The 45,978-nt window shown below is 69.9% G+C and carries 46 protein-coding genes, 3 tRNA genes and 2 pseudogenes; 25 read left to right on the top strand and 26 right to left on the bottom strand.

Annotated elements, in window-relative coordinates; all coding sequences use genetic code 11:
• Positions 1-439: 439 nt before the first annotated feature.
• A complete protein-coding gene (locus AB0M36_RS20365) occupies positions 440-1,282 on the bottom strand; it encodes a Rieske (2Fe-2S) protein (RefSeq protein WP_364159620.1) in 843 nt (280 codons plus the stop codon).
• A gap of 103 nt (positions 1,283-1,385) precedes the next feature.
• Between AB0M36_RS20365 and AB0M36_RS20360 the strand changes: the two genes are divergently transcribed.
• Positions 1,386-2,243, top strand: a complete 858-nt coding sequence (locus tag AB0M36_RS20360; RefSeq protein ID WP_364159618.1) for an MEDS domain-containing protein — start codon at positions 1,386-1,388, stop codon at positions 2,241-2,243.
• Positions 2,244-2,295: 52 nt separating this feature from the next.
• Here the strand turns inward: AB0M36_RS20360 and AB0M36_RS20355 are convergent, their stop codons facing one another.
• Positions 2,296-3,654: an NAD(P)/FAD-dependent oxidoreductase gene (locus AB0M36_RS20355; protein WP_364159616.1), complete on the bottom strand. Its 1,359-nt coding sequence runs from the start codon at positions 3,652-3,654 to the stop codon at positions 2,296-2,298.
• A gap of 39 nt (positions 3,655-3,693) precedes the next feature.
• On the opposite strand from AB0M36_RS20355, the gene AB0M36_RS20350 reads away from it, so the two are divergent.
• Both AB0M36_RS20350 and AB0M36_RS20345 read left to right on the top strand, forming a co-directional pair.
• A complete protein-coding gene (locus AB0M36_RS20350; RefSeq protein WP_364159614.1) occupies positions 3,694-4,782 on the top strand; it encodes a serine hydrolase domain-containing protein in 1,089 nt (362 codons plus the stop codon).
• A gap of 96 nt (positions 4,783-4,878) precedes the next feature.
• Positions 4,879-5,712 (top strand): hypothetical protein, encoded by an 834-nt coding sequence (locus tag AB0M36_RS20345; RefSeq protein ID WP_364159612.1) that lies wholly within the window; start codon positions 4,879-4,881, stop codon positions 5,710-5,712.
• Between the two features lie 113 nt (positions 5,713-5,825).
• On the opposite strand, the gene AB0M36_RS20340 is transcribed toward AB0M36_RS20345, so the two are convergent.
• Positions 5,826-7,160, bottom strand: a complete 1,335-nt coding sequence (locus AB0M36_RS20340) for a deoxyribodipyrimidine photo-lyase (protein WP_364159610.1) — start codon at positions 7,158-7,160, stop codon at positions 5,826-5,828.
• Position 7,161: 1 nt separating this feature from the next.
• On the bottom strand, positions 7,162-8,067 hold the full coding sequence (locus AB0M36_RS20335) for a phytoene/squalene synthase family protein (protein ID WP_364159609.1): 906 nt from the start codon (positions 8,065-8,067) through the stop codon (positions 7,162-7,164).
• Positions 8,068-8,144: 77 nt separating this feature from the next.
• Here AB0M36_RS20335 and AB0M36_RS20330 point away from each other — a divergent pair, with 77 nt between their 5' ends.
• The 4 genes and pseudogenes from AB0M36_RS20330 to AB0M36_RS20315 form a co-directional block, all read left to right on the top strand.
• Positions 8,145-9,398 carry a polyprenyl synthetase family protein gene (locus AB0M36_RS20330; protein ID WP_364159673.1) on the top strand — a complete coding sequence of 418 codons (1,254 nt, stop codon included), beginning with the start codon at positions 8,145-8,147 and terminating at the stop codon, positions 9,396-9,398.
• A gap of 162 nt (positions 9,399-9,560) precedes the next feature.
• A complete protein-coding gene (gene crtI / locus AB0M36_RS20325; protein WP_364159608.1) occupies positions 9,561-11,078 on the top strand; it encodes a phytoene desaturase family protein in 1,518 nt (505 codons plus the stop codon).
• A complete protein-coding gene (gene idi, locus AB0M36_RS20320) occupies positions 11,071-11,676 on the top strand; it encodes an isopentenyl-diphosphate Delta-isomerase (RefSeq protein ID WP_364159607.1) in 606 nt (201 codons plus the stop codon). The genes crtI and idi overlap by 8 nt, the downstream gene beginning before the upstream one ends.
• A pseudogene (locus AB0M36_RS20315) lies at positions 11,666-11,893 on the top strand (MerR family transcriptional regulator); the annotation flags it as partial. The gene idi and the pseudogene AB0M36_RS20315, both read left to right, overlap by 11 nt.
• A gap of 218 nt (positions 11,894-12,111) precedes the next feature.
• Here AB0M36_RS20315 and AB0M36_RS20310 read toward each other — a convergent pair.
• Complete coding sequence (locus AB0M36_RS20310) at positions 12,112-12,558, bottom strand: hypothetical protein (RefSeq protein ID WP_364159683.1); 447 nt, start codon at positions 12,556-12,558, stop codon at positions 12,112-12,114.
• 247 nt (positions 12,559-12,805) lie between these two features.
• On the opposite strand from AB0M36_RS20310, the pseudogene AB0M36_RS20305 reads away from it, so the two are divergent.
• From AB0M36_RS20305 to AB0M36_RS20270, 8 genes and pseudogenes are all read left to right on the top strand, one after another.
• Positions 12,806-13,480 (top strand): annotated as a pseudogene (locus AB0M36_RS20305) (B12-binding domain-containing protein); the annotation flags it as partial.
• A 947-nt stretch (positions 13,481-14,427) separates the two neighbouring features.
• Positions 14,428-14,500, top strand: a tRNA-Glu gene (locus AB0M36_RS20300).
• Between the two features lie 50 nt (positions 14,501-14,550).
• Positions 14,551-14,624: transfer RNA gene (locus tag AB0M36_RS20295), tRNA-Asp, on the top strand.
• Positions 14,625-14,659: 35 nt separating this feature from the next.
• Positions 14,660-14,736 (top strand) — tRNA-Phe (locus tag AB0M36_RS20290).
• A 246-nt stretch (positions 14,737-14,982) separates the two neighbouring features.
• Positions 14,983-15,159 carry a hypothetical protein gene (locus AB0M36_RS20285; protein WP_364159606.1) on the top strand — a complete coding sequence of 59 codons (177 nt, stop codon included), beginning with the start codon at positions 14,983-14,985 and terminating at the stop codon, positions 15,157-15,159.
• A gap of 168 nt (positions 15,160-15,327) precedes the next feature.
• Entirely contained in the window at positions 15,328-16,140 is an 813-nt protein-coding gene (locus AB0M36_RS20280; RefSeq protein WP_364159604.1) for a hypothetical protein, read from the top strand.
• Between the two features lie 24 nt (positions 16,141-16,164).
• Positions 16,165-17,037, top strand: a complete 873-nt coding sequence (locus AB0M36_RS20275) for an ATP-binding cassette domain-containing protein (RefSeq protein ID WP_364159602.1) — start codon at positions 16,165-16,167, stop codon at positions 17,035-17,037.
• The gene (locus tag AB0M36_RS20270; protein WP_364159600.1) at positions 17,034-17,636 is read left to right on the top strand and encodes a hypothetical protein; all 603 of its coding nucleotides are present in this window, start codon (positions 17,034-17,036) and stop codon (positions 17,634-17,636) included. Before AB0M36_RS20275 ends, AB0M36_RS20270 begins: the two co-directional genes overlap by 4 nt.
• A 160-nt stretch (positions 17,637-17,796) precedes the next feature.
• On the opposite strand, the gene AB0M36_RS20265 is transcribed toward AB0M36_RS20270, so the two are convergent.
• Positions 17,797-18,393, bottom strand: a complete 597-nt coding sequence (locus AB0M36_RS20265) for a hypothetical protein (RefSeq protein ID WP_364159598.1) — start codon at positions 18,391-18,393, stop codon at positions 17,797-17,799.
• 120 nt (positions 18,394-18,513) lie between these two features.
• Here AB0M36_RS20265 and AB0M36_RS20260 point away from each other — a divergent pair, with 120 nt between their 5' ends.
• Positions 18,514-18,975, top strand: coding sequence for an ATP-binding protein (locus AB0M36_RS20260; RefSeq protein WP_364159596.1), 462 nt, complete (start codon positions 18,514-18,516; stop codon positions 18,973-18,975).
• A gap of 2 nt (positions 18,976-18,977) precedes the next feature.
• Here AB0M36_RS20260 and AB0M36_RS20255 read toward each other — a convergent pair whose 3' ends face one another.
• A complete protein-coding gene (locus AB0M36_RS20255; RefSeq protein WP_364159594.1) occupies positions 18,978-19,280 on the bottom strand; it encodes a hypothetical protein in 303 nt (100 codons plus the stop codon).
• Positions 19,281-19,368: 88 nt separating this feature from the next.
• On the opposite strand from AB0M36_RS20255, the gene AB0M36_RS20250 reads away from it, so the two are divergent.
• Together AB0M36_RS20250 and AB0M36_RS20245 are read left to right on the top strand one after the other, a co-directional pair.
• Positions 19,369-20,412, top strand: a complete 1,044-nt coding sequence (locus AB0M36_RS20250) for an SGNH/GDSL hydrolase family protein (protein WP_364159592.1) — start codon at positions 19,369-19,371, stop codon at positions 20,410-20,412.
• Positions 20,413-20,503: 91 nt separating this feature from the next.
• Positions 20,504-20,821: a hypothetical protein gene (locus AB0M36_RS20245; RefSeq protein ID WP_364159590.1), complete on the top strand. Its 318-nt coding sequence runs from the start codon at positions 20,504-20,506 to the stop codon at positions 20,819-20,821.
• Here AB0M36_RS20245 and AB0M36_RS20240 read toward each other — a convergent pair.
• Genes AB0M36_RS20240 through AB0M36_RS20230 form a run of 3 tightly spaced genes read right to left on the bottom strand, consistent with a single transcriptional unit; the run spans position 20,799 to position 22,348 of the window.
• On the bottom strand, positions 20,799-21,479 hold the full coding sequence (locus AB0M36_RS20240; protein WP_364159588.1) for a DUF2786 domain-containing protein: 681 nt from the start codon (positions 21,477-21,479) through the stop codon (positions 20,799-20,801). The genes AB0M36_RS20245 and AB0M36_RS20240 overlap by 23 nt on opposite strands.
• A gap of 55 nt (positions 21,480-21,534) precedes the next feature.
• On the bottom strand, positions 21,535-21,927 hold the full coding sequence (locus AB0M36_RS20235) for a hypothetical protein (protein WP_364159586.1): 393 nt from the start codon (positions 21,925-21,927) through the stop codon (positions 21,535-21,537).
• Positions 21,928-21,964: 37 nt separating this feature from the next.
• The gene (locus AB0M36_RS20230; protein ID WP_364159671.1) at positions 21,965-22,348 is read right to left on the bottom strand and encodes a hotdog fold thioesterase; all 384 of its coding nucleotides are present in this window, start codon (positions 22,346-22,348) and stop codon (positions 21,965-21,967) included.
• 114 nt (positions 22,349-22,462) lie between these two features.
• On the opposite strand from AB0M36_RS20230, the gene AB0M36_RS20225 reads away from it, so the two are divergent.
• Entirely contained in the window at positions 22,463-22,711 is a 249-nt protein-coding gene (locus tag AB0M36_RS20225) for a hypothetical protein (RefSeq protein WP_364159584.1), read from the top strand.
• Between the two features lie 37 nt (positions 22,712-22,748).
• On the opposite strand, the gene AB0M36_RS20220 is transcribed toward AB0M36_RS20225, so the two are convergent.
• From AB0M36_RS20220 to AB0M36_RS20205, 4 genes are all read right to left on the bottom strand, one after another.
• On the bottom strand, positions 22,749-24,044 hold the full coding sequence (locus AB0M36_RS20220; RefSeq protein WP_364159582.1) for a PrsW family intramembrane metalloprotease: 1,296 nt from the start codon (positions 24,042-24,044) through the stop codon (positions 22,749-22,751).
• The gene (locus AB0M36_RS20215) at positions 24,041-24,487 is read right to left on the bottom strand and encodes a hypothetical protein (protein ID WP_364159580.1); all 447 of its coding nucleotides are present in this window, start codon (positions 24,485-24,487) and stop codon (positions 24,041-24,043) included. The genes AB0M36_RS20220 and AB0M36_RS20215 overlap by 4 nt, the downstream gene beginning before the upstream one ends.
• 188 nt (positions 24,488-24,675) lie before the next feature.
• Positions 24,676-25,227 carry an RNA 2'-phosphotransferase gene (locus AB0M36_RS20210; protein ID WP_364159579.1) on the bottom strand — a complete coding sequence of 184 codons (552 nt, stop codon included), beginning with the start codon at positions 25,225-25,227 and terminating at the stop codon, positions 24,676-24,678.
• Positions 25,224-26,000: a class I SAM-dependent methyltransferase gene (locus tag AB0M36_RS20205; RefSeq protein ID WP_364159577.1), complete on the bottom strand. Its 777-nt coding sequence runs from the start codon at positions 25,998-26,000 to the stop codon at positions 25,224-25,226. Before AB0M36_RS20205 ends, AB0M36_RS20210 begins: the two co-directional genes overlap by 4 nt.
• A gap of 18 nt (positions 26,001-26,018) precedes the next feature.
• On the opposite strand from AB0M36_RS20205, the gene AB0M36_RS20200 reads away from it, so the two are divergent.
• Positions 26,019-26,390 carry a PPOX class F420-dependent oxidoreductase gene (locus AB0M36_RS20200; RefSeq protein ID WP_364159575.1) on the top strand — a complete coding sequence of 124 codons (372 nt, stop codon included), beginning with the start codon at positions 26,019-26,021 and terminating at the stop codon, positions 26,388-26,390.
• Positions 26,391-26,489: 99 nt separating this feature from the next.
• On the opposite strand, the gene AB0M36_RS20195 is transcribed toward AB0M36_RS20200, so the two are convergent.
• Positions 26,490-26,699, bottom strand: a complete 210-nt coding sequence (locus AB0M36_RS20195) for a BldC family transcriptional regulator (protein WP_014687221.1) — start codon at positions 26,697-26,699, stop codon at positions 26,490-26,492.
• 304 nt (positions 26,700-27,003) lie between these two features.
• On the bottom strand, positions 27,004-27,843 hold the full coding sequence (locus tag AB0M36_RS20190; RefSeq protein ID WP_364159573.1) for a hypothetical protein: 840 nt from the start codon (positions 27,841-27,843) through the stop codon (positions 27,004-27,006).
• 165 nt (positions 27,844-28,008) lie between these two features.
• Here AB0M36_RS20190 and AB0M36_RS20185 point away from each other — a divergent pair, with 165 nt between their 5' ends.
• Positions 28,009-29,091: a Glu/Leu/Phe/Val dehydrogenase dimerization domain-containing protein gene (locus tag AB0M36_RS20185; RefSeq protein ID WP_364159571.1), complete on the top strand. Its 1,083-nt coding sequence runs from the start codon at positions 28,009-28,011 to the stop codon at positions 29,089-29,091.
• A 179-nt stretch (positions 29,092-29,270) separates the two neighbouring features.
• A complete protein-coding gene (locus AB0M36_RS20180) occupies positions 29,271-29,486 on the top strand; it encodes a DUF3073 domain-containing protein (RefSeq protein ID WP_364159569.1) in 216 nt (71 codons plus the stop codon).
• A 351-nt stretch (positions 29,487-29,837) separates the two neighbouring features.
• Here the strand turns inward: AB0M36_RS20180 and amcA are convergent, their stop codons facing one another.
• The 5 genes from amcA to AB0M36_RS20155 form a co-directional block, all read right to left on the bottom strand.
• A complete protein-coding gene (gene amcA / locus AB0M36_RS20175) occupies positions 29,838-30,062 on the bottom strand; it encodes a multiple cyclophane-containing RiPP AmcA (protein ID WP_364159567.1) in 225 nt (74 codons plus the stop codon).
• On the bottom strand, positions 30,031-31,134 hold the full coding sequence (gene amcB / locus AB0M36_RS20170; protein WP_364159565.1) for a cyclophane-forming radical SAM peptide maturase AmcB: 1,104 nt from the start codon (positions 31,132-31,134) through the stop codon (positions 30,031-30,033). The genes amcA and amcB overlap by 32 nt, the downstream gene beginning before the upstream one ends.
• A 427-nt stretch (positions 31,135-31,561) precedes the next feature.
• Positions 31,562-32,713, bottom strand: a complete 1,152-nt coding sequence (gene purM, locus AB0M36_RS20165; protein WP_364159563.1) for a phosphoribosylformylglycinamidine cyclo-ligase — start codon at positions 32,711-32,713, stop codon at positions 31,562-31,564.
• Positions 32,714-32,802: 89 nt separating this feature from the next.
• Positions 32,803-34,413: an amidophosphoribosyltransferase gene (gene purF / locus AB0M36_RS20160; protein ID WP_364159561.1), complete on the bottom strand. Its 1,611-nt coding sequence runs from the start codon at positions 34,411-34,413 to the stop codon at positions 32,803-32,805.
• A gap of 78 nt (positions 34,414-34,491) precedes the next feature.
• A complete protein-coding gene (locus tag AB0M36_RS20155; protein WP_364159559.1) occupies positions 34,492-34,854 on the bottom strand; it encodes a sterol carrier family protein in 363 nt (120 codons plus the stop codon).
• 160 nt (positions 34,855-35,014) lie between these two features.
• Between AB0M36_RS20155 and AB0M36_RS20150 the strand changes: the two genes are divergently transcribed.
• Positions 35,015-37,240: a carboxypeptidase-like regulatory domain-containing protein gene (locus AB0M36_RS20150; protein ID WP_364159557.1), complete on the top strand. Its 2,226-nt coding sequence runs from the start codon at positions 35,015-35,017 to the stop codon at positions 37,238-37,240.
• A gap of 180 nt (positions 37,241-37,420) precedes the next feature.
• Here AB0M36_RS20150 and purL read toward each other — a convergent pair whose 3' ends face one another.
• Genes purL through purS form a run of 3 tightly spaced genes read right to left on the bottom strand, consistent with a single transcriptional unit; the run spans position 37,421 to position 41,252 of the window.
• On the bottom strand, positions 37,421-40,279 hold the full coding sequence (purL, locus tag AB0M36_RS20145; RefSeq protein WP_364159555.1) for a phosphoribosylformylglycinamidine synthase subunit PurL: 2,859 nt from the start codon (positions 40,277-40,279) through the stop codon (positions 37,421-37,423).
• On the bottom strand, positions 40,276-40,989 hold the full coding sequence (gene purQ / locus AB0M36_RS20140) for a phosphoribosylformylglycinamidine synthase subunit PurQ (protein WP_364159553.1): 714 nt from the start codon (positions 40,987-40,989) through the stop codon (positions 40,276-40,278). Before purQ ends, purL begins: the two co-directional genes overlap by 4 nt.
• Positions 40,986-41,252 (bottom strand): phosphoribosylformylglycinamidine synthase subunit PurS, encoded by a 267-nt coding sequence (purS, locus tag AB0M36_RS20135; RefSeq protein ID WP_364159551.1) that lies wholly within the window; start codon positions 41,250-41,252, stop codon positions 40,986-40,988. Before purS ends, purQ begins: the two co-directional genes overlap by 4 nt.
• Positions 41,253-41,573: 321 nt before the next feature.
• Here purS and AB0M36_RS20130 point away from each other — a divergent pair, with 321 nt between their 5' ends.
• On the top strand, positions 41,574-42,260 hold the full coding sequence (locus AB0M36_RS20130; protein WP_364159549.1) for a trypsin-like serine protease: 687 nt from the start codon (positions 41,574-41,576) through the stop codon (positions 42,258-42,260).
• A 42-nt stretch (positions 42,261-42,302) separates the two neighbouring features.
• Here AB0M36_RS20130 and purB read toward each other — a convergent pair whose 3' ends face one another.
• Both purB and AB0M36_RS20120 read right to left on the bottom strand, forming a co-directional pair.
• Positions 42,303-43,724: an adenylosuccinate lyase gene (gene purB / locus AB0M36_RS20125; RefSeq protein WP_364159547.1), complete on the bottom strand. Its 1,422-nt coding sequence runs from the start codon at positions 43,722-43,724 to the stop codon at positions 42,303-42,305.
• Positions 43,721-45,043, bottom strand: coding sequence for an MFS transporter (locus tag AB0M36_RS20120; RefSeq protein WP_364159545.1), 1,323 nt, complete (start codon positions 45,041-45,043; stop codon positions 43,721-43,723). Before AB0M36_RS20120 ends, purB begins: the two co-directional genes overlap by 4 nt.
• A gap of 254 nt (positions 45,044-45,297) precedes the next feature.
• On the opposite strand from AB0M36_RS20120, the gene AB0M36_RS20115 reads away from it, so the two are divergent.
• Positions 45,298-45,750, top strand: a complete 453-nt coding sequence (locus AB0M36_RS20115; protein WP_364159543.1) for an SCP2 sterol-binding domain-containing protein — start codon at positions 45,298-45,300, stop codon at positions 45,748-45,750.
• Positions 45,751-45,978 lie beyond the last annotated feature (228 nt).

Here is a 45,978-nt window from a genome sequence, read left to right as displayed (position 1 = left end):
AAACAACCACCAAAATGATCGCCTGGCCGGGTATAACTAATTGGCACTGGCTTATCAAGCACCCTGTTGAGTTCTCAAAGAACAACCACACACCGAAGACTTGCCGCCTTGCTTGGCGACCCGCCCTCGGGGCACTCGTTCAACTTTACTAGGTCCTTCAGGCCCTGTCAACCGGTATCTCCCGGTTCGTGCCGTTCGTACCTAGCGCACCCTTCGTTCCGGGCCCGGGGCGACCCTGCACAAGGCAGCACCGCTACGATCCCGAAGTTCGAAGGATTTGGCAGGACGGCCGGTAGCTGATCTTCCTGGTCTCCCAGTTCGTTCTGCTTGCCTCGCCCGTTTCCCTGCCGGCTCGCAAAACATTACCCGGTCGTCTCCTCAGCGCCAAATCGGCCCCCCGTGTCACCGGACACAGGGCTCTGACCTGGGCTGATGAAGATCAGGGAGCAACGACCGACAGCACGCCGTCGCGGATCCGCGTACGGAGCGTGGGCTGATCGCCCGCCGCCGGCCCGTGCCGGACCACTCCGTCCGTGAGCCGGAAGGTGCTTCCATGCCAGGGACAGACCACGCAGGCGTCGGCGCCGGAGCCCTCGACCTTGCCCTCGCCCAGGGGCCCGCCCTGATGCCCGCACTGCTCGACCATCGCTGTCACCTGGTCGCCAAGGCGGAACAGGAGAACCGGCACGCCGTCGATGGGGCGTACCGTCGGACGGCCCTCGGGAAGCGAGGCGACCTCCCCCACCTCGGCCCAATCCGCGGGGAGCCGCAGCTTCTCCGGTGAGGCCACATTCATGCCGGCGCCCTGCTCGAAGGAGAGATGGCCGCCCAGGTAGGCGCCGCCTCCAGCCATGGTCAACCCGGCGTAGGCGAGGAGGCGCCCCCAGCCCGGCCGGCCGGAGAAGCGGGCGGCGAGCGACCCGGCGTACAGGCCGAGCGCGACGGCGTTTGCCGCCGCATGGACCATGCCGACCCGGCGCTGGTCGCGGGAGAGCGACGACCAGTCGACCCAGCCGGCCGCGATGGCCGGCGCCGCGGCGGCGGTTCCCACGGCGATCAAGGTGGTCGCGGCCTTCCGTTGACCGGGTAGCGCGTCGAGCACTGCGGCACTCATGAATGCCCCGACCGGGACCTGCACGAGAACGGGGTGCAGAGGATGTCCGAGCCAGGTGCCATGCAGGACGTCGCGGAGCCGCTTGGGCCTGGCCACGGTCAGCACGGCGTTCTGGAGGCGATCGCTGACCGCGTCGAGGGCGGTGGCCTTCTCGAGCCGGGAGATCATCTGCCGCAACATGCGAAGGGATTACCCCGTCCCGGCGCGGCCATTCCCCGCATGGGGCCCGAACCTTTCGGGTACGTAGGTGCCTCCCGAGATCGGAGGACACATGGCCCCCACGACGGCGGTGGACCGGCTCCAGCCAGGCGATCATGCGTGCCTGACCTTCTCCGACCCGGACGAGCGGCTGGACATCCTGGCCGCGTTCGTCGCCGCGGGCCGGGAGCGGGGCGATCGCGTCATCTGTTTCACCTCCGCGGTAAACGTCGACGACCTCCGCACCGACCTGCTGCTCCGCGGCCTCGACGCGGGTCCGGAGGTGAGCGTGCTCCCCAGTGACAGGCTCTGGGGCGACAACGTCGCACCGGCCGCGGCGACCATGGTCGAGCTGCTCACCCGTGAACTGCGGCAGGCGCTGTCCGACGGTTACCGCGGGCTGCGGATCACGGCGGACATGTGCTGGGCGGCACGCCCGCAGGCCAATGCGGAACAGCTGCTCGTGTTCGAGTCGGAGGTGGCACGGCTGTTCGAGGACGGCCGATTCACCGCCATCTGCGAGTACGACCGCGAGAGCTTCGACCCGGTCACGCTGGGATATGCCTCCCGCGTGCATCCCCGTACGGTCGCGGCCACGGTCTACCACGAAGACCCACTGCTGCGGATCTGCCGCCAGCACGTGCCGCCCGGCGTACGGGTGGCAGGCGAGCTCGACCACACCCGCGCGAACGCCCTCAGCGACGCCCTGGCCGAAGCCGTACGGCTGGATCAGGACGTCCATCTGAACCTGAACCAGCTGCGCTTCATCGACGCCGGAGCGGCCGCTGTCATTCTGCGTACGGCGGCAAACCTGCCTGACCAGCGCCGGATGGTAGTGGTGTGCGCCGAAGCGGTCGAGACAGCGTTGATAGCGGCGGGAGCTGCGGACATTCCCGCCCTGCGCATGCTTGTGCGCCACGGTGAACGCTGAGCTGACCCGCACGGCATCAGGCCACAGCAACCTCCACCGGCCCCATCGCTTCCTAGAGCTGTCGCATCGCGTCTCCGATCGCCCGATGGAACGTCGGATAGGCCCAGATGGTGGCTCGCAGGCTGGCGATCGGCACCGCTGCCGTGACTGCCACGGACAGCGCGCCAAGGACCTCGCCGCCGCACGGCCCGGCGCTGGTCGCACCGACGAGCACACCGCGGGAACGATCGGCGATCAGCTTGATGAAACCCGCGTTGCCCGGGCCATGGATGAAGCCGCGCGATGACGACGACAGGCTGGAGTAGCCGACGGCCACCTCGATGCCGGACTCTCGTGCCTGTTTCTCGGTCAGCCCCACCGCCCCGACCTCCGGATCGGTGAAGGTCACCCGCGGCCGGGCGCGGTAGTCCGCCGGGAGTCCGCCCTGGCCGAGGATGTCGCGGACGGCGACGTCGGCCTCGTACATCGCCATGTGGGTGAACGCGCCGTTGCCGGTCACATCGCCGACGCCCCAGATCTTGTCGCCGGCGCGCATCCACTCGTCGGTGGTGAGGAAGCGGGCCGCATCGATGCCTACGGTGTCCAGGCCCAGGCCGTCGAGGCGGGCGGTCCGCCCGGTGGCGACGAGCAGACGCTCCCCGGTGACCGTGGACCCGTCCGAAAGGGTGACGGAGAACAGGTCGCCGGAATGGTCGACGCGGTGGGCGCGTACTCCCGTGCGGGTTTTGATGCCATCCTCGGCGAGAGCGGTGGTCACCGTCTCGGAGCTCTCCGGCTCTTCCATCGCGAGAAGACGGTCGCTGCCCTCGATGATCGTGACGTCCACCCCGAACCGGGCCATGGCCTGTGACAGCTCAAGGCCGATCGCACCGCCGCCGAGGACGACCAGGGTGGCGGGCAGCGTCTCGGCCTCGACGGCCTCACGGTTGGTCCAGTAGGGCGTGCCGGACAGCCCGTCGATCGGGGGGATGACCGCGGCGGTGCCGGTCGCGACGACGATCCCCCGGCGGGCGAGGAACTCCTGCTCCCCGACCGTGACCCGTCCGGGCCCCGCGATCGCGGCACGCCCACGCACGAACCGCCCGCCCTTGCCGACCAAACGGTCGACGGCCACCTTGTCGTCCCACGTGTCGGTGGCTTCCTCACGGATCCTGCGGGCGACCGGCGTCCAATCAGGCTGGACCTGGGAGGTGCCGGCGAGAGCGGGGACCCGCCGGGCCTCAGCAAGCGCGTTGCCGGCGCGGATCATCATCTTGGTCGGGATGCACCCCCAGTAAGGGCATTCACCACCCACCAGCGTGTGCTCGATTCCCACCACGGACAGCCCAGCCTCGGCGAGCCGGCCGGCGGCTTCCTCACCGCCGACGCCGAGCCCGATAACGACCACGTCGACCTGCTCTGCATCACCCATGGAAACCAGCTTCCACCAATCGCGGGTACGGTGCGCGACGTGTCTGAGAAGCTGTGGACAACGGGATGGGTTGCCGCCGGCTACGAGCCCGTGCGAGAGGCGTTCACCCAGCATGCGAGCGGCGGCTCGGCATTGTGCGTGCTGCGCCACGGCACACCGGTGGTGGACCTGCGGGAGGGATGGCGCGATCCCCGGCGCACCCGGCAATGGGATGCGCGGACGCTGGTCAACGCCTACTCGGTCGGTAAGCCCGTCATTGCGCTGGCGGTTCTCCTGCTGGCCGAGCGCGGGCTGCTCGACATCGACGATCCGGTCGCGCGGCACTGGCCGGAATTCCGGACCGACACTTCCGTCCGGCAGGTGCTGACGCACACGTCCGGTCTGGCGACGTTTCCGGTGCCGCGAGGGCCGGCGGCGTGGACCGACTGGGATCTGCTCTGCGGTGATCTGGCGAATGCGAGCCCCGAGTGGCCTCCCGGCAGCGTCGCGGCGGAGCACGCGCTCACCTACGGGCACCTGCTGGGTGAGGTCGTGCGGCGGATCACCGGCCGGGCGCCGGGAGCTTTTGTCGCCGAGGAGATCGCCGGGCCGTGGCGGCTCGACCTCGCATTCGGCCTGGCCACCGCCGATCTTGAGCGGTGTGCGGACCTTGAGTACGACGGGCGCGACTGGGCGGAGCAGCTGCTGAGTGAGCCCGGATCGGTGCGTGCCCGGGCGCTGGCGAACCCCGAGGGCGCGCGTGACCTCGGGGTGGTCAACGGCGAAGCGTGGCGCCGCGCGGTCGTGCCGGCCGTGAATCTGCACTCGACCGCCGAGGCGATGGCGCGCTTCTACGCCGGGCTGCTGGCCGGCGGGGAGCTCGACGGACACCGCCTGCTCAGCCGCTCGTTGGTGGACCAGATGACCACGGCCCAGTTCACCGGCTTCGACCGCTTCATCGGTGCGGAGACCACCTGGGGTCTGGGCGTCCAGCTGGAGGGCGACGGCACCTGGGGCATGGGTGGCCTCGGCGGCAACGCCGGTTGGGCGGACCCGAGTCGGGGACACGCGATCGCCTACGTCACGCGGCGGCTCGGTGACTTCGATCGCGTGACGGCGATCGACGCCGCGATCTCGTCGGTGGATTAGCTCAGCTGGCCCGGGTTGCGTCCGATTCTGAACCCCCGCGGAAGAGGAAATACCGAGTAGGGGGCGGCCATGAAGGGGCGATGGCAGGCAGGGCTGGTGTCTGTCACTCTCATGGCCGCCGCTTTGGCGCTGCCCGCGGCATCGTCCGCGGGCAGCGCCGGGCTCACCCCCGCGCCGGCCGGCACCCGGGCCATGTGGCTCTGGGGCGACCCTCCGGCCGCCGAGGTGGTGGACTGGGCCACCCGGAGGAACGTCTCGGAGATCTTCGTCCACGTCTCGCCGGATGTGTTCACCAACGGTGACCTCGCCCGTATCCAGGAGATGAAGGCGCGGGCCACCCCGCTGAAGATCAAACTGCGGGCCCTCGGCGGCGACCCCGCCTGGGTCACCGATCACGCCGCCGCGCTCCGGTGGCAGCGAACGGTCGTCTCCACGGGACTCTTCTCCGGGATTCACCTCGACGTCGAGCCCTATCTGACCCCGGCCTGGACGACGAACCTGGCCGGAACGCAGACCGCCTTCCTGAAGCTGTTGGACAAGCTCCGCCTCGGCAGCACGCTTCCCCTCGAGGCGGACGTGCCGTTCTGGTACGGCGAGTACAAGATCGGAGGCAAGAACTTCGCCGACGAGGTGCTGCGCCGGGTCAACGCCGTGACGGTCATGAGTTACCGCGACACCGCCACCGGGCCGAACTCCATCGTCGCGATCAGCCAGGACTGGCTCACGCGCGGCAGGGCGGCGGGCAAGCGGGTGCGGCTGGGCGCTGAAACGGTGCCGCTGCCGGACTGCGCGCACTGCACCTTCGCCGAAGAGGGTGCGACCCGTCTTCAGGAAGAACTGGCCAAGGTGGACGCGGCGACGCGGACGGCGTCGGCCTTTGGCGGCATCGCGATTCACCGTTACGGCACCTGGCGGGCACTGCCGAGCTGAGGTTTCCGGCTCCGACCTCGTGGGCAGGTTGTCGCGGGTCCTGCCGGCCTTCAACGGACGAACGCAACGGGTCGGCAGGACCCGCTTTCCGCCCGGCACGCCAGGCGGAAACCTCATGGCCGCAACCAGACCGCTTCGTCGCGATGCGACTCCAGCGGCCCGGGATAGTTCAGGCCTGCCCGCACCGTATCCGGCAGGCGCCAGGGTTGGTGCACGGCCTTACCGGCGATCGACTTCAACTCCGGTACGTAACGCCGAACGTACACGCCGTCAGGGTCGAAGCGCTCAGCCTGCCGGATCGGATTGAATCTCCGGTAGGGCTTCGTGTCGTTGCCGGTGCCCGCGACCCACTGCCAGTTGCCGGAGTTGTTGGCGACGTCGCCGTCGTTGAGCCAGCGGAAGAACCACGTCACGCCGTCGCGCCAGTCGAGGCCCAGGTGCTTGGTCAGGAAGGAAGCGGTGATCAACCGGGCTCGGTTGTGCATCCATCCCTCGGCCCGCAGTTGCCGCATGCCGGCGTCCACCACCGGAACTCCGGTGAGCCCGTTCCGCCAGTGCTCGAGCGCGTCTTGATCGCCGCGCCAATCGCCATCGCCGGCCTTGCGATACGCCTCCGTCGAGATCTTCGGAAATGCGTGAGTGACCTGGTAGTAAAAGTCGCGCCAGCCGAGCTGGCGGACGAACGCCGCGGGTCCGGCGCCGTCCCTACCTCGCGCCAAATTCGCCACCGACAACGGCGAGAGACAACCAAAGCGAAGGTACGCACTCAGCCGCGAGGTGCCGTCTGCCGCCATGTCGTCATGCAGATCGTCGTAGGGCCCGATGTGGCGTAGCCAGGTCTTCAGCCGCCGTAGCCCCTCGGTCTCGCCGCCCTCCAGAGCGTGGGGCGACTCTCCGTCGGGCAAAGCGGGTAATCCACCGACCACGAGGTTGTCCGGCAGGGTGATCCTGGCCGGCGTAGCCACCTCGTCGCGCCACTTCGCCGACTCCCACGCGCGGTAGTAGGGCGAGAAGACTTTGTAGTGGCCGTCGCCGCCGGCGGGGCGGACCTCGCCGGGCGGGACGACCGTGGTGCCGGGGAAGAGTCGCAGGGAGATGCGGTGCCGCTCACATTCGCGCGTCAACTGGCGTTCGCGGCGCTGGGTATAGCCGCTGACGTCCTGCGCGAGAGCGATGCCGTCCGCTTCCACCTGGTGGGCGAGCTTGAGGGTCTCGGCGACCGGGTCGCCCTCTCGGACCACAAGGTCGGCGCCGCGCGACCGCAGGCTCGAGCCGAGGTCGGCGAGGCACTGGTGCAGGAAGCGGGAGCGATTGGGCGAGACCGTTCGAAGGTGCGGGTCGAGCACGAAGAGCGGCACGACTCGTTCGGCGTTGGCACAGGCCGCGGCGAGCGCCGGGTTGTCGTGCACCCGGAGATCTCGGGTGAAGAGCACGATCACCGTACGCATGTCAGCCGCGCACCAGAGCCGGGACCGGGCTGCCGGACCGGGTCAACAGGGACCGCAACGCCACCCGCGCCCGGCGCCGGCCGGCCACCGTGGCCCGCCGGGCGAAGACGTCGAAGTCGGCGGCGACGACCTCGTCGAGGATGCCCGCATAGAGCTGGTAGGCCGTCCTCATGCAAGCCTGCGATCCAGGAAGCAGCAGCGGAATGCCCGGCGCGGCGGCGGCGTAGTGCAGATCGGCGCGGGCCACCTCCGCCCTGATCAACGCCTTGATGGCCGGGGTCGAACGGCCGGCGACCCGCGCGGCCCGCAGATCTTCTCGGGTGACCCCGAACTCGGCCAGGTGAGTGTCGGGAAGATAGGTGCGACCTCGATCGAGGTCCTCGCCCACGTCGCGGATGAAGTTGGTCAGTTGAAAGGCCAGCCCGAGCTGGCGGGCCGGCTCGCGGGCGGCCGCCGGATCGCTCGACCCGAGGATCGGCAGCATCATCGTGCCGATCACCGCGGCCGACCCCTCCATATACGCCAGGAGATCGTGGTAGGTGGCATAGCAGGTGACGGTCAGGTCCATGGCCATGCTGCGGAGGAAGGCTTCGAAATCGTCGACGCTCAGATCGAAGACCGCGATCGTGTGCAGCACCGCCGGCAACAGCGGATCGTCGACGGGCTCGCCCCGCAGGCCGGCGACGAAGGCGTCCGACCACCCCCGCAGACGGGTGGCACGCTCGGCGGGCGACAGGTCCTCGGTGCGGTCGACGATCTCGTCGGCGTATCGGGTGAATCCATAGAGAGCGTGCACATGCCGCCTCTTCCACGCGGGTAACAGCCGGGTGGCGAGGTAGTAGGTACGACCGTGGCTCCGATGCAGCTCACGGCAGCGTTCGTAGGCCACCGCCAGATCGGTCTCCACCGGACCTCCCAAAAGAATCGACTCAGGAATCGACGCAACACGCAGCCTACGGTAATCTCCTCCCCGTGGCCAACGACATCCTCGAGGGAAGCCGCCGATGCGCGATCCCCTGTCAACCGATCCCCTCGGACGGGCTGGTGAACGCCGTCGAGGGGACGCTGGCCGAGTTCCTGAGCAGCCAGATCGCCACCTTCGATGCCCTCGACCCGGCGCTCGGCCGTTTCGCCCGCACCAGCCGCGACCTGGTGCTCGCGGGCGGCAAGCGGCTCAGGCCGACGTTCGCCTACTGGGGCTGGCGTGGTGCCATCGGGACGCGAGAGCCGATCGACCCGGTGCTTCCGGCCCTGGCCGCACTCGAGCTCATGCACACGTTCGCGCTGGTGCACGACGATATGATGGACGGTTCCGCCACCCGACGCGGCCGCCCGACGGCACACCGCCTCTTCGCCGCTCAGCATCACCGTGGCGAGGGGCTCGGCGACCCCGATCACTTCGGCTCGACCGCGGCGATCCTCGTCGGTGACCTGTGTCTCGTCTGGGCCGATCAGTTGCTCGCTCAAGCGGCGCTCACCACGGCCACCCTCTTCGCCGTGCGCGCCTGTTACGACCGCATGCGGGTGGAGGCGGTCGCGGGTCAATACCTCGACGTGCTGGGCGAGACCCAACCCGGCGAGTGGTCGCTCGACCGGGCGCTGGTCGTCGCCCGGCACAAGACCGCCAGCTATACGGTGCAGCGTCCGCTGCAGTTCGGACTCGCGCTCGCCGGCCCGATGCGGTCGCCAAAAACCGCGATCAACGACGCATATCACGAGTACGGCCTCGCTATCGGCGAGGCGTTCCAGCTCTGCGACGACCTGCTCGGGGTCTACGGCGACCCCGACGTGACCGGCAAGCCGGCCGGGGACGACCTGCGCACCGGCAAGCCGACCGCCCTCCTGATGCTGGCCCACCAGCTCGCCACCCCGGCCCAGCGTGCCGAGCTGACCCGAGGTCCCGAGCGCACTCCCAGCCGAACTCGCGCCCGAACTCCCGCCCGAACTCCCGCCGGAGCCGTCAACCCCGCCGACGGCTCCGGCGGGCCCAAACCGCCCGCCTCGTCCTCGCCACTGCTCGACGGTGGCAGGGCGCCGGCATCGTGCCACCTCACCGAGCAGCAGATCGCCCGACAAAAGGAGCTCATCGCGGAGACCGGAGCGGTCGCCCGGGTCGAGGCGATGATCCGGCGGCGGGTCGACCATGCCGTCGCGGCCATCCGCGACGCCCCTATTCATGACGACGCACGTGCCGCCCTCACCGAGCTGGCCATAACCGCCACCCACCGGCCAGCATGATGGGATCAATCCGCGAGAGAGACGCGCGCGACTTCGGCCCGTCGACCGCCCCGAGCCGGTGCGGTCCAGTCCCCATGCCGTCCGAAGCTGGCACGGCCCAGTCCCCTCGAGCGCCCGGATCCGGCGCGGTCGCTTCCCGCCTACCGTTTTGGAGCTGGTGACGTGCGACGAGTGACAGGACCGACCGACCACGTGGTCATCGTCGGGGCCGGGCTCGGCGGCCTAGCGTGCGCGCTGCACCTCGCCGCCGCCGGGCGGCAGGTCACTGTCGTCGAGCGGGAGTCGGTGCCGGGCGGGCGGGCCGGCCGGCTCTCCGTCGATGGGTACGAGTTCGACACCGGGCCGACCGTGCTGACCATGCCGGAGCTGATCGCCGAGCCCCTCAACGCGGTTGGGGAGCAGCTTTCCGACTGGCTGGAGCTGACTCCTCTCGATCCGGCCTACCGGGCGTATTACCCGGATGGGTCCACGTTGGACGTGCTGACCGACACCGTCCGCATGGCGGCCGAGATCTCACGGGTGTGTGGGCCCAGGGAAGCAGACGGCTACCTACGGTTCGTGGACTTCGCTCGCAAGCTCTGGGGCCTGGAGCGCGACAACTTCATCGACCGCAATCTCGATACCCCGCTCGACCTGGTCAACCTCAGCCTCGTCAAGCTGCTGGGAATGGGTGGCTTCCGCCGGCTGCAGCCGAAGATCAACCAGTACTTCCGCGATCCCCGTACCCAACGGATCTTCTCTTTCCAGGCGATGTATGCGGGCCTGGCGCCGCATGACGCTCTCGCGATCTACGCGGTGATCGCGTATCTCGACTCGGTGGCCGGGGTCTTCTTCCCACGCGGCGGCATGCATGCCGTGCCGAAGGCACTTGCTGGCGCCGCGGAGAAGCACGGCGTCGAGTTCCGCTACGAGACGACAGCCGTCAGGGTCGAGACGTCCGGCGGACGCGCGACGGGGATCATCACCGACTCGGGTGAACGCATCCCCGCCGACGTCGTCGTCCTCAATCCCGACCTGCCGGTGGCCTATCGGGACCTGCTGCCGCCGTCCGCGCGACCGCGAAAGCTGCGGTATTCCCCCTCCTGCGTCGTGCTTCACCTCGGATCCGACCGGACGTATTCCAAGATCGCGCACCACAACATCCACTTCGGTGCGGCGTGGAAGGGCACGTTCGACGAGGTCATCCGGCAGGGTTTGCTGATGAGCGATCCCTCGCTGCTCGTCACCAACCCGAGCCGCACAGATCCGAGCGTCGCCCCGGCCGGACGCCAGACCTATTACGTACTCGCTCCGGCGCCCCACCTCGAGCTGGCGCCGCTAGCCTGGCGGCAGGGCCTCGGTCGGCGCTACGCGGACGAGTTGCTCCGCGTGCTGGAGCAGCGGGGCTACCTCGGATTTCGGGACGGTGTGGAGGTCGAGCGGATCATCACGCCGGAGGACTGGGCGGAGCAGGGCATGGCCGCCGGCACGCCGTTCGCGTCGTCGCACACGTTCGCGCAGACCGGTCCCTTCCGGCCCGGAAATCTGCATCCCTCGCTACCCAATGTGGTGTTCGCGGGTTCGGGCACACAGCCGGGAGTCGGCGTACCCATGGTGTTGATCTCCGGGAAGTTGGCAGCCTCGCGGATAACGGGCTCCGCACGGAGGCCCGAGAAGTTGGTGGGAGGCCGGCATGAGTGAGTTGCGGCGCGAGGAGGTCGGCAGGACGCGGTCCCGCGAGACCCACCTGGTCGAACTGGTGGACCAGGACGGGGTGGCCGTCGGCGAGGTCACCGTCGACGAGGCCCACCGCGCTCCCGGGCTGCTGCACCGGGCGTTCTCCGTGTTCCTGCGGGACGCCGCCGGCCGGGTGCTTCTGCAGCAGCGGGCGGCCACCAAGACACGGTTTCCCCTGCGCTGGGCAAACACCTGCTGCGGGCACCCGACGCCCGGCGAATCGCTCGACGTGGCCGCCAAGCGTCGCCTCGTCGAGGAGGTCGGCGCCGAGGGCGTCGACCTGATCGAGGTCGGGGTGTATTCGTACTACGCGGAGGATCCCGACACCGGACGAGTGGAATACGAATACGACCACGTCCTGCTCGGCCGGCTGGACGCCGACGCGCGCCTGCTGATCGACCCCGAGGAAGTCGCCGAGGTGCGATGGGTGTCGCTCGACGAGCTGAGGCTCGCCCTCGAGCGTGAGCCACGGAGGTACGCCCCCTGGCTGCCCGGCGTCACCGACCGACTCCGACAGCACCTCCATCCCGACGACAAGGCGGAGCGGTCAGGTGGCCGATGAGGCCCTGACGGCCGGGGCGGTGGCACGCCGTCTGGGGGTCGCCGTCACCACATTGCGCACCTGGCACCAGCGCTACGGGCTGGGGCCCAGCCAGCACGTGCCCGGCCAGCACCGGCGGTATACCCGCGAGGACCTGGACCGCCTGCAGGTGATGCGCCGGCTGACCGCCCAGGGCGTGACACCGGCGGAGGCGGCAGCGTGGGCCCGGCGCGTGCCCATGCCGATCGACGTCTCGGCACCCCCGGCGGCCACCCACGGCACCTCGACCAGCTCAGGCGACACATCACCCGACCTTGACGGCCCGTCATCCAGTCCCGGCGGCACATCGCCCGGCCCCGGCGACGAATCCCTCAGCCCCAGCGGCACATCACTCAGGCCCAGCGGCACATCACTCAGGCCCAGCGGCACATCACTCAGCACTGACGGCACGTCAGCTCAGTCCGGCAGCGCACCAACCGGCGCCGGCGACTCGCTCGCGGCCGGGAGCAGATCGCCCAATCCAGGCGACACGTCCGCCGAAGCCGGCAACACACCGGCCGACCCCGACGGCTCACTCACGCCCAGCGACACACTGCCCAGCCCCGGAAGCACAGCGCCTGTTCCCGACGGATCGCTCACGCCCGGCATACTGCCGAGCCCGAGCGGCGCATCGACCGACCCGGGCGGCGGCTCGCCTAGGCCCAGCACACCGCCCAGCCCTGGCGGCACATCGACCGATCCCGGTGGCTCGACTACGCACAGCAGCACATCAGCCGACCTCGGCGATACCTCGACCAGCTCTGGCGATGCGACCGTCACTCCCGGCGACACTTCCACGAGCCCTGGCGATGCGACCGTCACTCCCGGCGACACTTCCACGAGCCCTGGCGATGCGACCGTCACTCCCGCGGACGCTTCGACCCGCCCCGGTAACTCCTCGGCCGGCCCCGGCGACGCATCGGCTGACTCTGGCGGCACGTCAAGCAAGCCCGGCGACGCGCCGACCCCTGCCGGCGACGGTGCCTCGGCTGGTTCCGGAGCGGAGCAGCACGCGCGGAGCGGGACGGCTTCCACCCCTGGGCCCGGCCCGCGTGGCATGACCGTCGACGTGGTCTGGCCTGAGGTAGCCGGCCTGCTCAGCGTCTCGACTCGCGACGGCGGCGGGCACACCATCCGTACGGGAAGGGCCGGCCCGGCCGCCCGCGGCCTGGCCCGCGCCGCCATGCGTCTCGACGCGCCCGCACTGCGCGACATCCTTGAGATGGCCGTGACCGACCGCGGCGTCGTCGGCGCGTGGAACGGCGTGATCATGCCCGTGTTGATCGGCATCGGGGACCGTTACGCGGCCACCAGCCGCTTCATCGAGGTCGAACATCTGATCTCGCGCAGCGTCACCGAGGTCCTCGGCGCGGTGGCCCGGCCACCCAGCAGCCAGGTCCCCCGGGTCATGCTTGCCGCAGCCGACGAGGAGCAGCACACCCTCCCGCTGGAGGCACTCGCCGCGGCGCTGGCCGAGGCAGGAGTACCGAGCCGCCTGCTGGGCGCCCGCGTTCCACCCCGGGCCCTGGCCGACGCGGTCGCGCGCACAGGGCCTGCGGCAGTCGTGCTCTGGTCTCAGACAGCCGAGACGGGCGACCCGGAGCAGTGGACGCGCTTGTTGTCGTCCGGACACAGCCCGCTGTTGGCCGCCGCAGCCGGGCCGGGTTGGCCGGTCGAGCATCTTCCGGAGGGGGTGATGCAGGTCAGCAGCCTCGCCGAAGCGGTCCGGCTGGTCGCGGAGGCGGCCGCCCTACCGGAGTTCAAGCGTGCGTCGACCAAGCGCTAAGCGGCAGCGCACGGAAGCACCACGGCGGCCCCGCCGACGACGGACGTAAGTCGATCATGGCCATGCACGAGAGCCACGGTTGGCGCGGGCTGGCGCCGTCGCTACGGCAGCCGGCCGGCACGCAACCGCGCGCGCATACCGGGCCGGCGCAGGCCTGGTCACGCAACCGCGCCCTGCATCCCGGTCTGCGCAGGGAGTCGCGCAACCACGCCCGCATCCCCCCGGACCAGCGCAGGGAGTCGCGCAACCACGCCCGCATCCCCGGACCAGCGCAACCACGCCCGCATCCCCCGGACCAGCGCAACCACGCCCGCATCCCCGGGGCCAACGCAGGAAATGTCGCGCAACCACGCCTGCATCCCCGGACCAGCACAGAGCCTCGCGTAACCATGCCCGCATCCCCGGACCAGCACAGAGCCTCGCGTAACCATGCCCGCATCCCCGGACCAGCGCAGGAATGTCGCGCGGCCGCGCGTTCATCCGACGGCCTGCGACCTCTGCCGTGCAGCCGCGCGTTCATCCGTGGGCGGCGCAGGGGGTGGCGCAGACACTCGCGGGAGCCTGTTCGGCACCTCGGCACCTCGGCACCTCGGCACCTCGGCACCTCGGCCCGTCGGCACGTCGGCACGGCAACCCGGCGCTGCGCCGACGTCTCTCAGGCCACCTGGGCTCGGCACCCGCCCTCGATCCGACCTCCCCGCCGCCGGCGGGCAACGCCTCCGGCTCCGCAGATCGTCGAGTGACCACAGAGCGAAAAGTGGCGCTCGGCACACCCGTCGCCACACCTCTGATCCAGGCTCCTGTTTGCCCTGGTCAGAGAGGCGACGCGGCGATAGGGATACCGGTTTGGTTGTGGGGCGGGGCATCACGTATGCTTTCCAAGCCTCAAGCGGGGCCGGTTGGGGCCCACACCGCAGGAATTGTGAATGTGCAATGATGGCGGAGTTGCCCTCATCGTCTAGTGGCCTAGGACGCCGCCCTTTCAAGGCGGTAGCACGGGTTCGAATCCCGTTGGGGGTACGAACCTGACTTCGGTCAGTGCAAGTGGTAAGAATGAGCAACATCAGCAAGGTCCTGTGGAGCAGTTGGAGTGCTCGCCGCCCTGTCAAGGCGGAGGTCGCGGGTTCAAGTCCCGTCAGGACCGCAAGTGCCCAGCCGCGCAGATGCATTGTGCGGCACGGCCAGGTAGCTCAGTTGGTACGAGCGTCCGACTGAAAATCGGAAGGTCGGCGGTTCGACCCCGCCCCTGGCCACCAAGCCTCTCGCCGGGCTTTGAGCGTCGCCCACCTGCGGAAACGCACGGTGGGCGTTCTGCTGTCCGGGGCCCTTCAGACACCTCCGCGGCCGCCGTGGATGACCGCCGTCGACCGCTGTTGTCCGGCGCTTGTTGCACGTAGGCAGCACGCCAGATCACCGCTGGACCCCGGCGAGAGATCAACCCTGACGCCCGAGCGGTCACATGCGCTGCGGCGACACGTCGTCGTGCTCAACCTGACCCCTGCATGTCGATCGGAGAAGACCTGACCCGCGGCATGTCGATCGGAGAAGACCTGACCCGCGGCGTGCCGATCGGAGAAGACCTGACCCGCGGCGTGCCGATCGGAGAAGACCTGACCCGCGGCGTGCCGATCAGACGAGGTCGTGACCCGCCCGGTCACCATCTCGGACAGCGACCGTAGAAGAGCACAGCGTCAAACACGCTGCGGAACGCCAAGCACTATTGATCGGCCGGTCCGAAGAACCTGCATGCCCTGGCCGAGCTCATTCCTCGGCGAGGGCGGCCAGTTCGTCCGCGACAACAAAGAGAGCCCCTGACATGAACGACGCCGGGCCCGTACCCTGCCGGGGTGATCACACGGTTCCTCGCAGCGGCAGGGCGTCGCCGCCGGGTCATTCTGGTCGTCGCTCTGGTCGTGTCTGCCGGCTATCTCGTGGCTCACGTCTGGGTGCCGACCCTGGGACAACGTACGTTTCCGGTGACGGCGGCCGTCCCCGCGGTGTTTCTGATGCTGGCGATCGTGGCGCTGGCCGGCGCCCGGCCGAAGGCGTTTCGGGTCGACCCACGCGTGCCGGCCTTCAGCGCCTCGGCACAGCCGACGCTTCTTTTCCTGGCACTGGCATTTTTCCCGACGGCCATCGGCATCGCCGGCAACGTCATCCGCGACTGGAGCTCAGAGCCGTTCCTAGCGGAGCACCTACTGGAGTTGGGCTATCCGGCGGTTCTCTCCATGTGGATCGTCCTCGCGTGGCGGGACACGAACGTGCGGCTTCGGCCCGATGGCGTCTGGCAGCGCGGCATCACAGGCTGGCTCGTCATCCCGTGGGATGCCGTACCGATCGTCCCGACGCTGCCGCCATCCCCAACGGCTCGCACCGTACGCCTGGCGTTCGGACGGCCCGAGCTCGTGCATCGACGTGGCCTTCACGTGTACCGGAATTGTTTGCGCACCGATGACATCGACCCACGCTTCCTCTGTGCCGCCATCCGGTACTACCTTGCCCATCCTCAGCATCGCACCGCGATCGGCACGCAAGCGGAGCACGACCGCGTCCTGCCACTCCTCCTCAACTCTCTCCACTGGTCACCGCCCGATCAAGGAAAGCCCGATCAAGGAACGCCCGGCCAAGGAACGCTCAATCAAGGAAAGATGTCGGTTTGACAGCGGTGGAGACAATCGCCCCCGATGATCGATATTCGGGAGCTGACGAAGGTCTATGGCGGCGTGGACGCCGTGCGGGACGTGACGTTCACCGCCGTACCGGGTCGGGTCACCGGGCTGCTCGGGCTGAACGGGTCGGGTAAGAGCACGACCCTGCGGATCCTGCTCGGGTTGAGCCGAGCCACCCGCGGCGCGGCGCTGGTCAACGGCCGCCGGTACCGGGAGCTGAAGCATCCGCTGCGCGAGGTCGGCGCGGTGCTGGAGCAGGGTCTGAGTCATCCTGGCCAGACAGGGCACGCCCACCTGGTCACTCAGGCGCTGCTCAGTGGGGCCTCCCGCAGGCGGGTGAACGACCTTCTGGCGTACGTGGGCCTTGCCGCGGACGCCCACAAACGCACCGGTGACTATTCGCTCGGCATGCGCCAGCGGTTGGCGGTGGCGACCGCGTTGCTCGGTGAGCCGTCGGTGCTGGTTCTGGACGAGCCGGCCAACGGTCTCGACCCGTCCGGCATGGCCTGGCTTCGGGGCCTGTTGCGGGAGCACGCCGCGGCCGGCGGCACGGTGCTGATCTCCAGCCATCTGCTGGGTGAGCTGGAGCTGATGGTCGACGACGTGGTGATCATCGCCGGCGGTCGGGTCCGGGTGGCGGCGCCGCTGGCGCAGCTGTCCGGTGCGGCTCGGCTGCGGGTGCGTGGCGGCGATCATCGGCTGCTGTCGGAGGCGTACGGGCGGTACGGCGCGACGGTCACCGCCGACGGCGGGGTCCTGCTCGTCTCCGGGCTCACGCCGGAACAGGCCGGTGACATCGCGCTGTACGTCCAGGTGCCGGTGTACGAGCTGGTCGCCGAGATGCAGCACCTGGAGGACATCTTCCTGAACGTGGCGGAGGCACAGTGATCGCGGTCCTGCGCAGCGAGCTCTACCGGAGCCTGACGGTGCGGTCGTCCTGGGTGTCACTGACCGGGTTCGCCCTGGTCGCGGCCCTGACTGGCTGGTTCAGCGAGGACTTCTGGTCGCTGTTCGCCGGCCTGGGTGCCTTCGGCCTGGCGGTGATGCTCACCGCTCAGCACTACCAGCACCGGACCGCTGTGTTGGTGTTCCTCGGCCAGCCGCACCGCCTCCGGGCGCTGGCCGCCCAGTGCGTGGTGGCGATCGTGCTCGGTCTGCTGCTCGCCGCGGTCAGCGGCATCCCCATCGTGCTTATGGGTTCCGCTGCCCAGTACAGCTCCACGCTGACGGTGGTCCCTCTGATCGCGGTGTTCGGCGTCGCCAACGCGACGATCGTTCGCCGCCCGCTCTGGCTGCTCGCCGGCTACCTGGGCTGGGTGCTGTTCGTGGAGGGCCTGTTCGGAAGGCTGCAGGAGCCGCTGCCGTTCACGAGCTTCCTCTTCGCGTCCGCGGGCCGGACCGAATTCGTGCTGGCCCTGCTGGCCTGGACGGCGGCAGCTCTCCCGCCCGCCGCCTGGTGCATCCGACGCGACCTAACCAGCGCCTGACCGCACCCAACGCGACCCAACCAGCGCCTGACCGCACCCAACGCGACCCAACCAGCGCCTGACCGCACCCAACGCGACCCAACCAGCGCCTGACCGTCGACTCACCGCGCGGAACGCGAGCGAGCGCCTGACCGCGCCCAACCCCGAGACCGCCGCGCCATCAGTCTTCTTCCGCGCTGGCGCGACGCCGCTCGGCCAGCTGCCACTCGAGCAGGTAGCGGCGCACCTGCTGGGCCTGAGACTCCGAGAGCGTGTAGAGGATGACCACCTCGGCGTCGATGCCGGCGTCCTTGTCCGCCTCCCGGGTGAGCAATACCGTTCCGGTCACGTCGAACGTCCCGGCGTTCAGCGTGACCCGCGCGCAGACCGGGTCTCCCTCCACGAATTGCAGTTCATCGACGTGGCAGCGGAGTGCGGCCTCGCTGATGTCCTCGACGGTCGCGACCTCCCACGCCGTCTCCTCCTCATGGCGAAGAAGCGCCGCCTCGCCCCCGCCGCCGCGGAAGAAGGTCCGGCGGGTGACCGGCTCCGGTTCGCTCGTGATGCGCACGCGCCAGCGTTCGCCGACGAGGCCGGCCACGGATGCGTTCACGCGGTACCGGTGCGGGGGTTGGTTCCAGGCGATGTGCAGCTCGGTGCCGACCGCCGGCACGCCGATCTCCAGCTCCGGCGGTGGCGGCGGCATCAGCAGATGGTCTTCCTCCATCATGTCGACGCGGGATTCCCACTCGAGGCCCTGAAACTCAGGGTTGATCACGGTCCCCAGGGTGAGGTGTTTCCTGTTTCGTGGCACTCGTTGATTATCGTCCGTGTAGCGCCGCCTTTCAGGCGATATGAGGACCCGGCGGAAGAACCGGACATTGAGGCATCCTCGTACATGAGGAGCACCGCCGGTGGGCATAAGACCGCCATGGTCTTCATCAGCGCACAGTCCCCGCCCCGCATGACGGAATTGCAGCGGTGGGTGCTGGACAGCCCTTCGCAGTTGACGACACTGCGAGCTTCGCTGCACAAAGCGCTCACCGGCCGGGCTCTCGCCGACGGCGCCGTCCTGGACGAGGTGCCCGAGAAGGTCGTCCTGGTCGCTACCGAGCTCGCCACCAACGCCCTGCGGCACGGGTTGCCGCCGACGATCGTGCGGTTGGGGCGGGCCGAAGACCGGTTCGTGCTCGATGTCGCCGATCATTCGCCGGATGCGCCTCCTGAGTACAGCGAGGGCCGGCCTCTCGGGGAGGGTGGGCTCGGGTTGCAGCTGGCCAAGCAGTTCTCGCTCGAGATCGGCTGGTATGTGGAGGACGGGACCAAGCACGTCTGGGCCGAGTTTCCCGTACCGGCCTGAGATCACGGACGATGGATCGCGACCTCAGCTATCAGATCGTCCGGGAGGCGGGTGCTGTCCGGCGAATTCGATATCAACGCACGGGACGAGCTGCGGTCCACGCTCATGCGCGTCATCGAGGACGGCGGCGCGGGAATCTCGATCGACTTCGATGGGGTCACCTTTCTCGACAGCGAGGTCGCCGGGCGCTCCGCCGGATGACGTTGTCGATCATCAACGCCCACGGCCTGGTGCGCCGCGTGCTCGAGGTGTCCGGAGTGCTCGAGCTGTTCACCAACGGATAGCCGGCCCCGCACCTTGATCACAACCCACGGCTACCGGACGGAAATCGTGTGGGCGTCGTCACGACCGATCTGTTCAGGTGACAGAGCCTGACGATCGGGAGGGGCACACGTGGGGGTCTCGAGGCAGGGATGGTCCGGCGCTTTTCGCCTGGGCGCCAAGGCCATGACCGGTGTGCTCGCCGCGGGAGTCGTCCTGGGCGTCGGATCGCCGCAGGTCGCCTCCGCCGAGCCAGCCCCTCCCGCACCCGTACGCGTCGACGCGCCTCGCGTTGCGGCTTCCGAGCCCCTCCGGGTCATGCCGCTCGGTGACTCGATCACCAGGGGCACCGGCGCGCCGTCCGGCTCCTCGTATCGCAAGACGCTGGCGGAGCGGCTGCGCAAGGGCGGTCTTCGGATCAACTACGTGGGCTCGCAGCGCAACGGGGTCAGCTCGGACAACAACCACGAGGGCCACGGCGGCTGGAACATCGGCGAGCTGGCGGCTCACCTCGACGGCTGGCTGGCCGCGTCCCGCCCGGACGTGGTGCTGCTGCACGTCGGCACGAACAACATCAAAGAGGGCCACAGCCCGGCCTCGATCGCCCGCAAGCTTTCCGCGATGATCGACCAGATCCGCGCGGCGCGACCGGAGGCCCACATCTTCGTCGCGCAGATCGTCACGTCGCGTCTGCCCCGCGAGGCCGCCGACGCCCGGGTCTACAACCGCATGATCCCCACGCTCGTGGCGGACAAGAACGACGCCCGGATCACCGTCGTGGACCAGTCCTCGGTCGGCGGCATCGACCTGCACGACCTGCGCCACCCGAACGAGTTCGGCTACTCGAAGATGGCCTGGAACTGGTACCAGGCCATGGCGCCCGTCCTCGGCACCTCGGGATACACCGGAGCCAACCCTTACAAGATGCGGCGCGCGGTCCGCTGCCTTCTCCGGACGGTGACCGTCGGCGGCGAGTCGCAGCAGCGCACCGAGTGCCTCACCTGGACGCTGCGCACCACCACGATCCAGGTCAACGGCGTCAACCGCCGGGTCCGTGCCTGGCTGACGCTGCGAGAGACCCCGCAGACCTATCGCGTACGGGTGAACGGCAAGCTCAAGACCCGTACCCGCACGGTCCAGCGCTGGACCGGACCCGGTGACCTGCTGAACCTCTGAGGGGGCGGTTTGACCGTTCTTGCAGAGATCTAGCGCAATCGGCATGCGTTACGTAGTGCTAACCGGGAACCGAGTTCGCGGGAGGAAGCACGTGCCGAAATTCAGCAACGCGGAAGAGCAGGCCGCCTGGACGCTCGCCGAGGCTCTCAGCGAGAAGGCCATGGGGTGCATGCGGGAGGCCGAGCAGGCCGCGGAGAACTTCCGCGTCGGCAAGGTGCAGATGAGGCGCAACTTCAAGGCGCGCGGTCTCTCCGAAGTGGATGCCGACATTCGCTGGTCGGGGACGACGCGGGCGAAGAAGGCGCTCGCCGACAACGGCTGGTACATGTCCCAGGCCTCGATGTACAACGAGGCGGCCGCCACCCAGTACGCCAAGGCGCTCTACCTCAAGAATTGCGAAGGCCCCTAGCGCCGCCCAGGTCCGCGGAGTGACCGGCGGCGTATCCCTGGCGCCGGCCGGTCCCGGCCAAGCGGCGGGGGCCGAGCCGGGCCAGTTTCGGGTAGGTCTCGTCCCGGCGACGTTCGACGAGCTCGGTGCGGTCGACCAGGACGAGTTCGGCGCCCGGCGCCGCGGCGGCCGCCGCCTGCTCCGCGGCCGTCAGCCGGGCTCGGATCGCCTCGGTGAAGCCGACCAGCCAGGAACGCCGGAACGCCGCCGGATGGTCGTGCTCGGGCACCTGGGCCGCGGCCAGGCCGTGCGCCGCCTGCACCAGCAACGAGGTGAAGAGCAGCTCGACCCGTTCCAGGTCGGCGCCGTGCCCGAACAGGTGCACCCGGGCGGTGCCACGCCGCTCGAGGTGGACGGCTTTGCAGCGCAGCGCGAGGGCGACGGCGCCGAGCAGCCCGGCCTTGTCCCGGGAGTACGGCGGCTCCACCGCGATCACCCGATCACCGACCGGGTCCAGGGTCGGATCGGCGCCGGCGAGCAGCGCCTGGTCGATGCCGTACTTGGCGATGAGCTCGGCGGCCTTCGCCGTGAAAGCCTCCGCCTCGGGCGGCGTACAGGCCGGATCTTCGGCCTTCGCGAGCAGCTTGCGGACGCGGGAGAGAAGGGGATCCTCGGTCATGCTGAACCGGCCGGGGCATGCCCTCCTGGCCCTTGCTTCGCTGCGGTGCAGTCGGTCATGCCGCGCGATGGCGGAGGGTCGCCACGGTGGAACCCGCCAAGGCGAGCAGGCAGTCCGGGAGCTGGCCGTCGGCGATGGCCGCGCCGAAGAGCGCCTCGCCGGTCGGGATGTCGCCGTTGACGTACGCGCTGACGAACCGCGCCACCCACCGCTTGTCGTAACGCGCGTCGTCGATTCCGGGGAAATCGAGGGTCCAGGCGCCGCCCGTGGGCACGTTGCGTCCCACCATCGTCGCAGCGAGACACCACGCCACGTCGTACGCCCCGACCACGCCCGACCGGTCCACGACCTCGTCGAACGTGCAGACCACAGCATCGCTGTCGCCGCTGAGCGCGCAGTGGAGCACCTGCGTAGCGTCGTCCAATGCGTGCTGTGGTACGTCGGTCACGTCAAGAAAGGTACGCGGATTCGTCAACCAACGCCCCTCAAGCTCCCCGCAAAAGGCAGGTGAGCCGGGCGGTGCAGGCCCGATCGCCGTCGTCGTCGGTGATGACGATCTCGTAGGTGACCATCGTGCGGCCGCGGTGCACCGGGGTGGCGACGCCGGTCACGACGCCGGAGCGGACCGCCTTGTGATGGGTGGCGTTGATGTCCACCCCGACCGCGAACGGACGGTCGACGGTCGCCCCGTGCAGGACCGCTCCGACCGATCCGAGCGTCTCCGCCAGCACGCAGGAGGCGCCGCCGTGCAGCAGTCCGTACGGCTGGGTGTTGCCGTCGACCGGCATGGTGGCGACGATCCGTTCGGGGGTCGCTTCGGTGATCTGGATGCCCATCCGCTCCGCCAGGGCGCCGTGCAGGCCATTCATGGTTGAAGTCACGTTGGGCAACGCTACCGGCGAGTTCGGCTCTCGGGTCGCGAGGGTGGGAGGCGGGTCCTACGTTGGTACGAAGCAAGCGGAGATCCGAGCGAGGAGACAGCCATGAGCGAGCCCCAGGAGATCATCGAGACCCGCGGGAACGACCGCGTCGACCTGCTCGCCTCCGACACCAACGGCGACGGCAGGCCCGACGTGTGGGTCGCGGACACCGACGGTGACGGCAAGGCCGACCTGTTCCAGTTCGACACCAACAACGACGGCAAGGTCGACATCACGATGGTGGACCTGGACCAGGACGGCACCCCGGACGCGATCGTCGACGGCGACGGCGGCATCCCGCCGACCAGCTGACCTCACTCAGCCGCCGCCGAAACTCAGCCGCCGGGACTCAGCCGCCGCCGAGGGTGCTGACGGCCGCCCAGAGCACCGCGATGGCGAGGGCGGTGGAGAAGGCCGCCGAGGCCGTGCGCCTCCACGGCCCCTTGCCCGCGGGGACGACCGCCTCCGGGTGGCCCAGCTTCACGAGCATGCGGCGGTGCCGGCGCACCTCCTGACAGCGGCGGCTCAGGTCCGGCGTACCGCGGCTGATCTCGACCGCCAGCCGGGCCTGCGCGCGCTGCAGGCGCCGCACGGCGGCCCGGGCCCGGAGTCCGGCTCGGACCCGAGCGTGCCATCGCGCGCTGGCCCGCCGCGACCCCGACCGCAGCGCTTCGAGCTCGGCGGCCGTGACGAGTTCGGGATCGTCGAGCGTCGCCAGTTGGGCGGTGTAGTAATCGGCCTCCCGGTCGTGCGCGGACCGCACGAGCAGCCAGATCAACAGCAACGGCGGCAGGCCCTTGAGCATGAGTACGGCCAGCAGCGCCACGGCGCCGTTGCCGAGTCCGTCGCGCAGCAGCGGCGAGTTCCAGAGCACGTGCGACGCCCAGGCGCCCAGCACCCCGAGCATGGCCACGCCGAGTCGGTTCCGCGGCGTACGGTCGGCGCGCACGACGAGGTAGCCGATGCCCGCCCCGGCCAGCGCGCCGAAGAGGGTGTGGCTCCACACCCCGGACAGCAGCCCGCGCAGCAGGAACGTGGTGACGACCGGTTCGACCTGGTCGCCGCGGCCGGCGAGGGCGACCGCGCCCATCGCGTACACGATGTCCTCGATGATCTGGAAGCCGAGCCCGACCATCGCGCCGTAGACGACGCCGTCCAGCACGCTGTTCACCTGCGCGCGGGCGACGAGCACGATGGCGACCACGCCGAGCGCCTTGGCGATCTCCTCGACCGTCGGTGCGGCCAGCGCGGCACCCCAGTCGGCGGCGAGGTGGGGCGAGCCGAGCTTGGCCATCAGGTCGTCGAGCGCGGCGCTGCCCGGAATCGAGACGGCCGTCGCCACCAGCGCACCCCACGTGAACGCGAGGACGAGCAGCGGGGGCGGCTCCCGTTCGAGGAAGTCGAGCTCCGAGACGATGAACCAGAACGGCACGGCGAGCAGGGCGAAGAGTGCCGTCGCGGTGATCAGAGCGATGGGGTACGCCTTCGCGAACCGCACCGCGATCAGGGACATCTGCACGGCGCCGGTCAGGACCACCGCGATCACGATCCAGAACGCGGGACGGCGCCAGATGCCGCGATCCGGCTCGGCACCGGGCTGCACGGGCGCGGACCGGGCGCTGCGCAACCGGGGTTCCGCGGTCATCCGGCCCGCTCCGGCGCGTACCGGAGGGTGCCGGTGCTGGCGTCGATGGCCGGCAGGGTCCGGCCGAGGTCGAGGTCGTCGCCGCAGACCGTGACCTCGATGGTGCGCCCGTCGGCGACGAAGACCGCGTATCGGCCGCCGCGTCCGGGGCCGCTGTAGCCGCCCTGGATTCCGGCCAGGCCGCTCGCGGTCGCGACGGTGAGTTCGGTGCCGGTGACCTGGTAGCCGGAGGTGCCGGTGATGCGCTGCCGCAGCCGGGCGACCGCGGCCGGCAGCGTGCCGTCATAGGGCTGGACGCTGACCAGGTAGCGGACCGGGCCGAGGCGGAACAGGACGGTGCCGGAGTCGTCGGCGGGCCGGGTCTCGGTGACATCGATGCGCGATCCGGGTGGCGGCACGACGGTCACCCCACCCCCGATCTTGTACGGGCGATCGGTCGGCACCGGGCGATCGGAAGGCAAGGCGTGATTGAGAGCGGGAAGTCCGAAGGCAAGTCCGGCGAGGGCCGCGACGAGGCTGACAGCACCGAGGAGGTTCGACCGCTGACGGCGCGTAACCCCTCCCATCCCCATACGCTAACCGTCCATGCGTACGGGCTCCCGATGGAGAGTGTTTTGTCCGTTTACGCGAATCATTCGTGGACGAACCCCGCGGGGACTACCGCGGTGAGCCAGACGCCGTTCGCACTCCGGTGGAAGACATGCCCGGCCGTCGCCATCCCGCCGGCGTCCACCCGCAGGATCGCCACGTCGACCGACCGCCGCCGGCCGACGACGAGCGCGGTCGGCACGTCCGGGGAGAGATGGACGTGGTGGCGGCTCCGCGGCCGCAGCCCGTCCTTCATGATCGACGGCAGGTTGGCTCTCGGCGTGCCGTGAAACAGCACCGCGGGCGGCTCCGCCGGCGCAAGGCCGAGGTCGACGTTCACCCGTCGGGAATGCCCCTGGTTGGCGCGGATCCGCTCGATCCCGTCGGCGTCCGCGGCGATCGCGAACCGGGCCTTGTCGTTGTTGGCGACGACCACGTCGAGGTCGGCACGGGTGATCGACAGGGCGGCGAGCAGGTCGGCGACCGGCACCCAGCCGTTCGCGTCGAGGGTGAGGCCGGCCGCCTCGGGCCGGTGGCGCAGCACAAGTGACAGGCGTTTGCTGAGGCGTACCTGCTCCCTGGTCAGGATGGTCATGTGGGTAACTCCATGACCGCAAGGTAGTAAGGCCGGTCCTGGGTGTCGACGGATTTGAGCCGCCAGGCGGTGCCTCGGAGCAGTCCCTCGAGCTCGTCGACGGAGCAATTCAGATAGTCGAACCACGCGGTGGCCAACAGGCGGTAGCGCAGCCGGAGCCGGAGCTGGCCGCCGATCCGGCCGCGCTCGATGTTGCGCCGGTGGTAGTCCGCGTGCACCGGATCGGTCGTCCCGTACGGGTCGGTCCCCTGCGCGACGATCCGCGCACCCGGCCGGGCCAACGAAGCCAGAGCGCCGAGGAAGGCCGGCGCGCGGTCGGGCCCCTCGAGCAGGCCGAGGTTGTTGCCCAGCAGCAGGAAGGTGTCGTAGCGGGTTCGCGAACGGGCGTAGGCGTCGACCGTGGCGATGACGGTGTCACGCAAGCCTCGCCGGCGGGCGACCTCGATGGCGCCGGGCGACGTGTCCAGCCCGGTCACGGCCATGCCGCGGCGCTGGAGTTCGAGCGCCGTCCGCCCGGCACCGCACCCGATGTCGAGCACCGCCCCACGGCACAGGCGCAGGGCGCGGACGTCGTGCGGCTGCCACTCGGCGGGCTCGGCGAGGTAGTGGTCGGCGGGCGCGCCGTTGATCAGCCCGTCGTCCCGCTCGATGATCTCGATGACCGGCCGCGGCACGCGTCCGCCGGCCAGCGGTCGGGGCCCGATGCCCGTGCGCACCGCGTACGCGTCCCGGATCATCTCTCCGAACACGTCTCCGAGCGCTGGCTGATCCATTGTCACTACTCTTGGCTCATGCCGACGCTGGAGCAACTCGGTTCCGAGAAGTACGTCCTCCTGACCACCTTCCGGCGCGATGGCCGGGCGGTGGCGACACCGCTCTGGGTGGTCCCCGACGGCACCGGTCTGGCCTTCTGGACGCCGAAGGGCACCGGGAAGCTCAAACGGATCCGCAACAGCGGCCGTGTCACTCTCGCCGCCTGCGACCTGCGCGGCAATCCGCGGGGCGAGGCGGTTGAGGCGACCGCGCGCATCGGCGACGAGGCCGACCGGGTGCGGGTCGGCGACGCGCTCAAGCGCAAGTACGGCCTGATGGGCCACCTGACGCTGCTGGGCAGCCGAGTGCGCCGCGGCCTGCACGGCACCACGACGATCCTCGTGTCCTGAGTTTCCGCGACCCCTGAGTTAATCAGGAAACGCAGAAGGGGCGATCGCCTTCCCCGGCGCTCGCCCCTTGTATCGATCCTTCGCCTCGACCGCGTTCGTTCAGTCGCCCTGGCGCTGCGTGGGGATCTGCCCCTGCAGCAAGGCACGAACTTCCGACTCCCGGTAACGACGGTGTCCGCCCAGCGTGCGAATCGCACTGAGCTTGCCCGCCTTGGCCCACCGGGTGACGGTCTTCGGGTCGACACGGAACATCGACGCGACCTCGGCCGGTGTCAGTAGCGGCTCTGGATCATGGGTACGCGATGCCATCGGTCACTCCTCCACAGGTACCTAAAGACATCGGCCGGGGTCCCGCCGGCCGGTGCGTCTCTCATGGTCCGGCTAGTCCCCGATGTCCGACATGGGCCGAACGGCCGAACGTCCCTAGATAGACGGATGAAGCATGCCCGATTTATACCAGTTTTCTACGCCAGAAAGTGTCTTGTTTGGACCGAAAATCACGCTTCGCGGGACGGCGATTACGAAGAGTATTCGCCTAGAGAGCGCTCTCTCGGCCGCCCATCCGTACGTGTTCGTCCTCGTTTCGGCTGGTCATGGCGCTACCCCCGGTGACTCAGTTGCAGCGCTCGAGCAACTGCACGGCCCGCCAGCGGGCGACCAGCTTCTCGTACGCCTCCGTGGCGGCGTCCGCGTCACCCCTGGAGAGTGCCGACAGGCCGGCGGCCACCAGTCCGGGTGAATCGTCGTCGCGCAGATCGGCATCCGGCAGCAGGCCGGTCAGGCCGCCGTAGTCCAATTCGACGATCGAGCGCGGATGGAACTCCTCCAGCCAGCGCGTCCCCTCCTCGACCGCCTCGGTGATCGGCGCGTCGCCCAGCGACTTCCGCAGCACCGACACGCCCCGATGCGCGCGCCGCCGGGCCTTGGAGATCTCGGTGCGATAGCGCAGCGAACGCCGGCCACCGGAAAGGTTGATCTCCCGCTCGTCCAGATCGACAAAAACGAACCACCGCAGCGGCACACCCCACGTGGCGACCTGCTCGTGCACCCGTGGGACGCCGTGCTCGAGCACCTTGGCCCCGCTGCGCCAGTCCTCGACGATGGCCTTCGCCTGCCCGGCCAGCACCGGAGGCACGAAGGCGTCGGCGAGGACGCTCGGCACGCCGTCACGGGCGTTCAGGGCGGCTTCCGCCACCCGCAGCCGCAGGTTCCAGGGGCAGACCAGCAGCGTGTCGCCCCACTCCAGCACGTACGCCTCGTCGGGAAGGTCGGGCAGCCGCGTCCAGCCGGCGCCGAGCGCCTCGAGCACGGCGGTGCGCTGCTTGACCGGACCCTCGACCGGGCCCAGCGCCCGCCCCTCGCGCGCGTACCGCCGCCAGAAAACCTGGCGGTCCCGGTCGAAGGCGGTCAGCGGCTCGTAAACGCGCAGGTACGACGCGAACAGTGACGGCACGGCGCGATCCTTTCACGAAATCGCTCCCGATTGACTTCTCGCGCACAGCCAATCGGGTGGCACGATGCACGGCTAGGCTCGTCTGATGTCCGGCAACACCCCGCCGGAGCAGGCAGGGTCGTCCCACAAGGGCACTCAACCCAACACACTCAGGAGAGAGCAGTCATGGGCGTGTTCGTAAGCAGCGATGGCACCGACGCCGTCGGGCACGAGCAGGTCGTCTTCTGCCAGGACCGGCACACCGGCCTGAAGGCGATCATCGGTATCTACTCCACGGCCCTCGGGCCCGCGCTGGGCGGCACCCGGTTCTACCCGTACGGGAGCGAGGAGGCGGCCGTCACCGACGTGCTCAACCTCTCGCGCGGCATGGCGTACAAGAACGCCCTGGCCGGCCTCGATCTCGGCGGCGGCAAGGCGGTCATCTGGGGCGACCCGGCGCTGGACAAGTCGGAGGCGCTGCTGCGCGCCTACGGTCGCTTCGTCGAGACCCTCAAGGGCCGCTACTACACCGCCTGCGACGTCGGCACCTACGTGCCGGACATGGATGTCATCGCCCGTGAGACCCGCTACGTGACCGGTCGCAGCGTGGAGCACGGCGGCGCCGGCGACTCGTCCGTCCTGACCGCCTGGGGCGTCTTCCAGGGCATGCGGGCGGCCGCCGAGCACACCTGGGGCCGTCCCACCCTCGCCGGCCGCCGGGTCGGCATCTCCGGCCTCGGCAAGGTCGGCAAGTACCTGGCGGGTCACCTGATCGAGGACGGCGCCACCGTGGTCGCCACCGACGTCAGCCCGGCCGCGCTCGAGTGGGCCCGGGCCACGTACCCCCAGATCGATCTCGTTCCGGACACCCAGACGCTGGTCACCAGCGACATCGACGTGTACGCCCCCTGCGCGCTGGGCGGCGCCCTCGACGACGACACGGTGTCCGTGCTGCGCGCCAAGATCGTGACCGGCGGTGCGAACAACCAGCTCGCCCACCCTGGCATCGAGAAGCTCCTCGAGGAGCGCGGCATCCTCTACACACCGGACTACGTGGTCAACGCCGGCGGCGTGATCCAGGTGGCCGACGAGATCGAGGGCTTCAACTTCGAGCGGGCGAAGCTGCGCGCCACGAAGATCTTCGACACCACGGGCCAGATCCTGCGCCTCGCGGACGACGAGGGTGTGCCGCCCGCCGTCGCTGCGGACCGCCTCGCCGAGCGTCGGATGGCCGAAGTCGGACGGCTCCGCAGCATCTACCTGGGTTGACGGATTTGTACGCCGTCGCGCGCCGCGTCCAGGACAGGCCGCGACGCGCGACGGTGGTACACGTAACCCGAGGTGCCGAAGGCGGCATCGTCCATGTACCGTAAGACCCACGAGAGATGCCTGACGTCATCGGGGCCCGCCTTCGGGCTGCCCCGAATTCTGTGCGAGGGGGTCGAGCCATGGGGCGCGGCCGTGCTAAGGCCAAGCAGACAAAGGTGGCCCGGGAGTTGAAGTACCACTCCCCGAACACCGACCTCACCGCCTTGCAGCGCGAACTGGCGGGTGCTGGTAAGTCCGACCATCACTTCGTCGACGACGACGACAATGTCGTCGACGACGATGACGATGACGATGCGGACGACGAGCACGACAGCTGGTCGCCTTCGAGGCGCTGACCCGTATTGCACAGAGCACGCGGCTTCCCGCGTGCTCCCGTGTGTCGCGGTCGTTCCGGCAGAGCATGATGCCCACGCGGTCTGACCGCGCGGGCATCATGGCCTGTACCTAGTGCACCCCTCCGCCGTCCTCAGCGTGGCGTTCCGGATGCCCTGAGCATCCGGCGGCGTCGCACGGGGTCCGGCAGCGGTCCGCAGGTGGCTCCGATCCGCCCATGACATGGGCGGAATCGGTCTACGCCGATGCCTGCTCCAGCGTGCCCCACCACCGGGGCCCGGCGGCGGCGCGACCGGGCCGGGACGGCAGCGGCCGGGCGGTGTGCCACGGGGCCTTGCTGTGCCCGTACCCAATCAGCGGGGTCGGTTGTTCCAGTTGTAGAACGTCGGGATGTTCTCGAAGTGGTTCCAGGCGCACACCGCCGAGCCGTCCTTCGTCGCCGACTCCGCGCGCTGCTGCCGGGCTTCCTCAGCCTCCTCGAGCAGGGCCGCCAGGCCGGTCCGGGTGTCCCGCACCCGCGCCGTCACGGGATCCGTCTCCACGCGGTCAGACGGCCGTGGGCTCGTGATCTCGGGCATGGTCCAGCACTCCCTCCAGTAGGCGAATCTTGCTGTTCCGACAGTGGTCCGTCGTTGTCACGTCGAACCGGCCCAGCTCGAAGTAGCGGTTGGCGGCATGCGCGCCGCCGCAGAAGCCGAAGTAGGGGCATTGCTCGCGGCAGGCCTCCACCCCGTCGAGGAACTCGCGGATCCACGGCGTCGTGGACGCGTTAGCGAGGATTTCCGCGAGCGGGGTGGTCAGCACGTTACCGCTGCTGAAGTCGCCGTAGCGGGGGTCCGAGAAGCCGGCCAACTCGGGCGAGAGCAGGACCACGCTGCCGTCGTGGGCCACGGTCGGGATCGGATCCAGGCGCCGGGGCAGCACGTCGTCGGCGGTGCCGTCGAGGACCGCCGCCGCATAGCGCAGCGACCACTCGACCTCCCGCAGGTGAATGCGGGGATCGCGGCGCCAGGCGCCGACCAGCTCGGCCCAGAAGGCGGTCACGTCCCGCTCGGGATGCCGATTGGCGCGGACGTTGACACCCTCGAGCTCCTCGACGTTGATGCCGAGCACGTCGCAGCCGAGGCCGAGGAAGTAGTCGTACAGCTCGGTCGCCAGCCCGGGCGCGGGCCGACCGACCACGCACAGCGCGGAGAACGGAATCCCGTGCCGTTTCAGCGCGTCGATCCCGCGAACGATCCGGTCGTAGGCCGGCTTGCCACCCAGGGTGACGCGATCACTGTTACGCGACTCGGGGCCATCGACACTCACGCTGACCCGCATGCCGTGCTCGGCGAAGAATTCACACCACGCGTCGTCGATCAGGGTCGCATTGGTCTGGATGTGGTGCTCGACGCCCGCGGCGAACGGCCGCATCAGCGCGGCCAGGTGGGTCCGGCCCGCCGCGAGCGGCTCGCCGCCGTGCCACACCACCGAGAATCTTCGGGTACGGGCCCAGTCGTCCACACCAGCAGCAACGGCGCTGGCGACCTCGACGGACATCTTCTGGTCCACCCGCCGCAACGGCAGGTAGCAGTAGGAACAGTCGAGATTGCAGAGCGTAGTGGGTTGCATGACGACGTAGGTGGGAACCGTAGCGATCCCGCGCATGCCACTCCAGGGAACTCCCACAGCCACCTCCGTCCACGCCGTCGTCGACTCAGGCCAGGCTAGGTGCCGACGTCCACCCGAGTCTGCCCCGCCCCCCATTCACGGCCAAAAGATCACACAGGTCTCGTGACATCGACACACGTGGATCATTGCACACGAAGGGCGGGAAACTGCCTTCGCCGCCGCGGGATGACGGGACGGGTGACTTTCGGCGATACGCGCCGTAATCGGCGCCCGCATCCGCCGGCGGCGGGGCTTCTGCCCGCCGGCGGCGAGGCTTCTGCCCGCCGGCGGCGAGGCTTCTTCCACCCGCCGCACGTCGACGCCGGCGCGCCGCTTCTTCCCACCCGCCGGTGCCCGCCGGCGGGTGCCGGCGGGACACGTGCGTTCGCGAGGTTGGCGCCGGCATGAGCCGGCGGCCGGCGGCTCAGCCGCGGGTGTACTGGCCCATCATCTGCACCTGGCCGCTGCCCTCGATGACCTCGCCGACCTGCCACGCCTCGACGCCCCGGCCGGTCAGGTAGGCCATGGCCCGGTCCGCGTCGTCGGAGGAGACGATGGCGAACATGCCCACGCCCATGTTGAAGGTGGCTTCCATCTCGGTGTCCTCGATGCGGCCCTTCGCCTGGATCAGGTCGAAGATCGACTGCGGGCGCCACGACGAGCGGTCCACCACCGCGTCGACGTGCTCCGGGAGGATGCGGACCAGGTTGCCCGGGATGCCGCCGCCGGTGACGTGGGAGAACGCGCGCACGTCGGTCTCCTCGATGAGGCCGAGGCAGTCCTTGGCGTAGATCTTGGTCGGGGTGAGCAGCTCCTCGCCGAGGGTGCGCTGCCTGCCGAAGTCCTCCACCACCGTGTCGAGGCGCATGCGACCCGCGCCGAGCAACACGTGGCGCACCAGCGAGTAGCCGTTGGAGTGCAGGCCGGACGAGCGCATGGCGATGACCGCGTCACCGATCTCGACCCGGTGGGCGCCGAGGATCTCGCTCTCCTCGACGACGCCGACGCCGGTCGCGGAGACGTCGTACTCGTCGGGGCGCAGCACGCCCGGGTGCTCGGCGGTCTCGCCGCCGAGCAGGGCGCAACCGGCGTACCGGCAGCCGTCCGCGATGCCGGCGCCGATCTCGGCGACCTTGTCCGGCACGACCTCGCCGCAGGCGATGTAGTCGAGCAGGAACAGCGGCTCGGCGCCGCAGGCGACCAGGTCGTCGACGACCATGGCGACAAGGTCGATGCCGATGGTGTCGTGGATGTCGAGCTGCTGGGCGATGACCAGCTTGGTGCCGACGCCGTCGGTCGACGACGCGAGGATCGGGCTCTTGTACTTCTGGGTGTTGAGCTTGAACAGCCCGGCGAAGCCGCCGAGGTCACCCATCACCTCGGGACGGGTGGTCTTCTTGACCTTCGACTTGAGCAGCTCGACCGCGCGCTCGCCGGCGTGGATCGAGACGCCGGCGTCCGCGTACGTCACCGTGCGCTTGCGGCCGGGGCGGCCGGCCCCGGCCGACCACGGCTGACGGTCGCCGCCCTCGGCGCCGTTCGATCCGGCACTGCTGCGCTCGGACACGTGCGTCACGGTTCTCCCCTTTGGTGGTGGTGCTGCTCGGCTGGGCCGCTGGTTACGACGTCTGCGGTGGTGCGCTGGTTCCGGTCGGGCCCGAAAGCTTACGGGCGGTGCAGGGCGTCGACCCCGCCCGGGCTGCCGACGAGCGGTTGCGCCTGGTCGCGCTCGCCCTCGGCGTACTGCTCATCCTCGTACTCCTGCTCGAGTCCGGCCACCGCCGCGGTGGCCGCCTCCGGCGAGGCGTCGGGCATCGACGCCCGCTTGCCGACGCTCTCGAGCAGGTGCTTGCCAATCAGGTGTCCGGCCGGGAGCTCGATCGGATACTGCCCATCGAAGCAGGCCATACAGAGTCGTGTCTTCGGCTGCTCGGTCGACTGGACCAGACCGTCCAGCGAAACGTAGCCCAGGCTGTCGGCACCGATCGAGCGGCGGATGCCGTCGATTTCGAGGCCGTTCGCGATCAGCTCGGCGCGGGTGGCGAAGTCGATGCCGTAGAAGCAGGGCCACTTGACCGGCGGGGAGGAGATGCGGACGTGCACCTCGAGCGCGCCGGCCTCCCGCAGCATCCGGATCTGAGCGCGCTGGGTGTTGCCGCGCACGATCGAGTCGTCGATGACGACGATGCGCTTGCCGCGGACGACCTCGCGCAGCGGGTTCAGCTTCAGCCGGATGCCGAGCTGACGGATCGTCTGCGAGGGCTGGATGAAGGTACGGCCCACGTACGCGTTCTTCATGAAGCCCGCGCTGTACGGAATGCCGGATTCCTCCGCATATCCGATCGCAGCCGGGATACCGGACTCCGGGACACCGACGACCAGGTCGGCCTCGACGGGGTGCTCCTTCGCCAGGCGACGACCGACCTCGACGCGGGCCGCGTAGATGTTGCGGCCGGCGATCGTGGTGTCGGGACGGGCAAGGTATACGTACTCGAAGAGGCAGCCCTTGGGCTCGGGCACCGCGAACCGGGTCGACCGCAGACCGTGCTCGTCGATCGCGAGGATCTCGCCGGGCTCCACCTCGCGCACGAAGCTGGCGCCGACGATGTCGAGGGCGGCGGTCTCGCTGGCCACCGCCCAGCCGCGCTCCATGCGGCCCAGCACGAGCGGGCGCACGCCCTGGGGGTCGCGCGCCGCGTACAGCGTGCTCTCGTCCATGAAAACGAAGCTGAACGCGCCGCGCAGCCGCGGAAGCACCTCCATGGCCGCGGCCTCGACCGACAGGTCGGGGCGACTGGCCAGCAGCGTCGTCACCAGGGCGGTGTCCGAGGTCGCGGCGTCGGCCTCGAGGCCACGCTCGGCGACCTCACGGGCCAGATCCGCCGTGTTGACCAGATTGCCGTTGTGCGCCAGCGCGATCGTCGTGCCGGCCGTGGTGGCGCGGATCGTCGGCTGGGCGTTCTCCCAGTTGGAGCCGCCGGTCGTGGAGTAGCGGGTGTGCCCGATGGCGAGGTGGCCGCGCAGGCTGGCCAGCGTCGGCTCGTCGAAGACCTGGGAGACCAGGCCAAGATCCTTGTAGACCACGACACCCGAGCCGTCACTGACAGCGATGCCGGCGGCCTCCTGGCCCCGGTGCTGCAGTGCGAAAAGGCCGAAATAGGTAAGTTTTGCGACCTCTTCCTCGGGAGCCCAGACGCCGAAGACGCCGCAGGCATCCTGGGGTCCGCGGTCCTGGGGGTCGAGATCGTCGGTCAACCGGCCGTCGCCTCGGGGCACGCGCTTGCTCCCTCATGCTGATCTGCTCGGACTTGCTGGTCTGTTCCGACCGCCCAGTGTACGCGAGGTGACGGGCATTCAGCTCGGGTGCACAGGGAGGTACGGAGCCAGATCGGTGCGTGTTCCACTCGCCCGTACCCGGCCCGAATCCACCGCATCGGACCAGCCCAAACGGCCCGTTGCGACGAGAAGCCAGGTCATCGGATCGGTCTCGACCACATTGGGCGGTGTGCCGCGGGTGTGCCTCGGACCGGCGACACACTGAATAGCACCGAAAGGTGGAATACGGACCTCCACCGAACGGCCCGGAGCGGTTCGCGCAAGGTCGGACAGCAGTGCTCGCACAGCGTCACGGAGCACGGATCGGTCGGGTTCGCCGCCGCCGTCCAGCGCGTCCAACGCCGCGCCGACCGACTCGGATTTATTGTGCGCAGGAGACACGTCGGGACAATACGACCCGGCGAATAGACACAACCCGGCGGCCCTGGGTCGCGCAGATGTCCCCCGACAGGGCATAGTGGCCGACGGTGTGTACTCGTCGCGGAATCCAGTGGGCAACTCTAAGCCAGCCCGAGGACCGCGCGACCGGAAGGCGGTGGACGTGACAACGCACCTACGAGCCCGGGCTATCCAGGCCGGTGCGTTCCTGGCTGTGGTCGGTGGCGTCCTCGTCGCCGCACCCCCGGCGGCATTGGCGTTGGAACCACAGGTTTCCATCACCAGTCTGTCGTCCGGGGACATCCCATCCGGGGGCAGGACCACCCTGACCTACACCATCTTCAACCGGAACCCGCCCGCCCTTGGTGCCCAAGAGACCGTCACGGTGGTGCTCGCCGCCGACGGCATGACGTGCAGCGGGAAGTGCAACTTCGACGACACGGTGGCGGCCGGCAAGAGCAAGGACTTCACGGCCACGCTGACCGCGGGCGCCGTCAGTCCAGGAGAGACGAAGAAGGTTCAGGTCCAGATCACCGCGACGATCGGCACCGAGGACAACGGCGCGAGCCGGACGATCCTCGTGCGGGGCCCGGACAAGCCCCAGACGGTCCGCCAGGTCAGCGGCAAGGTCAAGGACCAGGACGGCAAGGCCGTCCCCGGCGCGGTGGTGCTGCTGCGCGACAGCCAGCAGCACAGCTACAACGCCACGACCAACGGCGATGGCGGCTACTTCTTCACGTCTTCCGACGGCGCACCCATCACGGCAGGTCAGCTGATCCTCGGTGCGGCGAAGCAGGGCTACACGCCCGCGACCGCCACCGCCCAGGGCGGCGCCGGCAATTCGGTCACCGTGCCGTTGACGATCAAGCTGACGGCGGCGCCGACCTCGCCCACCCCGACGACCTCGACGAGCCCCACCGCCAAGCCCAGCGCGGCGACGGAGGACGAAGCGACGGTGGCCGCCGACGATGGCAGCGCGGCCGCACAGCCACTGACGCAGAAGACGTCGGGCGACGACGAGGACTCGGGCTCCCTGCTCTTCATCATCGTCGGCGGCCTGCTGGTCGCCGCGGGTATCGGCGCCATCATCCTCGTGGTGATGCGCCGGAAGAACAATCCGGAGGATCCGGACGACCCGGGCACCAAGGGCGTGGGTGCCCTGCCGCCGAGCCCGAACCGATACGGCGGTGCCGACGACACCCGCATGGCGCCGTCGGCCGGCATGCGCGGCGACGCGACCATGATCGCCCCGCGTTCCGGCGCACCGTCCATGGCGGACGCTCCGACGATGATCCACCGGAGCGCACCGATCGAGCCGGTCGACGAGTTCCCGGATCCCTACGGTGCTCCGCTGCCGCAGAACGGCGCGTACAACGCCCCCGGCGGGTGGGGTTCCGCCCCGGCTGCCGGTGCGGCCGGCGCTGCGGGAGCGGCCGCATACGGCACGGCCACCCAGTACGGGGGCGCGCCGGTGCCGGCCCAGAGCGGCGGCTACGACGAGCCCGCGGCCAACGGCTACGGCGGATACGACGCCCAGGCCGGGTATGACGATCAGCCCGGCTATGGCCAGGCCGCCCCCGGCCAGCAGCGCTACGACGAGCCCACCGGCATGTACCGCCCCGGGAACGGCTTCGACGAGCGCGACGGCTACGGCGACCAGGGCGGTTACGGCGCGGCCCAGGGCTACGACAACGGCTACGGCGGCGACTACGCGGGCCAGGACCCGCAGGGCGGCGCGGCGTACCAGGCCGGCGGATACCAGGCCGGCGCCTACGGTCAGCAGCCCGGCGACCAGGCCTACGGTCACCAGCCCGGCGACCAGGCCTACGGTCAGCAGCCCGGCGACCAGGGCGGCTATGGCGCCTGGGACGGTGCGGGCGCTGGCGCCGGGATCGACAGCGGCAACGCCTACGGCCCTCCGGCCGGCGGCGGCAACGCCTACGGTCCCCGTGCTGGCGGCGGCACCTACGGCGGTCCCCAGAGCGGCGGCTACGGCGGCGATGGCGGCTACGGCGGCGGCCCACAAGCCGGCAGCTACGGCGGCGGCGCACCCCAGGGCGGCGGCTACGGCGGAGGAACCTACGGAGGCGCACCGCAGGCCGGCGGCTACGGCGGCGCACCGCAAGGCGACAACGCCTACGGCGGCGCACCGCAGGCCGGCAACGCCTACAGTGGCGCACCGCAGGCCGGCAATGCTTACGGAGGTGCACCGCAGGGCGGCGCCTACGGCGGTGGCGACCAGGGTGGCTACGGTGATCAGCACGGCTACGACCAGCGCGGTGGCGCCTACGGCGCCTATGGCGGCGAGCAGGGGCGGGGCGGCGCGCCGCGGGCCCCAGAGGGTTCACACCCCGCGCAGCGCCGGCCGTCCGACTGGATAGAGGACTGACGAACCCCGCGCCACGGTTCGGCTGAAAACGCTGAGGCCGGTCCTGTCTTGATGACAGGGCCGGCCTTCGTCATGGACGACTTGCCTGAAGTCCTTTGACGACAGACGGCCTTGCCAGCCGATAGGAAAGCGAAACGCCACGGCGAATATCGCCGTGGCGTTCCGAGGTTGTCGCCGCTGTCAGGCCTTGGCCTCCAGGTCACCGGGCTCTGCGGTGCCGAGCGCGGCATCGGCCGGTTTGGTGCTCGGCGCCGGCTCGGCCGGGCTGTCCGACTCTGCCGGATCGGTCTCGCCACCCGACGCCGTGGGCTCGGCCGTGCGCTCCGACGTTGCCGCCTCGGCCGTGTGATCCGGGTCGGCCGTGCGATCCGACGGGGTGGCGGGCTCGGTGGGCGAGTCGTTCGCCGCAGCCGGCTCGGCGTCGGGGGTCGCCGGGAGCTCCGCGACCTCGGTCGCCGGGCCGGCCGGGGACTCGTCGGCCCGAGAACCAAAGGCCGACGGTGTCTCCGGGGCGAGGTCGACCATCGAGGTCGACACCGGCTCGCTGATCTCCAGGGTCACCGAACGGAACTCCTCGGCGTCACCACCGAGCGCCGGCACCGCCGCCGCGGGGCGTGGGCCGAGCTCGGCCGGGCCGCCGAAGAGGTTGCGCATCGTGGACGAGAACGCCTCGCGCAGCTCGTCCAGGCCGATGGTGAACTGGTGCTGGATCTCGAGCGCCGGCTCGTTGGTGGTCACGCCGATCGGGACGCAGGGCACGCCGTGCTCCGCCGCGAGGGCCACGAAAGCCATGTCGTGGCCTCGGGGCACCGCGACCAGCACCCGGCCCGCCGACTCGCTGAAGAGCCAGACGAACGGGGTCGTCGCCGCGTCGTGCTCCGGCAGCGCGACGCGGGCGCCGACGTTGCGACGCAGGCAGGACTCGACCAGGACCTGCGAGAGGCCACCGTCCGAGAGATCGTGCGCCGCCACCACGTGCTCGCGCTCCGACGCCTGGGCCAGGAGCCGGCCGACCCGCTGCTCGTGGGCCAGGTCGACCTTTGGCGGGCGGCCGCCGAGGTGGCCGTGGGTGACCCACGCCCACTCGGAGCCGGACAGTTCGCATTCCGTGGAGCCGAGCAGGAACAGCAGGTCGCCGTCAGTGGACGGCGGCGGCGGGAAGCCCATGGGCACGCGCCGAGCCACGTCCTGCAGGACGCCGAGCACGCCCACCACCGGGGTTGGGTGGATCGCGGCGGCGCCGGTCTGGTTGTAGAAGCTGACGTTGCCGCCGGTCACCGGAATGCCGAGCTGCTGGCAGCCGTCGGCGAGACCACGTACGGCCTCGGCGAACTGCCACATCACCGACGGGTCCTCGGGGGATCCGAAGTTGAGGCAGTCGGTGACGGCGATGGGCTCGGCGCCCGTCACCGCCACGTTCCGGTAGGCCTCGGCGAGAGCCAGCTTGGCGCCCTCGTACGGGTCGAGGCGCGCGAACCGGCCGTTGCCGTCGACGGAGAGCGCGACACCGAGGCCGGTGCGCTCGTCGATGCGCAGGACGCCGGCGTCCTCGGGCTGGGCCAGCACCGTGTTGCCGAGCACGTACCGGTCGTACTGCTCGGTGACCCACGACTTGTCGCACAGGTTCGGCGAGGCGATCATGCGCAGCACGGTCTCGCGCAGTTCCTCCGGCGTCGTGGGACGCGGAAGCGTCTCGGCGCGGTCGGCCTGCAGCAGGATGAGGTCGGCCGGCTCCCTTATCGGGCGCGCGTAGACCGGGCCGTCGTCGGCGAGCGAGCCGGGCGGCACGTCGACGACGATGTGGTCGTTCCAGCTGATCACCAGGCGGCCGGGCTGGCCCGGAGCCTCGCTCGGGGTCACCTCGCCGATGGCGGTGGCCCAGACGCCCCACTTGTCAGCGACGGCGAGCACCTGATCGAGCTTCTCCGGCGCGACGATGAGGAGCATGCGCTCCTGCGACTCGCTGGCCAGGATCTCGGTGGGCGACATCGAGGCCTCGCGCAGCTGCACGCGCTCCAGCCAGACCCGCATGCCGGTGCCCGCCGCGGCGGCGGTCTCGGTGAGTGCGCAGGTCAGGCCGGCGCCGCCGAGGTCCTGGATGCCGACGACCAGCCCGGCGTCGTACAGCTCGAGGCAACTCTCGATGAGCAGCTTCTCCATGAACGGGTCGCCGACCTGCACCGAGGGCCGGCGCTGCTCCGCGCCCTCGTCGAAGGTGGCGGACGCGAGCACGGAGACGCCGCCGATGCCGTCGCGGCCCGTACGCGCGCCGAGCAGGACGACGACGTTGCCGACGCCGGCCGCTTCCTTGCGCTGCAACCGCTCGACCGGGAGCACACCGATGGACAGCGCGTTGACCAGCGGGTTGCCCTGGTAACACGGGTCGAAGACGATCTCGCCGCCGATGTTGGGCAGGCCGAGGCAGTTGCCGTACCCGCCGATGCCGGCCACGACGCCGGGCAGCACGCGGGCGGTGTCGGGGTGGTCCGCGGCGCCGAAGCGCAGCGGGTCCATCACCGCGACCGGGCGGGCGCCCATCGCGAGGATGTCGCGCACGATGCCGCCGATGCCGGTCGCCGCGCCCTGGTACGGCTCGATGTAGCTGGGGTGATTGTGCGATTCGACCTTGAAGGTGACGGCGAGCTCATCGGAGATCTGCACCACGCCGGCGTTCTCGCCGATACCGGCAAGCATTCGGGTGTTCTTGGGTGCCTTCTCGCCGAACTGGCGCAGGTGCACCTTGCTCGACTTGTACGAGCAGTGCTCGCTCCACATGATCGAATACATCGCCAGCTCGGAGGCCGTCGGGCGACGCCCGAGGATCTGCCGGATGCGTTCGTACTCGTCGTCCTTGAGGCCCAGCTCGGTGTGCGGCTGGAGGTCGTCCGGAGTGTCGTACGCCTGCTGGACGGTGTCCACCGCGCCGAACTCGTTGACCAGCACGTCGGTCGCGGCGAAGCCGCTGCGTGCGGGCGGCTGGATCGGCACCCCGCTCGGCGCCGCCGCGCCGCTGGTGGCGGTGTCGGGCTGGGTGGTCATCGCTGGGCTCCCCCTGTGAGCTGCCCGCCCGCGGCCGTTCCGGCCAGATGCCGCAGGGCGGAGGTGAAGAAACCGAGGCCGTCGAGCGACGGGCCGGTCAGCGCCTCCACCGCGTGTTCCGGATGCGGCATGATGCCGACCACGTTGCCGGCCGCGTTGGTGATCGCGGCGATGTCCCGCTGTGAGCCGTTCGGGTTGCCGCGGATGTAACGGGCGACGACCCGGCCCTCACCCTCGAGCTCGTCGAGGGTCCGCTCGTCGGCCACGTAGCAACCCTCGCCGTTCTTGACCGGGATGAGAATCTCCTGGCCGTCGGCGAAGCTGTTCGTCCAGGCTGTCGCGGTGCCGCCGATGCGCAGGTACTGGTCGCGGTTGCGGAAGTGCAGGTGCTGGTTGCGCGTGAGTGCGCCGGGCAGCAGGTGGGCCTCGCAGAGAATCTGGAAGCCGTTGCAGATGCCAAGCACGGGCAGGCCACCGCGGGCGGCGTCGGCGATGGTCTCCATGACCGGCGCGAACCGGGCGATGGCACCGCAGCGCAGGGCGTCGCCATACGAGAAACCGCCCGGCAGGACCACGGCGTCGACGCCGTGGAGGTCCGGGTCGCCGTGCCAGAGGCGAACGGCCTCTCCGCCGGCGATGCGGACCGCGCGGGCGGCATCGCCGTCGTCGAGCGAACCCGGGAAGGTGACGACTCCGATCCGCATGGTCACGCGCTCATCTGCGCGACGTCGCCGCTCGACTCCTCGACCCGGATCGAGAAGTCCTCGATGACCGGGTTGGCGAGCAGCTTGTCGGCGATCTCGCGGGCCGTGTCGAGATCGGGTTCGCCGGCGAACTCAATCTCGATGCGGCGTCCGATGCGTACGGAGGAGACCTCGCTGACGCCGAGGCGCGGCAGCGCGTTGGCGACCGCCTGGCCCTGCGGATCGAGGATCTCCGGCTTGAGCATGACGTCGACGACGACGCGAGCCACGGGCACTCCTGACTGTATAGGCGCGCAGTTGGGTGGCCCTCTAAGGGGCGAGCGGCCAAAGCCTACCTTGTACGGCCGCCGATCGACCCATCGGCCGGTGTCGGCAGCCTGACGCGAACGGGGCTGAGCTGGGGATCTGGGACGTGATCTCCACCACCGGCCGAATACGTAATGGAGTTGTTAGGCAACGGCACGTAATACCCGCCCCATCACACCGTGATAGGTCTCAATTGACATGTTGTTGCAAAACCGGGGCCACCCTACGTTCATTCGATCAAGATCGATGTCACTCCACATCGACGGAATCGGAAGGAGCCCGGCGTGCGCATCCGCATCGCTGTCGCCTCTCTGGCCACCGCCATCACCGGCGTCCTCGCCCTCCCCACCGGTGCCACTGCCGCCGTGGACGACGGCCCACAGCACATCATCGGCGGCAGCACGGTCTCCGCAGCGCCGTGGGCCGCCGCGGTCTTCAGCGAGGGCGAGTTCTTCTGCTCCGGCACGATCATCTCGCCGAACTACGTGCTCACCGCCGCCCACTGCATCGAAGGCTCGATGTCGGTGCGCATCGGCAGCACGAACCGGACCTCGGGCGGCGTGACCCGCACGGTCACCTCCATCAAGACCCGCCACGACCTGGCGCTCATGAAGCTGAGCAGCTCGGTGTCGACGAGCTACATGCCCCTGTCCAGCTCCTACCCGCCGGTGGGATCGACGAACTCCGTCTACGGCTGGGGCAGGACCTGTTACAGCGGCTGCGACGCGTCGACGATCCTGAAGACCGCGACCGTCCGGGTCACCACGACCCGCGAGACCGACGCGTTCGACGGCCGCGCGATCGCCAGCACCGGCATCAGCGGCGCCGCGTGGCGCGGCGACTCGGGCGGCCCGCAGATCTACAACGGCGCCCAGGTGGGCGTGGCGTCGCTCGCGGACGGCGTGAGCGAGCAGTACTACGGCAGCGTGGCCTACAACAGGTCGTGGATCCGCTCGGTCTCCGGCGTCTGACGGTTTCCCCGGGGACGGCGAACTGCCGTCCCCGGGAGCCAGCTAGAGAATCGGCGCGGGCCGGTAGCTCGCGGCCTCCGGGTACGCCGCGACGATCTGCGCGACCCGGTCGGCAACTGCCCGCACCTGCGCGGGCGCGGCACCCACGAACGCCGCGCGGTCCGCGACCAGGGCGTCGATCTCGCCCCGGGACAGGCCCAGCCGGCCGTCCGCGGCCAGGCGGTCGAAGAGATCGTTCTCGGCGACGCCCTTCTCCCGCATCGCGAGCGCCATCCCGACCGCGTGTTCCTTGATGACCTCGTGCGCGACCTCGCGACCCACGCCCTTGCGCACCGCGGCGACCAGGATCTTCGTGGTCGCCAGGAACGGCAGGAACCGGTCCAGCTCGCGGGCGATCACCGCCGGGTACGCCCCGAACTCGTCCAGAACGGTCAGGAACGTCTGGAACAGGCCGTCCGTGGCGAAGAAGGCGTCCGGCAGCGCCACCCTGCGGACCACCGAGCAGGAGACGTCACCCTCGTTCCACTGGTCACCGGCCAGCTCGCCGACCATCGACAGGTAGCCGCGGACGATGACGGCGAGCCCGTTGACCCGCTCCGACGAGCGCGTGTTCATCTTGTGCGGCATCGCCGACGAACCCACCTGGCCCGGCTTGAAGCCCTCGGTGACCAGCTCCTGACCGACCATGAGCCGAATCGTGGTGGCCAGCGACGACGGCCCGGCGACGACCTGGGCCAGCGCGGACACCACGTCGAAGTCCAGCGACCGCGGATAGACCTGGCCGACGCTGGTGAGCACCCGCTCGAAGCCCAGATGCCGGGCGACCTTGCCCTCCAGCTCCGCCAGCTTCTCGGCGTCGCCGTCGAGCAGGTCGAGCTGATCGGCGGCCGTACCGACCGGACCCTTGATGCCGCGCAGCGGGTAGCGCGCGATGAGATCGTCGAGGCGCTCGTACGCGATCAGCAGCTCCTCCGCCGCGCTCGCGAACCGCTTGCCGAGCGTGGTCGCCTGCGCCGCGACATTGTGCGACCGACCGGTCATGACCAGGTCGCTGTGCTCGAGCGCACGCTCGGTGAGCCGCGCGAGGGCGGCGACGACGCGGCCCCGGACGAGCTCCAGCGACGCCCGAATCTGCAACTGCTCGACGTTCTCGGTGAGGTCGCGCGACGTCATGCCCTTGTGGACATGCTCATGGCCGGCTAGCGCGCTGAACTCCTCGATGCGGGCCTTCACGTCGTGGCGGGTGACCCGCTCGCGCTCGGCGATGCTGCGCAGATCGACCTCGTCGACCACCCGCTCGTACGCCTCGACGACCCCGTCGGGCACCGCGATGCCGAGGTCACGCTGGGCACGCAGGACGGCGAGCCACAGCCGGCGCTCCATCCGGATCTTCTCCTCGGGCGACCAGAGGTCGGCAAGGTCGGCGGAGGCATAGCGGCTGGCGAGGACGTTGGGGATGCTCACGCGGCCAATTCTTCCACGGGCTTCCCGGCGCCCTGATCGCCCTGTGGACGCACATGTCGCAGGTTGCGAACCTCGCGGCTGCACAGCATCGCGACCACGGCGAGCACGACGAGGCCGGCAGCGCCCACCAGCGTCGGCCTGAGGCCGACGGCCTCCGCGATGGGTCCGGCAGCGACCTGACCGACCGGAATCGCGACAAAAGACCCGACCATGTCGTACGAATACACGCGCGCGAGCTTTTCGGCGGGCACGTGTTCCTGCACGCTCGTCTCCCACGCGACAATGAACTGCTCAATCATGAACCCGGCCAGGAACGCGGCGGCGAGCAGAAGACCGAGGCGCGGGGCGACGCCGAGGGTGAGCAGGGGAAGCGCCTCGAACCCGGTGCACAGCATGCCGACCAGCAGAGGTCGCCGGGCCTTGACCCGCATCGCGACCACCGCGCCGAGCACCATGCCGACGGTTTGCGCGGCGAGCACGAAGCCCCAGGTATGACGCCCGATGGTCTTGTCGGCCACCACCGGACCGAGCACGTTGAAGCCGCCGCTGAGGGCGGCGTTCATCACGCAGAAGCCGGCCACGACGACCCACAGCCAGGTCCGGGAGCGGAACTCGGTCCAGCCTTCCCGCAGATCCCGCACCATGCTGGTCTTCCGCTCGGCGGGCTCGGCGGTTTTCCGGCCGTCGAGCTCGGCGGTCTTCGATCCGGCTGGCGCGGCGCTCTTCGGCCCGGCTGGCGCGGAGACGGAACGAAGGCCTGCGAAGCATGCGGCGGAGAGGAGAAAGGTCAGCGCGTCGGCGGCTATGCCCCAGCCTGGGCCGGTGGTGGCCACGAGGATGCCACCGACCGGCGCACCGACGATGTAGGCGGCGTTGAACACCACTCGGTTGAGCCCGTTCGCCTGCTGGCGGTGCTCGGTCGGAACGAGCTGAGGCAGGATCGCCGAGGAGGCCGGCAGTGCCAGGGCCGCGACTACGCCGTTGACCGCGGAGAGGGCCATCAGCAGCGGCACGGTCGCCGTACCCGTCAGCACCAGAGCCGCCACCGCACCCTGGGTGACCGCCGCGGCGAGCCCCGAACCGATCATGAGCAGGCTTTTAGGCAGGCGGTCGGCGAGAGCGCCGGCGACGAGCAGAACGAGCACGTGCGCGACCATCCGGGCACCCACGACAAGGCCCAGATCGCCCGCCGAACCGGTCAGGTCCAGCACGGCGAAGGCGAGCGCGATCGGGGCCATCGCATTCCCGAGGGCGGTGACCGTACGGCCGGCGAGCAGAAAGCGGAAAGGAACGTGACGCAGAGGTGCGAGAGTGCTCACGACGCGTTCATGGCAAGGGCAGGGCCGAACTCGCGGGTCACATCGACGGCGCTGAGCGGCGGCAGCGACATGGCGCGAAGCCGCACTGGGTGGGCACCGGCCCGCTCGGCTGGAAATGACACGGCGGAGGAGCCTAAGAAAGACGGGGACGCAGGGTCCACCAATTATTCAGAGGTTGAGACACTGCACTTCGACGCGGTTATCGCTAAGGTTACTCGTGAGTAGGTCTGGCGCTCATCCCGAAAGGTCCACCCATGACTGAATTCAACCCCGAGACGCTCGCCTCCATCGGTCCGAAGGAGTTCGCCGCCCTGGTGAAGTCCACCCCGGATTCGAAGATCACGGAGGTCATGGGCTCGGACAGCCGCACCAAGGTCCTCGACGAGGTCTTCAACCGGATGCCCACCCTGTTCCGCGCGGACCGCGCCGGCGCGACCCAGGCGGTCATCCACTGGAACATCACCGGCGCGGCGGGCGGCGGCACCGACACCTACGAGACGGTGATCGAGAACGGCGCCTGCACCGTCACCAACCAGCCCGTCCGCGAGCCCAAGCTCGCCATGACGATGGACCCGGTGACCTTCCTGAAGGTCGTCTCGGGCGACGGCAACCCGATGATGATGTTCATGACCGGCAAGATCAAGGCAAAGGGCGACCTGGCCCTGGCGGCGCAGGTGGCGAAGCTCTTCGACATCCCGAAGGGCTGAACCGACCCCTCCTCGACGCCGGCCCGGATCTCGCATCGGGGCCGGCGTCAGGCTTTCCGCCGCGCTCGCCCCTCGAAGAGGCGACTACTTTCTTGAAGGCGACTCCTCCTCCGGGGCGACGCGCCCTCCGAGGCGACGCGCCCTCCGAGGCGACGCGCCCTCCGAGGCGACGCGCCCTCCGAGGCGACGCGCCCTCCGAGGCGACGCGCCCTCCGAGGCGACGCGCCC

This window comes from Actinoplanes sp. NPDC051346, assembly GCF_040682215.1.
Classification (GTDB): domain Bacteria; phylum Actinomycetota; class Actinomycetes; order Mycobacteriales; family Micromonosporaceae; genus Actinoplanes.
This window is presented reverse-complemented; position numbering and strand designations above follow the sequence as displayed.

What these genes read in the sequence shown, in the direction of transcription:
- AB0M36_RS20365 (WP_364159620.1), bottom strand. Translation starts at nt 1,282, where the DNA reads ATGATCTCCCGGCTCGAGAAGGCCACCGCCCTCGACGCGGTCAGCGAT.
- AB0M36_RS20360 (WP_364159618.1), top strand. Translation starts at nt 1,386, where the DNA reads ATGGCCCCCACGACGGCGGTGGACCGGCTCCAGCCAGGCGATCATGCG.
- AB0M36_RS20355 (WP_364159616.1), bottom strand. Translation starts at nt 3,654, where the DNA reads ATGGGTGATGCAGAGCAGGTCGACGTGGTCGTTATCGGGCTCGGCGTC.
- AB0M36_RS20340 (WP_364159610.1), bottom strand. Translation starts at nt 7,160, where the DNA reads ATGCGTACGGTGATCGTGCTCTTCACCCGAGATCTCCGGGTGCACGAC.
- idi (WP_364159607.1), top strand. Translation starts at nt 11,071, where the DNA reads ATGAGTGAGTTGCGGCGCGAGGAGGTCGGCAGGACGCGGTCCCGCGAG.
- AB0M36_RS20285 (WP_364159606.1), top strand. Translation starts at nt 14,983, where the DNA reads ATGTCGATCGGAGAAGACCTGACCCGCGGCATGTCGATCGGAGAAGAC.
- AB0M36_RS20275 (WP_364159602.1), top strand. Translation starts at nt 16,165, where the DNA reads ATGATCGATATTCGGGAGCTGACGAAGGTCTATGGCGGCGTGGACGCC.
- AB0M36_RS20260 (WP_364159596.1), top strand. Translation starts at nt 18,514, where the DNA reads ATGAGGAGCACCGCCGGTGGGCATAAGACCGCCATGGTCTTCATCAGC.
- AB0M36_RS20240 (WP_364159588.1), bottom strand. Translation starts at nt 21,479, where the DNA reads ATGACCGAGGATCCCCTTCTCTCCCGCGTCCGCAAGCTGCTCGCGAAG.
- AB0M36_RS20230 (WP_364159671.1), bottom strand. Translation starts at nt 22,348, where the DNA reads ATGAATGGCCTGCACGGCGCCCTGGCGGAGCGGATGGGCATCCAGATC.
- AB0M36_RS20225 (WP_364159584.1), top strand. Translation starts at nt 22,463, where the DNA reads ATGAGCGAGCCCCAGGAGATCATCGAGACCCGCGGGAACGACCGCGTC.
- AB0M36_RS20220 (WP_364159582.1), bottom strand. Translation starts at nt 24,044, where the DNA reads ATGACCGCGGAACCCCGGTTGCGCAGCGCCCGGTCCGCGCCCGTGCAG.
- AB0M36_RS20210 (WP_364159579.1), bottom strand. Translation starts at nt 25,227, where the DNA reads ATGACCATCCTGACCAGGGAGCAGGTACGCCTCAGCAAACGCCTGTCA.
- AB0M36_RS20205 (WP_364159577.1), bottom strand. Translation starts at nt 26,000, where the DNA reads ATGGATCAGCCAGCGCTCGGAGACGTGTTCGGAGAGATGATCCGGGAC.
- AB0M36_RS20200 (WP_364159575.1), top strand. Translation starts at nt 26,019, where the DNA reads ATGCCGACGCTGGAGCAACTCGGTTCCGAGAAGTACGTCCTCCTGACC.
- AB0M36_RS20195 (WP_014687221.1), bottom strand. Translation starts at nt 26,699, where the DNA reads ATGGCATCGCGTACCCATGATCCAGAGCCGCTACTGACACCGGCCGAG.
- AB0M36_RS20185 (WP_364159571.1), top strand. Translation starts at nt 28,009, where the DNA reads ATGGGCGTGTTCGTAAGCAGCGATGGCACCGACGCCGTCGGGCACGAG.
- AB0M36_RS20180 (WP_364159569.1), top strand. Translation starts at nt 29,271, where the DNA reads ATGGGGCGCGGCCGTGCTAAGGCCAAGCAGACAAAGGTGGCCCGGGAG.
- amcA (WP_364159567.1), bottom strand. Translation starts at nt 30,062, where the DNA reads ATGCCCGAGATCACGAGCCCACGGCCGTCTGACCGCGTGGAGACGGAT.
- amcB (WP_364159565.1), bottom strand. Translation starts at nt 31,134, where the DNA reads ATGCGCGGGATCGCTACGGTTCCCACCTACGTCGTCATGCAACCCACT.
- purL (WP_364159555.1), bottom strand. Translation starts at nt 40,279, where the DNA reads ATGACCACCCAGCCCGACACCGCCACCAGCGGCGCGGCGGCGCCGAGC.
- AB0M36_RS20115 (WP_364159543.1), top strand. Translation starts at nt 45,298, where the DNA reads ATGACTGAATTCAACCCCGAGACGCTCGCCTCCATCGGTCCGAAGGAG.